Genomic DNA, 54,721 nt, shown 5'->3' with positions numbered 1-54,721 from the left:
AACTCCAACCTCGCGAGCCTGGCCTGCGCCTGCACCATCGCCCATTCTCCCGGGTCACAAACGACGATCTCACGCACGTCTGCGCCATCGCGGTCCGGATCCGGTTCGGCTCCTCGGGCTCCGAGGGGGCCGGCGGATCATAGCGCATCATGGGCGCCCATACGGGCTCGGTGGTCGGCCTGCTACGGCACCGAGTTCCTGGCCCAGGTCCAGGGAGCAGCGCAGCCGGACGCCCGGCTCGCCGGACGTCCGGGTCGTCCGGTCACCTGTGGCCGTCGCCGTCGTCCAGCCTTCGGCGAGCGCCCCTGGACTGGAAAGCTCAGGTGGCGTCAGGACGTGCCGTGCCGGATCCCTCCAAGGCCGGGCCGCATCGGTCGCTCATGGTGGTGCTTGCCGGATCAGGGACGCACATCGACATAATCGCCGGTGGCCTTGGCCGGGCCGGTGGTGTTGGTGCCGCTGAAGCTCCACCGCCAGTAGCCGTCCTTGACTGCCTTGACCGTGGCGAGAAGGGTGCCGGTGCCGCTGGTGTTCACCGTGGCCACCGTGGTGTAGGTGCTGCTGTCCTTCGGGCGGAACTGCAGTTTTACGGCTTGGCCCGTGTATCCCGCATACCGGGAGGTGTCCCAGTTTGCCCGCACGAGCTTGCCGGTGACAGTGATACGAGCGCCCTTGGCCACCGGTTCCGGTGAGGCGTCGACTGTGAGCCGCGCGGCCCGCTTGAGGCGGAACGACCCCACGCCGGGGGCGAATACGGAATCGCCGTCGTCGGCGTCGACCAATGCGTCGACTGACCATTTTCCCGCGTGGGTGTTGGCCAGGTCCACCGGGTCGTCGCTGCCCGGAGCTGGGTGGGCGTTGACGATGAACACCGTCGTGCATGCCGTCGCGGTCTCGCAGGACGCATCGGTGGTGTAGAAGCCGCCGTGCGGCCCTTTCAGATCCACGTCGGCGAAGGACAGACCGGAGTCATCCGATCCGGTGACCGTGACCGGGAACCGAACATTGCGCGTTGTACCTACGATGACGTCATGTCCGGAGTTGACGGTGGCACCGCTGACCACCGGGTCGCTGGGCGCGGCATGGGCCGAGACGCCGCCTCCGGCCAGGAACACGGCGAGGGCCCCCACCACGACACCCCGGCTTGTGGCGCGGCCAACGGACTTGCGCCGTATGGCGCGTGCGGCGGCGACGGGCGGGACGATGTCCTGCCCGTCGCTTCGTCTGTCGCTAGGTGGTGCGGCGAATCGGCTCATGATCCCTCCCAGGGATGACAGGCATTGCTGCCAACCACACCGGCCCCGACAGCAGTTGATGGCGAGCGCAGCGGACCGGTGTGTTCGCCTACGCCGAAGTGCACAACGAGGTCGACAACTGCTCCCTGGTACCGGCCGACGGCACCTCCGGCCACTATGCCCGACTGCGCGGGCCCCTTGAACGCGCGGTGAAGCTGTTGCAGGCGCGCCATCCCACCGTCCCCGTGACCTACTCGCTGGGCGAGCCCTGGCCCGACGAACTCGACGACCTGCCCGAGCAGGCACAGATCGCCCACCTCCACTCGTACGTCTACGGCGTGCTCGGCGCGCTCTACGAGGCGGTGGGTCTCGGCCACAGCACCGAAGCGGCGCCCGAGACCGCCACCTGGCCCACCCCCGAACTGGCCGCGATGCTGCGCCCCGACGCGTCCGTCTTCGCCGACTACCAGCCGGACGAGCCCTGGCGGCTGGCCGCCACGGGGATTCCGCGCGAACTGTTCTACGCGCACGACTGGGTCGACCCCGACCGCTGGGATCTGTGGCTCTACGAGAACTATCCGGCACACCGGCAGGCCATGCGGGAGACGCTGGCCTCATGGATCGACTCCGTCGCCGGCTTCGCCCGCCGCCGGGGCGTTCCCGCCGTCCTCGGTGAAGGCGTCGTCGGCTACACCCCGCTGCTCACACGCTTCGAGGAGGACGCCGTCGGCAAGGACATCGCGGAGTTCGTCGTCGACCGCTGCCTCGCCGCGGGCTTCCAGGGCGTCGTCCTGACATCCAACGCGGCCCCGCACCACCCCATGTGGCACACCGACCAGGACTGGATGCGACGGGTCAACGCCCGCGTCACCACAACCTGAAGACGCCATGGGGTCAGTGGGAGAGGTACCACAGTTGGGAGGCGGTGGCGTGGCCGCCCGGCATCTCGCGGAGGGGCGCCACGTTGTCGTCGCCGAAAGTGGCGGTGACGGCGAGGTCCTCGTTGAGGTACGGCACCAGGGCCCAGGCGCGCCCATCAGCGGTCGCTCGCAGCCTCCACCACTGGGCCTTCCTGGTCGACTGGCAGGGGGCGAGGTAGACCCACGTGCCTGCGTCACCGCGCACTTCCGCGCAGTTGCCGGTAGTGGTGATCGTCCACTTGTAGACGGCTTCGCCCTGCGCGCTACGCAGGGGGGTGAAGCGGAAGGTGCGCGGGAAGGGGTGGTCGGCGCGGTAGTACACCTGCAGATAGGTGTCCTTGCCGCCCGTCCCATCATCCGGGATCAGATAGTTGGTGTACGCCACACTGGTGATCACCACCGGGTCGACTGGTGCGACGGGTGCAGCGGCCGCCTGGGCCGGGGCGGGGGTCGTGACGCCGATCAGGGCGGCTGCCGCGACGCAGAAGGCGAAGACTCGTCGGCGAAGCGAGGGGGCCATGCGGATCGTCCCTTTCCTGTGCGGTGGAAGCGCACGGGCTCCTGGCCCGCCGCCAGGAGTGATTCAATCGCGGCGCACATCCGCTCGGCGTCGGCCATACAGGTGAAGGACATCTGCCTTACCTGCAGAAACGACCCTTCAGGATCATGTGACGAGCCCCGCCCGGGGATCGGCCTCAGGCAAGCGTCTTGAGAACTGTCATCGCACAGGGATCGGTACAGGACCCGCGCGGCGCCAGGAACGGCCACGGTCGAGTGGTGCATCGGCCCGCTGCAACCGTGGCCCGCCGCTACGACAGACCGACGCCGGGCGTCGGTCCGCCAGCCGGCCGAAACGGCTTGCTGATCTTCCGGACCGCCTCCGCGGCACCCCAGGTGTCAGCACCATGGGCGATGGTGCTGAGGAGCTCACGCAGATGGAGGAGCGGCATCCGCTCCTTCCAGCCGTCCTGGAGCCCGGCGACCTCCCGGTACGTGGCGAAGAACCGCTCCGCGGCGGACGGGCGCGGCGAGCACCACAGCATGCTGAGGTCGGTCTCGGGCCAGGTGTAGGACACGGCGGGGTCGATGAGGACCGGGGCGCCGTCAGCGGTGGCAACGATGTTCTCCCGCCAGAGGTCGCCGTGGGTCAGGCATGGGGGTTGTGGTGGAATGAGTTCGGGCAGGGCTGCGCAGAGCCGTTCCAGAGCTCGGCGCTCCTCGCGGTCGAACGCCGCCTCGACGAGCGGTTCCGGCAGCCAGCGCAGGATGCGCCGTTCTGCGAAAAACACGTGCCCGTCCGTCTCCCAGGTGTTGTCCTGACACATGCGGCCCAGCCAGCCGTCGCGGTGCCAGCCGAATCGGTCGGAGGGGGTCGACGTGTGCAGGGCGGCAACCATGTGCGCGAGCCGTTCCCAGAAGTGTTCGGTGTCCCGGCGCGGCTGCATTCTTTCGAGTACGAGCAGCCGCGGAGAGACCCACAGGATGTCCGGCGTGTTCACCCCTCCATGACGGCGGAGCTCGGCCAAGCCGGTGGATTCGACGGTGAATACGTCCCGGTCCGGGCCGAGCAGGGTCTTCGCGAAAACCTGGGTGCCGTCCTCAAGGGTGGCCAGGCCCGCGATGGCGACCACTCCGCCGGTGGCCTCTTCCACCTCTTCAGCGGCGAAACCTGCTTCACGGAGCCGCTCGACAAGCACTTCCCCATGTAACACGCGACTATCCCATCGGGCTTGTGTGCGGACGCACGGGCACCGCACCACCGGTCTCCCTACTTGTGGGAGCTTTCCACCAGTTTCTCGAAGAAGAACTCGTGCTTGAGGAAGGAGGTGTCGTACTCATGACCGGGCCGGGGAGGCAGCAACTGGGAGGTCTGGAAGAGGCGCCAGCCGTCCTCCAGCGCGGCCAGCCCTGTGGCGTACGGTGGTTCGTCGCTGTCGCCGGTCGTCGGGTGGGTCCGGCCGGTCCCGTCGTAGCGGGACCAGCCCACGACGTCGGAGTCGAGCGCAGATGTGCCGAGGTAGAGGACGAGGATCTGCTGTCTCATGCGTGGCTCCTCAGGGACGGCCGGTTGCTGACCCGGGTGACCCAGTACTCGACATCGAACGAGGTGTCGCCGGTGAGGGCGCGCCACAGGAGGACCCGGTTGTAGATCTCCAGTCGGCCGGTGGCCTGCTCGTACCAGGGGAAGTTCGTGCCGAGTTCCGCGGTCACGGCCGGGTCGTGCAGGTCGGCTGTGTCCCAGAGCCGGACCTGCGGCACGGTCGGGTTGAGGCGGATCTTGTACCTGTAGCGGCGCTGCCCGGTGTTGTTGCGGTGACCGCTGTGCCAGATGCCGTGGTGCACCACCATGACCGTGCCTGCCGGGCAGGTCAGTCGTGTCTGCCCTCTCAGATGCTGCACGCGGCCGATGTCCGTCTCGTTGATCCGGCGCAGATGGCTTCCGGGCACGCTGAGCGTGCCCCCCCATCTCGGGGGTCACCTCGTGGGGGTAGTACATGAGCTGGATGTCGAACGCCTCCGGCCGTACGTCGATGATCGCGTCCCCGTGGAGTGCCTGGGCTCTTCCCTCGTGCGGCTCGCGCACGTACACCGCGTGGTGGTCGACGATCGGGTCCGGCCCGACCAGGCTCTGGACAGCGCCGACGACGGCCGGCGGGGAGAGCAGTTCGTGGATGAAGGTGTCCGGTGCGAACACGCGGGCCAACGGAGTGCCGTAGGGCACCTTTGGTATTCCGGTGGCCAAGGTGGCGATGGCCCGTTCGTTGATCTCCGGCGGCACCACCCCGTCCAGGCGCAGAAATCCCTGCGCCACGAAGCGCGCCACCATGACCGACGTCAGGAGTTGGGTGCTGGTTGGCATACGACGAACCTAGAGGGCACGTCCCGCGCGGTCGTGGGCTGAAATCGTCCGCTGCTGGTAGTTGCCCGCTGTCATGGAGCACGTTTCGCTACGGCTCGACGAGGCGCCCACGGTGGTGAACGCCGGCGTCGGGGTGCACGGTGTCTCGACCTGTGGAAGCTGCATCTCTACAACTACGAGGGCACCCTCTCCCTCGGGCAGTCGGTCCACCCCATACGGCCCGGTCATGTCGGGCTGGTCCCCCCGGACACGGAGGTTCACTTCCGCTACCGCGGCAGGTCCGAGCATTTCTACGCCCACTTCCGACCGTGCGACGGCGGCGCCGCGCACCTCGTCCCGGTGATGCAGGACGCCGCCTCTCGGAGCGCGGGCCTGGCCGATCTGCTCCGGCACGCGGTGACCGCCATGACCGCTTCCCCCGCACGGGCCTCCGCCGAGGTCTGGGCCGCCTTGTGGCGCATCACCGAACTGCCCGGAGGTGGTCGAGCCGGTCGCCGCCACCCCTTCGTGGCCGCGGCGCAGGCCTGTGTGGAGGAGCGTCTGGCCGGCCCGCTGAGCGTGCCGGACGTCGCTCGCGCGGTCGGTGTCTCCCATACGTATCTGACCCGCCTGTTCCGCGCCGAGACCGGTCTCACGGTCGTGTCCTACATCCGGCGCCGGCGTCTCGAACGGGCCCGCCACCTCCTGCTGTCCTCCACCCTGTCCATCGCCGCCATCGCCGCGGCCGTGGGCATCACCGACCTCCAGGCCTTCAACAAGGCCTGCCGCCGGGAGCTGGGCGCGAGTCCCCGCGCCGTACGCGCAGCCGGCCACACGGGGTCCGACAAGGGAAGCCCTCCGCCTGCGTGAACGCCCGCCGCCCGTCTCGCGAAACGGCAGGCCGGCCGAGCGGCAACCGGAACCCGATCCCGAAGAGTCCCTGGTCCATGCCCGTACCTCACATCGGCACCGCCGCGCTCTACGATTGCCCCGGGTCCACGGCGGAGAAGGAGAACCCTGGCCATGCGACGGCTCGGCGAGCTGGAGGCGGAGATCATGGACCGCCTGTGGAAGTGGCGGCGCCCGGCGACCGTTCGCGAGATCGTCGACGACATCAACCGGACGCGGCCCGTCGCGTACACCACGGTGATGACGGTGGCGAACATCCTCCACGGCAAGGGCTGGCTGCTGCGTGAGCAGAAGGAAGGCCGCGCATGGCTGTACGAGCCCGTGCGCACCAGGGAGCAGTACTCCGCCGCTCTCATGGAGGACGCCCTGGAAGCCAGCGAGGACCGCCCTGTTGCGCTCGCCCACTTCGTCGGACGGATGTCACCGGCGGAACTCGCCGCGCTGCGCAAGGCGCTGCGCGAGGCCGGAAGGCGCACGGACGGCTGACCCTAGCACTCTGCTCGACATCAGAGCGTGGGTTGCACGTTCAACTACGAAGCTATTAAGTTCCCTTGGTGAAGGCTTGATCAAACGAGCCAAGATGATCGCGCCCGAACCGCCGCACATGCTTCTGATCGGTACCTGGGCACCCGCGCAACTCGGAGGAGTCGTCAGAGGATGGCAACGCATCGTCGACCCAGGCAACCCAGTCGCGCTCGTGTGACCGTACTCACCACCGCGGCCGCCGCTGCCGTCGCTCTCAGTGCCCAGGCAGCCAACGCGGCCCCCAGCGCCAAGCCGAGCAAGGACGAGGTCAAGTCCAAGGTCGACGCACTGTACGAGGCGGCCGAGAAGGCCACCGAACAGTACAACGGGGCCAAGGAGAAACAGGAAAAACTGCAGCGGCAGATATCCACCCTGCAGGACGAGGTCGCCCGCGGCCAGGGCGACCTGAACAAGCTGCGCGACGGCATCGGCACCATGGCCAGCGCTCAGTACCGCAGCGGCGGCATCGACCCGTCCGTCCAGCTCTTCCTCTCCTCGGACCCTGACGACTACCTCGACAAGGCGTCCAGCCTGGACCAGTTGAGCAGCAAGCAGATCCAGACGCTGGAGAAGATCCAGGGGAAGCAGCGCGAGCTGGCCCAGCAGCGTGCCGAGGCCACCAGGAAACTCAAGGATCTCGCGGCCACGCGCACCGAACTGGGCAAGAAGAAGAAGGAAGTGCAGGGCAAGCTCGCCGCCGCGCAGAAGCTGCTCAACACCCTGACCGCCAAGGAGAAGGCGGCGCTGGACGCCGAGCAGCAGAGCGCCAGCCGCTCCGCCACCGAGCGCGTGAACCTCGGTGACACCCCGCCCGCCTCGGGCCGCGCCGCGGCGGCCTTCGCCGCCGCCAAGTCCAAGCTCGGCACGCCCTACGTCTACGGCGCCTCCGGCCCGTCCTCCTTCGACTGCTCAGGGCTGACCTCCTGGGCCTACGCCCAGGCCGGCGTCTCCATACCACGCACCTCGGAGGCACAGGCCACCACAGGTACGAGGATCAGCTCGGCGAGCGACCTCCAGGTCGGCGACCTGGTCTTCTTCTTCAACGACCTGCACCACGTGGGCCTTTACGCGGGCAACGGCCAGATACTGCACGCTCCCCGCACCGGCACCGTCGTCCGGTACGAGTCGATGGACACGATCGGCGGACCCTTCATGTTCGGGGTCCGGGTCTGACGCCCCTTCCGCTCCGCCGCCCGCACGGCGCGAGCCGTGCGGGCACCGGAGTACGTCGACAGGTCCGTCAGGTCTGGTAGGCGACGAGCGCCATCATCCCCGCCTCGCCGTGGTAGGCGTTGTGGCAGTGCAGCATCCACTGGCCCGGGTTGTCCGCGTCGAAGAAGACCGACACCGTCTTCTTCGGCAGCACGATGGTGGTGTCCTTGCGGGGACCGTCCGCACCGATCCGGCTTGGGGTAATGCCGACTCGTCGGTGGCGCTGCCCGCCAGCACTCCCACGGCGGTGCACAGCGCGAACGGCACACCGCCGGCTCGGTTACGCGATCGCGCGGGCGAGGTTGGTGGCGTTGTGGAGCAGGTACTCCAGCGGACCGCGGCGGAAGAAACGGGTCCACACAAGCGCCGACGCCATGGCAGTGGCGGCGAACGCCAGGAGTACCGGCAGCGCATCCCGGTCCGGCAAGCCGTCGGTACCCAGCAGGCGGATGGCCACGATGTGGAACACGTAGGCCGTCAGGGAGATCGAGCCGACCGCGGCGAGTGGGGCGAGCAGCCGGCCGAGGGGGCGCCAGGTCTGTACGGCCAGGAAGCAGACGGCCAGGACGGTGACCGCGACGCCGGTGTTGCCGATGATGGACCACGAGGTCTGACTGTGGGGGGCGGCGACCAACAGCCAGGCCGGGTGACCGGTGGCGACCTCGTCGCCCACGGCGTCGGACCACCAGGCCGAGGCGGCGGAGCCGCCGTCCGCGGCTGCCCTCACCCCCGCCCGTGCGCCGGGGACCGAGTGCAGGGCCAGCCACGATCCCCCGTAGCCGATCACCGCCAGTGCCGCGCCGCTGAATGCCAGCTTGGTGAGCAGGTCACGACGGGAGAGGTCGAGCCTGGCCACTGCCATGCCGGCCACGATGAAGGGAAACCACGTCAGCGCCGGATACGCGCCGGTGACGAAGAGTCCGAGGAACCCGTCCGAGCCGGTGACCCGCGCCAGCGGATCGAGGCCGGTCACGGCGTCGGCCCAGCTTCCGTCGTCGACCGCGGCTTTCAGCACGTACAGCACCTGCGGCATGACGAGCGCGGTGGAGGCCGCGACGAGTGACAGGGCTCTCGCGCTCAGACGGTACAGCGGGAGAGCGAGCACGAAGAGCAGCCCGTAGAACGACAGGATCACGTCGACGTCGGTGTCGAGCAGCTCCAGCAGGTAGCCCAGTGCCATCAGGACGGCTGCACGGATCAGGACACGGCCGATCGCCTGATGCGCGTCGCGCCCCGTGTACGGCCGGTGGCGACCCGTGAAGATGACCAGGGTGAAGCCGGCGAGAAGCGCGAACACGGCGGACGACCGGCCGCGCGCCACCTCCATGGCCCAGCCGAGCGGGCCGCCCACCGACGGGTCGGGACCGACGTGCGCGGCGAACATGCCCAGGATCGCCAGTCCGCGCGCGGCATCGAGGCCGACCATCCGCCCCTTCGAAGGCGCGCGCACCGGCGAGTCGTTCGCGGCGGTCGTGAACGGCTCGGCCGGAGCGTAGGAGCGTCCCATCGCTCACCACACTTCAGGAAAGTGGCCGGGGCAACCATCCGGCAGGTGGCCGGACCGCCCCCGCCGACCGGCGGCCAGGGGGCCGACCGCGCCACGCCGGCAGGACTCCAGATCTACGAATTGACGTAGTAACTCCAGCCTAGGCATCGAGGCGGGATCCCGCGTCCTGAACGCCCGCATCCATCAGCACGTACTAAGTCCCATAGCAGTAGAACGACTCTGGCAGGCCGAAGGTTGGGAAGGTGACGATGGGGAACATCCCTCTCAACTGGTCCATCGCGGCAGTCGCCGCTCTTGTCGCGGGCGTCAGCGCGGTCCGCGTCGCGACCACCACGGGCGAGACCCGGTTGACGGCGGGCGCCGACCTGCTCATGGGGCTGGGCATGACTCTGATGGCACTGCCCGCCACGGCCTCCTGGTACGGAGCGCACGGCATCTGGTGGGCGGCGACCTTCGGCCTCGTCGCACTCGGCGGAATCTCACTCGCCGTGCAGCGTGCGCGCGACCACGGCTGGAAAGAAGGCCGCCACCGGGTGCACCTGATCATCGGCAGCGCCGGAATGGTGATCATGACACTCGCCATGACGTCCACCTCGTCCGGGCCCGTGCTCGCCCTTGGATCCTCCATGGCCGGCATGCCGGGGATGGAGGAAACCGCCGCCACGACGACCATGTCGGGGATGGAAGGCATGCAGGGCATGCCGTCCATGCCCGGGATGTCCATGGCGGGCATGGATTCCGCCACCACGTCAGCGGCGCCGTCGCACTCGCTCTGGCACTACGTGGTCCTGACACTCGGCGTGTACTTCGCGCTCTCGATCGGCGCTTCCGTCCGGGCCCGGGTCCGCGGTACCGACAAGAGTCTCGCCGCCGGCCGGAACTGGGGCCGCTGGCTGCTCGCCGTGCCGGACACCCTGCTCGTCTGCCTGGCCTCGCTCACGCTCTCGGTCTGGGACAGGGCCCGCACCGGCGAGCAGTCCTGTCGTGGCCGCCGCCGCAAAGTAGGCGCCGCACCGGATGCCGCGCTGGCCGCGCACATCGGCATGGGGACGGCCATGTCCGGAATGCTGCTGCTGATGGCCACGTGAGGAGCACCCGATCGCCGAGCCTCCAGCCGCGAGACCGTTTCTGGAGGGCGTCACCGCCGTCACGGCCGCCGCGGAGACCCGGCGAGGCAACGGCCACCTCCGCCGCCCCGCTCGACGAGGAGGCCGTCCGCGCCGCCGTCGACGAGGCCGGCCACGAGCTCGTCGGTCAGGCCTGAACCTCCGGCCGGGCGGCTTCAAGTGACCCTATGTTACTAAGCGCCTAAGTAGTACAGTTCTGTCGGCACCTCATGGAATACCGGGACCCCTGTTCGTGGTAGGCACCCCCCGGCGCCTTCAGGAAGGCGACAGTGGGTCCCGGTGAGGTGTTCCCGCTGCGCGAAAAGTGCAGTCGCTGGGGGAAGTGCGGGCCCTGTACATGCCTCGCTCCGCCCGTTCACCCTTCGGAGAGCCGAGCGTAACGCCTGTGCCTCCCCCGACGTGATCCGCTCCAGGAAACCGGTGGGTTGCCGTCGTTGACGGCGAGGGGGGCACCGGATCGACGGCGCGACCCTCTACGTGGACAGCGACGACGCCGACCGTACGGTGAAGGTCGGTTCCTGGACCGCCGGCCGCCCCCTCACCGCCGGTCTCGCCACCTGGACCCTCGATCGCGCTTCCGCCGGCTGGGCCGCGACCAGATCCCTCACTCCGCTCACCGCTGACACCACTTATGTCCTCTACGGCTGGACCAAGGACAACTCGTCGTCATCGCGCAGCGTCTCCTTCACCCTGCCCGACCGGGACCGGCTCACCCCGGGAATGGTGCGCTACGACGACGTCTCGGAGGACGGCGCGGTCACCGTCCCCATGGCGGAGTTCGAGGCCAGGGCCTGCGAGAGCGGTTGACGCCCCGGCGCCGGACCACACGTTTGCACTATGCAAAAAGAGGTATCCGGTTGCCCGTACGCGAGTTCTCACCAGGAGGTGCCATGCGCACGGAACACGTCCAGCGCTCCTACTCGTTCACGTGCCTCGACTGCGGGCACGGCTGGGAGGAGACGTTCGACATCGACGTGACCATGGACGACCAGGCGCGGTTGAGCGCCGTCTACCATATCGACGGCAGGCGCGTACCCTCCCCGCTGCAGTCACCTCGGTGCCTCGCCTGTGAGAGTCACAAGATACGCATCATGCGACCGGGCCGTGTCGCGGCGGCGCGCCTGCAGGCGAGCTGATCGGCCTACTCCCCCGCAGCGGGCACGGCAGGGGCCCACGTCGCCGGTTCGGGCCTGTCGACGATCACACCTCGTGCACCAGCGCGTCGTCCAAGATCCAACCGAGCGGGTGCGGCTCCGCGCCGGCCTCGGCGGGGGCCGCCGGCGGCTCTCCCCCCGCCCTGTTGAAGGCGCCCAGGGCATCGATGAGCGCCAGCCGCTGCGCCGGGCCGAGCCTCGCGACGATCCCGGCGATCTCGGAGCGGCGCCGGGAGGTGACGTCCTCGACCGTGCGCCGCCCTTCCTCGGTGAGCCGCAGCAGGGTCTCGCGACGGTTGTCGGGGTTGGTCTGCCGGTCGGCGAGCCCGGCCGCGATGAGCCGGTCGACCATACGCATCGCTGTCGACGGCGCCACCTGGAGCAGGTCGGCGAGTGCGACCAGTTTGGTGGCGCCGCGGGTGGAGAGCACGACCAGCATCCGGAACTGCGGGAGGGTCACCCGCTCCTCGACCTCGCCAAGGGAACGGGCGGCGACAGCCACCAGCAGACGGGACGCCGTCAGCACCGCCCAGGTGACCGCATCGACGTCGTCCATCGCCCCCGCGGGGTTCTTCTCGTGCTCCGGCATGTGTCTCTTCTACCGTGCCGAGGTCGCCCCACACGCAGGCGGGTGAAACGGAATCGGCTTCCTCGCCACGTCCGACCGCACACCGCCCGGCGGGGCCCGCACCGGTATCGACTCGCTGCTGGGCATGGAGGAGGGCTTCGCGGGCCGGAGCCGCCCCGAGGGCCACCGCACCCGGGTGATCTGCTTTGCTGTCCCCGACGGTCAGGCACCTCACCAGCGGGACGATCATGCGGGCAGACGTACGCCAGGTCGCCGACGGCACCTACCTGGTGCACGGGAGCGACACCAACTGGGTGATTCTCACCGACGGTGACGCACTCACGCTGGTGGACACCGGCTACCCCGGGGACCGGCAGCGGCTGCTCGACTCCCTCGCGGCGGTGGGCGGCGGGCCGGAGGCGGTGGAGGCGGTGCTGATCACCCACGCGCACAACGACCACCTCGGCTCGGCCGAGTACCTGCGCCGGGCGTACGGCACACCGGTGTACCTCCACCCGGCCGAAGTCCCGCACGCCCGCCGGGACTTCCTGCAGCAGGTGTCCGTGGGCAAGGTGCTGCGCAACGCCTGGCGGCCCGGAGTGCTGCCGTGGGCGGTGCGCGTGCTGCGCTCGGGCGGCACCGAGCAGCACCCCGTGACCGCTCCGGCGGCGTTCCCGGCGGACGGCCCGCTCGACCTGCCGGGCCGGCCCGTCCCGGTGCACACCCCCGGTCACACCGACGGGCACTGCGCCTACCACCTGCCGGAGGCGGGCGTCGTCGTCTCCGGGGACGCCCTGGCGAGCGGCCACGCCACCTCGCGCGGCACAGGACCGCAGCTGCTGCCCGGCATGTTCCACCACGACCGCGTCCGCGCGGTCGCGTCGCTGGAGATCATCGAACAGCTCGACGGTGACACCCTGCTGCCCGGGCACGGCCCGGTCCACAGGGGCCCGGTGCGGGAAGCGGCCCGGTCGGCTCGGGAACGCTCGCGGCAGACACTCACGGTAGACACTTAAGGTTCGTGCCATGGCATTGCAGATCAGCGCCACCAACCCGGAGCACCCCGTGCTCCTGCTCGAGCTCCCCTGGGACGTGCCCCTGGAGGAGTGGCCCGAGGAGTACCTCGTCCCGCTGCCCCGCGGCATCTCCCGGCACGTGGTGCGCTATTCCCGCGCCGGCGACGAGGTGATCGCGGTCAAGGAGCTCGCGGAACGGCCCGCGCTGCGCGAGTACGAGTTGCTGCGCGACCTGGACCGGCTGGGCATCCCCTCGGTGGACCCGCTCGCCGTGGTGACCGGGCGCACCGACCGCGCGGGCGCCCCGCTGGAGCCGGTGCTGGTCACCCGGCATCTGGGCGGCTCGATGCCGTACCGCTCGATGTTCGAGACGACCATGCGCCCGGTGACCATGCACCGGCTGATGGACGCCCTGGCGGTGCTGCTGGTGCGACTGCACCTGGCCGGGTTCGCCTGGGGGGACTGCTCACTGTCCAACACGCTGTTCCGGCGGGACGCGGGCGCCTACGCCGCCTACCTGGTGGACGCGGAGACCGGCGACCTGCACCCGCAGCTCAGCTCCGGCCAGCGGGAGTACGACCTCGATCTCGCCCGCGTCAACATCAGCGGCGAGCTGCTGGACCTGGAGGCGTCGGGGGCGCTGCACCCGTCCGTCGACCCGGTCGAGTTCGGTCACGAGATCTGCACCCGCTACAACAGCCTGTGGGAGGAACTGACCCGTACCTCCGTGTACCCGGCGGGGAAGTACCACTACATAGAGCGTCGGATACGCCGGCTGAACGAACTCGGCTTCGACGTGGCCGAGATGCAGATCGAGCACTCCCCCGCCGGGGACACGGTCACCTTCGTGCCGAAGGTCGTCGACGCCGGCCACCACCAGCGTCAGCTGCTGCGCCTGACCGGCCTGGACACCGAGGAGAACCAGGCCCGGCGGCTGCTGAACGACCTGGAGAGCTGGATGGCCACCCAGGACGACTACGCCCCGGGCGACCCCCTCGCCGCCCGTCCCGAGGTGCTGGCCCACCGCTGGGTGCGGGACGTGTTCCGGCCCACCGTGCGGGCGGTGCCGCGCGAGCTGCGCGGCTCCATGGACCCGGCGGAGATCTACCACGAGCTGCTGGAGCACCGCTGGTACCTGTCCGAGCGGGCCCAGCACGACATCGGCCTGGACACGGCCGTCGCGGACTACATCGAGAAGGTCCTGCCCAAGGCCCGCGAGACGCTGGAGCCGACCACGCCCGGGTAGCCGGTCAGTCGTGCGGGACCACGGCCACCGGGCACTCCGCGTGGTGCAGCACCCCGTGCGCCACCGAGCCGATCCGGGCGCCGACCGCCGTCAGACGCGCGCGGCGCCCCACGACCATCAACTGGGCCCGCCCGGCCACCGCCAGCAGCACCTGTCCGGCGCTGCCCATCTCCACCTGCTCGGCCACCGGCACGTCCGGGAACCGTTCCCGCCACGGCTTCAGTGCGTCGGCCAGCGCCTTGCGTTCGTACGGCTCCAGGCCGCCGGCGTCGTCGAGGAGCCTGAGCGAACCGGGGCTGTAGGCGAACACGGGAGGCAGCGACCAGGCACGTACCGCCCGTACCCCGGCGCCGCGGGCCACCGCCGTCTCGAACGCGAACCGCAGGGCGGCCGCGCTGTCCTCCGGACCGCCGTGCTGCCCCACGACGACCTCCCGCCCGGCCGCCTCGGCCGTGGGCCGGTCCCCGGCGCGCACCAGCACCACGGGCCGGGTGGCCTCCGCGATCACCTGCTGTCCGACGGAGCCCAGCAGGAACCCGACGACGGCGCCGTGCCCGCGCGAGCCCAGCACCAGCATCTCCGCCTCGCCCGCGGCGGCGGCCAGCGACTCGACCGTGCCGCCCTCGACGGCGTCGGTGGTCACCGTCAGCTCCGGATGCCGCTCGGCGACCGTCCGCCCGGCCCGGGTCACCGCCCCGGCGACCCACCCGGCCTGGGTGTCCCGGTCGGCGCCGTCCACGTCCTCGTACCGCCAGGCGTGCAGCACACGCAGCGGCAGCCCGCGGCGTACGGCCTCCCGAGCCGCCCAGGCCACCGCGGCGAGGGACTCCTCCGTGCCGTCGAACCCTGCCGTGATCGGGCGTGTCATGTGCGGGCCTCCTGATGATCGATTCTGTGCGGGCCAGTCTCCACTACCCTGCCGGTCATGGCCTTGCGGTGGGAACAACTGATCGTGGACGCGGTGGATCCGGTGGCTCTGGGGCGCTGGTGGGCCGAGGCACTGGGCTGGGTGGTCGTGGCCGCCGACGCCGACGAGTACGAGATCCGCCCCGCCCCCGACCGCTTTCCGGGGCTGCTGTTCGGGCGGGTAGCCGAGAAGAAGACGCCCCTCAAGAACCGGCTGCACCTCGACTTCCGGCCCGACGACCGGGACGCCGAGGTCGCCCGCCTGCTGACGCTGGGGGCGCGGCACGCCGACGTCGGGCAGAGCGGCGAGGAAGCCTGGGTGGTCCTGGCTGACCCGGAGGGCAACGAGTTCTGCGTGCTCGGCTCCCGGCAGGGCTGAAAGGGCGGCTCCGCCGGCCGTGTGTGCCGTGCCCTGTGCTCGGAGTGCACGGCCACCGCCGTCCCGGAGCGGGACGACTCGATCGCACATACGATGGGCGGGAACCGGTGCGGTGACAACGGGGTGGGAGACGCATGGCACAGACCGCCGACGCGGCGCGGACCGTCATCCTGACCGTGGACGACGATCCCGGGGTGTCCCGGGCCGTCGCCCGCGACCTCAGGCGGCGCTACGGCGAGTCGTACCGGATCGTGCGCGCGGAGTCCGGTGAGTCCGCGCTGCAGGCGCTGCGCGAGCTGAAACTGCGCGGCGACCTGGTCGCGGTGATCCTGGCCGACTACCGCATGCCGCAGATGAACGGCATCGAGTTCCTGGAACAGGCGCTGGACGTGTATCCCGGCGCCCGGCGCGTGCTGCTCACGGCCTACGCCGACACCAACGCGGCGATCGACGCGATCAACGTCGTCGACCTCGACCACTACCTGCTCAAGCCGTGGGACCCGCCGGAGGAGAAGCTCTACCCGGTGCTGGACGATCTGCTGCGGGCGTGGCGCAGCAGCGACTACCGGCCGGTGCCCAGCACCAAGGTCGTCGGGCACCGGTGGTCGGCGCGGTCCTCGGACGTGCGCGAGTTCCTGGCCCGCAACCAGGTGCCGTACCGCTGGTACTCGGCCGAGGAGCCGGAGGGACAGCGGCTGCTGGACGTGGCCGGGCAGGACGGGCAGCGGCTGCCGCTGGTGATCACCCCGGACGGTACGGCGCTGGTCGCGCCCGAGGCGCCCGAACTGGCCGCGCGGGTGGGGCTGGCGACCACGCCGACGGCGGACTTCTACGACCTCGTCGTCATCGGCGGCGGACCGGCGGGCCTCGGCGCGGCCGTGTACGGGGCTTCGGAGGGGCTGCGCACCGTCCTCGTGGAGCGGTCGGCGACCGGCGGGCAGGCGGGGCAGAGCTCTCGGATCGAGAACTACCTCGGCTTCCCTGACGGCGTCTCCGGCGGCCAGCTCACCGAGCGGGCACGGCGGCAGGCGGCCAAGTTCGGCGCCGAGATCCTCACCACGCGCGAGGTGACGGGGCTCGAGGTCTGCGGGGCGGCCCGGGTCGTACGGTTCTCGGACGGCTCGGCGATCGCGGCGCACAGCGTCATCCTGGCGACGGGCGTGCAGTACCGGCAGCTGGAGGCCGCGGGCTGCACCGACCTGACCGGGTGCGGGGTTTTCTACGGCTCCGCGCTGACCGAGGCCGCCGCCTGCCAGGGGCACGACGTGTACATCGTGGGCGGCGCCAACTCGGCCGGGCAGGCGGCGATGTACCTGTCCAGGTTCGCCAAGTCGGTCACGCTGCTGGTGCGCGGCCCCGACCTGTCGGCGTCGATGTCGCACTACCTGATCCAGCAGATCGAGGAGTCCCCGAACATCTCGGTGCGCGGGCACACGGTGGTCGACGAGGCCCACGGCTCGGGCCGCCTGGAGCAGCTGACGTTGCGTCATGTGGGCAGCGGGGAGCGGGAACAGGTCGACGCCCAGTGGATGTTCGTGTTCATCGGGGCCGCTCCGCGCACCGAGTGGCTGGACGAGACGGTGCTGCGCGACGAGCGGGGCTTCATCCTGGCCGGGCCCGACCTGACCGCCGACGGACGGCCGCCGGCGGGCTGGGAGCTGGACCGGCCGCCGTACCACCTGGAGACCAGCGTGCCCGGCGTGTTCGTGGCGGGTGACGCCCGTGCCGAGTCCGCCAAGCGGGTCGCGTCCGCCGTCGGAGAGGGAGCCATGGCCGTGATGCTCGTCCACCGGTATCTGGAGCAGTCGTGAGTGGGCAGGTGATGCCGTGCAGCCCGGGGGAGGTCGCCTCGCTGTTCCTGTTCGAGAAGCTCGCCCCCGAGCAGCTCGGGCGGCTCTGCGCCGCGGGCCGGGTCGAGCTGTTCCAGCCCGGCCCGGTGTACACCGAGGGTGATCCGGCGACCTGCTTCTACGTGATGATCGAAGGCACGGTGGTGCTCTCCCGCCGGGTCGGCGGCGACGACGTGGAGGTCATCCGCAGCTCGCAGCGCGGGGTGTACTCGGGCGCCATGCAGGCCTACCTCGGGGACCGGGTGCGGCAGGTGTACAACAACTCGATGCGGGTGACGGAGCCGACCCGGTTCTTCGTGCTGCCCGCGGACACCTTCGCCGAGATCATGAGCGAGTGGTTCCCGATGGCGGTCCACCTGCTGGAGGGGCTGTTCTTCGGCACGAAGAACACGCAGGCGGCGATAGGCCAGCGTGAACGCCTGCTGGCGCTGGGCTCGTTGTCGGCCGGTCTCACCCACGAACTCAACAACCCGGCGGCGGCGGCCGTGCGGGCCACGGCGACCCTGCGGGAGCGGGTCGCCAAGATGCGGCACAAGCTCGCCGTCATCGCCGAGGGCCCCTTCTCCCGCGAGACACTGGCGGACCTCGTCGACATCCAGGAACGCACCGCCGAACGGGTCGCCAAGGCCCCGGCGCTCAGCCCGTTGGAGGCCTCGGACCGCGAGGACGCGCTCGCCGACTGGCTGGACGACCACGGCATCACCCAGGGCTGGCAGCTCGCGCCCACCTTCGTCCAGGCCGGGCTGGACATCGACTGGCTGGAGCAGGTCGCGGCGGCGGTCGGCGAGGAGATCCTGCCGGGGGCGGTCGGCTGGCTCAACTACACCGTCGAGACCGAGCTGCTGATGAACGAGATCGACGACTCCACCACCCGTATCTCGCACCTCGTCGACGCCGCCAAGCAGTACTCCCAGCTGGACCGGGCGCCCTTCCGCGTGGTGGACGTCCATGAACTCCTCGACAGCACCCTGCTGATGCTGTCGGGCAAGATCGGTCCGCGGATCGCGGTCGTGAAGGACTACGACCGCACGCTCCCGAAGATCCCCGCCTACCCGGCGGAGCTCAACCAGGTGTGGACCAACCTCATCGACAACGCGGTCTCCGCCGTCAACAGCGCGGGCGGGGACGGCACACTGACCGTGCGGACCGCGCTCGACCACGAGCGGGTGCTGGTGGAGTTCCGGGACACCGGTCCCGGGATCCCGCCGGAGATCCGGGGCCGCATCTTCGACCCCTTCTTCACCACCAAGCCGGTGGGTCAGGGCACCGGGCTGGGCCTGGACATCTCCTGGCGGATCGTCGTCAACAAGCACCACGGCACCCTCCAGGTGGAGTCGGTGCCCGGCGACACCCGCTTCCAGGTGCTGCTTCCCCTGACCGCCGAGACGCCCGAGGAGGCAGCATGAGCGCGGAGTCCGCGATCGACCCGAGTGTCCCGCCGAGCGGCACCGGCTGCGTGGAGTGCGACGCGGCCGGCGGCTGGTGGTTCCACCTGCGGCGGTGCGCCGCCTGCGGCCATGTCGGCTGCTGCGACGACTCCCCCGCCAAGCACGCCACCGCCCACTACCGTCAGACGGGGCACCCGGTGATCCGCAGCTTCGAGCCGGGCGAGGCCTGGTTCTGGAACTACGACACCGAAGAGCTGTACGAGTCCGGCCCCGAGCTGGCCCCACCGGCCGCCCACCCCGCGGACCAGCCCGCGCCGGGGCCCGCGGGGCGGGTCCCGGCGAACTGGGCGGAGACATTGCGCTAGGGGGTGTCTTGTGGATCATGCCGTGGTCGCGGGGCCTGACACGCCGACGAGGCACCGCCCGTGCCCTGCGTCCTGATCCGCCGGACAGGCCCTACCCGCAGTCGAGGGAGTCCAGGTCGACGGCGTCGGCCATCGCCCGCATGCCCTTGTCGTTGGGGTGCAGGTGGTCGCCGCCGTCGAGGAAGGGCAGCAGGCGCTCGGAGTCGTACGGGCTGCGCAGGACGCGGTCGAAGTCGGTGACCGCATCGAACTCCCCGCTGGTGCGGACGAATTCGTTCACCTGCTGCCGTACGGCCTCCGCCGCCGGATCCCATTCGGGCCAGCCCTTGAAGGGGCCGACGGTGGCCACGGCGACGCGTTTCCCGGCCGCGTGCGCCCGGTCGGCGATCTCCCGGTATCCGGCGATCAGGTCCCGCGCGGTGACGCCCGTGTGGGCCTTGATGTCGTTGACGCCTTCGAAGAGGAAGACGGTCCGCACCCCCGGCTGGGAGAGGACGTCCCGGTCCAGCCGGTGCAGAGCGCTCTGCCCGGCGCCGTCCGTCAGGACCTGGTTGCCGGAGATCCCCTCGTTGGCCACGCCCCGCAGCGGGCCGCCCGCCGAGTGGAGCCGCCGGGCGAGGTAGTCGGGCCAGCGGCGGTCCAGGTCGGTGGTGGACTGCCAGCCGTCGGTGATGGAGTCGCCCAGAGCCGCTACCGCTCCGGTGGCCGCGCCCGAAGGACGTACGGAGACGGCGTCGAGGTAGAACCAGGAGCCGGTCGTGCCGGTCCAGTGGGCGGCGCTCTCCTCGCCGGTGTGGTCGCCCTGGGTGACGTACGACGTCTGCATGGCCATGCCGTGACCGGTGGCGGGGCCCGCCGCGTCGGGGCTGTGCAGGCTGACCACCAGGTTCGTCGCGGCGGGCAGGCCGCCGGGCAGCGGATCGCTCCACAGGACGGCCCCCGCCGGGACGGTGACGGTGCGGGCGCCGCCGAAGGTGAGCCGCCGGTTGCTGCCCCGCCGCAGCGCGGCGCCCTCGTCCTGGATGCCCGCGTAGACGCTGTCCAGGGTCAGCGGCCGGTCCCCGAAGGCGTTGGAGAGCCGGATCCGCAGGCCGCTGCCGGCGGCGCTGGTGTGCACGACCAGCCGGTAGGAGCGGTCGGCGACGCCGTCGCCGAGACGGTCGGCGCTCGCCGCCCAGGTGACGACGCCGGGCGGGGTGGTGGCCGAGGCCCGGACGGCACCCGTCTGGCAGCCCAGGACGGTCAGCAGGACGGCGGCGAGGCGGCAGGCCCGTCCGATGCGGCCGGTCACTGGGCGAAGTCCTTCAGCGTGACCGATCCGCCGGGGCGCAGGGTGACCGTGCGGGACCTGCCGCCGTACGCCACCTCGGTCGTACGACCGCCGACACTCCGGATCCGGGCCTCGGTCGGCTTCCCGTCCTTCCAGCGCAGGTCGACGACGAAGCCGCCGCGGGCCCCTGCCCCGGTGAGCGAACCGGACGCGGCCCAGGCGTCCGGGAGGGCGGGCAGCAGTTCCAGGTGGCCCGGCCGGGAGTACAGCAGCATCTCGGTCATCGCGGCCGGGGTGCCGAAGTTGGCGTCGATCTGGAAGATGCCCTGGCCCGGCTTGAGCTGGTAGATGTCGAAGAGGTTCGGTGCCGTGCCGTTGCCGCCGCCGGTCGAGGGGCGCAGGTTCGTCACGACCAGTCGGTAGGCCTTGTCGGCGTTCTTCAGCCGGGCCCAGCACAGGGCGCGCCAGGCGTTGGCCCAGCCGAAGCTGTCCATGCCTCGGGCGGTGAGCAGGGCGGTGGCGCCGGCGACGAGTTCGGCGGGGGTGGAGCCGTCGGGCCGGATGCGGTCGCCGGGGAAGAGACCGACCAGCGGGGACAGGTGCCGGTGGGTGGTTTCGCCGAGGTTGTCCGGGGACATCCACTCCTCCAGCCAGCCGGTCCTGGGGCTCACCCGGGGCAGGTACAGACGCTCGCGCAGCCCGCCGACGGTGTCCGCGTACCCAGGATCCCTCTTCAGCTCGGCCGCCGCAGCGCGGAAGTTCCCGAACAGCGCCCACACCAGTTCCTGAGCATAGGTGATGCCCTTGGCGTCCAGGGGGCCGTGTTCGGGTGACCAGTCGCTGTCGGCGACCAGGACCTCGCGCGTGGTGCCCGGCTCGGTGACCGTGACCAGCCGCGCCTCCCAGAACTCGCAGGCGCCCTTGAGGAGTGGGTAGATCCGCTCCAGGTGGGCGCGCGAGCGGGTGAACTCGTAGTGCTCCCAGAGGGTGTTGCACAACCAGGCGTTGCCGGCCGGATGCCACCACCAGCCCAGTCCGCCGTGGATGTTGGTGGAGATCGCGACCGTCCAGCCGGCGTTCTTCCCGCTGGAGTTGCGGTAGCGGTTGCGCGGGTCGTCGAAGTGGTCCCGGGTGAGGGCGGTCCAGGACGGGAGCTGGGCGAGGCAGTAGTCGGTGAGGGCGTCGAAGCAGTCGGACAGGCCCGCCCGGTCGGCCGTCCAGTAGTTCATCTGGACGTTGATGTCCGTGTGGTAGTCGCCCATCCACTTCGGGTCGTTGCCGTCGAGCCACAACCCCTGCAGGCCCAGCGGCAGGCTGCCCCGGGATCCGGAAATCATGAGGTAGCGGCCGAACTGGAGGTAGGCCGCCTCCAGTTCGGGGTCGGGTTCGTCGTCGCGGGCGCGGGCCTGGAGCCGTTCCCAGGTGTCGAGGGAGCGCTGGGCGTCGGACGAGGTGCCGAGACGGACGTCGAACCGCCCGAACAGCTCCCGGTGGTCGGCGACATGGGTGTCGAGCAGGGTGCCGGCCGGGTGACGGGAGGCGGCGCGGACCTTGGTGCGGGCCAGCGCCTCCGGGTCGAGGGACGGGTTGCGGTAGTGGGTGGTGGCGTCCGGCGCGTAGTCGGTGCCGCCGCTGACCACGACGGTCAGTTCTGTGCACCTGGAGAAGACGATGCTTGTGCCGCTCACGCGGACGCTGCCGCCCTTGCCGTGGGCGGCGACGGCCGCCCCGTACCGCAGGCCGTTCGGGAAGGCACCGGCGAACGACTCGGCGGCCGTGGGGGTTTCGCCGTGCGTGCCCTCCAGGGTCACCGTGCCGGTGTAGTGGCCGCCGCCGCTCTGGGTGAAGTGGAGGACGATCACGTCGTCGGGGCGGCTGGCGAACAGTTGCCGCCGGTAGGTCACCGAGGAGCGCACGTACGACGTCGTCACCAGGCCCTGGTCGAGGTCGAGGGTGCGGCGGTAGCCGGAGACGGCGGACAGGTCGTGGTCGGGGAGGTCGACGGTGAGGCGGGCGAGCAGGGTGAAGGAGCCGAAGTCGTCGCGCCCGTAGGGGAACTGGCCGTCGGCGTCGAGGGTGTCGTTGAGGCCGCCGGTCCACATCGTGGCGTCGGTGATCAGGAGCAGTTCGCGGCCCGGGTCGTTGCTCGCGAGGGCGCCGAGGCGGCCGTTGCCCACGGGCAGGCCCTGGTCGATCATCGAGTGCTCGTCGGCGGGGGCCTGCCACCACAGACGGTGGCGTGCAGACCCTGCCACCGAAGGGGCTCCGGTGGGCCGCAGGGGCGCGGCCGTCGCGGTGAAGGCGGGCAGTCCGGCGAGGGTTCCGGTGGCGGCGGCGAGGGCGAGGAAGCCGCGTCTGGTGGGCGGGTTCTCCATGGCGGTCTCCGATTCGCTAGCGCGGTGACTTGGGGATGTCGATGCGGTCGATGTCGGGTGCGTAACCGGGACCGCTGCTGTCGAAGGTGAGCGTGTTGGCGCCCGCCTTCAGCGTCACCGGCACGCTCACCGTCTCCACGGTTCCCCAGTCGCCGGTGGACGGGAACCGGTGGCGGGTGGCGGCACCGGAGTTCGCGGAGATGTCCACCGAGCGGGCGTCGCCGCTGACGTAGGCGACCCGCACCAGGTAGGTGCCGGGCCTGTCGACCACGATGTCGTTGAAGCGGAGCCTGCCGCCGAGGTAGAGGTTGCCGACCTTCTTGCCGCCGGAGCACGCTGGGCAGTCGGCGACGGAGGCGTTGCCGGCGAGGGTGTTGGCGGTGGACTCCGCCTCGTAGGGGGTCGCGGTGAGGGCGGTGCCGTGCGGGGTGACGGTGAACAGGCGGGAGCCGTGGGCGGGCAGCGCCTCGGTGATCCTGTTCTTGTACGTGCCGAGGTCCTCGTGGCGCCACAGGTCCCGGACGGCGGCCCTGCCGGTGAAGCCGAGGGAGGAGAAGTCGGCGGTGACGGCGGCGGGGGCGTCGGCGAGGTTGAACAGGGCGACCGTGCGGGTGCCGTCGGGGTTCTTCGCGGCCCACACCTGCCGGGGGTCGGAGGGGGTCACCGGCCGGGCGGGCGGGGTGCCGTCCTGGTCGACGGCGATGACCTCGCGGTTGGTCAGCAGCTCCAGGCCGTAGTCGTCGAGACGGGTGAGGTCGTCGCCGGTGTAGAGCGGGGACTTGGCGATGGCCCACAGGGTGACGTAGCTCTGCCGCTCGGCCCTGGTGAGTCCGTCCATCGGGCCGTTGCCGACGTCGAGGGAGTCGAGGTCGTTCCAGCCGCCGGGGCCGGCGTGCTTCGTCCAGCCGGGGGCGTCGTCCCAGCGGTCGTCGACGGAGTTCTCCCAGCTGACGAGGGTGTTGCAGTAGCACTCGACGTCGGTGTCGATGCGCCAGCCGTTCGAGTACTTCTTCCAGTCGACGGCGTGGCCGATGTCCAGCGACCAGGACAGTTCGAGGTGGACCGGGCGGCCGGTGGCGGCGATCGCCTTGTTCCAGGCGGCCACGTCGGCAACGTTGTCGTACTGGTCGCCGCTCTTGCCGGAGCCCGGTCCTACGCCGTCCAGCTTGAGGAAGTCGTAGCCCCAGTCGGCGATCGACCGCGCCTGGGAGTCTATGTACTTCTGCGCGCAGGGGCGGGAGAAGTCGAGCTTGTACGAGCTGTCCCAGCCGTTGGTGGTGCGCAGGTCGGGATAGACGATGTCGGCGGTGGTGCACCCGTCGGCGTCCAGGATCGGTGTTCCTCCGTCGCCGTACGCCTCCTTCTCCAGTCCGGCGGGAAGGTAGATGCCGGCCTTGAGGCCTTTGGCGTGGATGCGGTCGGCGACGGCCTTCATGCCGCTGGGGAAGCGCTTCGGATCGGCCTTCTGGCGTCCGTACTGGTCGTACCCGGGCTTCCAGTTGTTGTCGCGCCACCAGCCGGCGTCGATGTTGACGTACTCGTAGCCGTACTTCTTCAGCTTGGCGGCGAGGGCGTCGGTCTGCCGGCCGACGTTGGCCTCGGTGAGGTAGCTGTAGTCGCCGTCCGGGTTGAGGCCGGGATACTTGGACGACTGCATGCTCCAACTCGACCAGCCCATGTAGGGCTTGGCGGCGGGGACCGGCGCGGCGGTCCCGGCATGCGCGGCGGGAGCGGCGGTGACGGCGCCGACGGCGAGGGCCAGGACCACCGCGGCTCTGAGGGTGCGGGGGGACGTGCCGGAGTACGAGGATGACCGCATGGGGTCGTGCCTCCAGGGGTGTCGGTTCAACGGCTCGGTCGTGGGTCGGGGGCGATGAACGACTGGATCGCGGCGGCCGCGGCCCCGCGGGCCCACTCCTCGAAGGGGAGCGGGCGGATCTGTACGTCACACCGCGCGGCCGAGCCGAACGCGGCCGCGGTGAACGCGTCACGGATGTGCCCGGCGAAGAGGTCGTAGGCGGTCAGCCCCTCCCCCGAGATGATCACGCGCTGGGGACCGAGCAGGTTGGCCACGGTCGCGATGCCGCGGCCGACGGCCTCCCCGGCCTTCGCGTACACCTCGCGGACACCGGCGACGTCCTCGTGCGCCAGGGCCACCGCTTCGGCTCCGTCCCGGACCCGGCGGCCGGTCACCTCCCGGACGCGGGCCACGATCGCCGCCTCCCCGGCGATCGCCTCCACGCATCCGCGGTTGCCGCAGTGGCAGAGCGGGCCGGCCGGGTCGACGGCGACATGGCCGACTTCCCCCGCCACGCCGTGCGCGCCGGCGACCACCCGCCCGTGCACGACGAGACCGCAGCCGATGCCCGCCCCCACGGTCACCACGGCGAAGTCGGAAAGACCCACGCCGGCCCCGAACCACTGCTCGGCGACGGTCAGCGCCCGGACGTCGTTGTCGACGGTGACCGGCAGCCCGCAGACGGTCTCGGCGAGTTCGGCCAGTGCCACGTCCCGCCACTCCAGGAACGGCGAGTAGCGCACGACCCCCTCGGCGCGGTCGACGTCGCCGGAGACGGCGATGCCGGCACCGAGGACGGGGAGGTTCGGGTCGCCGGCCGTGACGCGCAGTGCGTGCGTCAGGTCCGCCACCGAGGCCAGTACGGCCCCGGTCGTCCGGTCCGGCAGCGGGACGCGCCGGGCGAGGCGGATCCGGCAGCACAGGTCGGTCAGCACACCGATGGCCTCGTCGCCGGTCACCTTGACGCCGGCGAACAGGGCCCGTTCCCCGTCGACCCGGACCAGGTTGGCGGGACGTCCGAGGGTGGGGCGGGCGTTCTCGTCGGCGTCCTCCACCAGGTAACCGGCCTGGAGCAGGGGCCGGACCGCCTTGGTGACGGCGGCCGGTGACAGACCGGCCCGTCGGGCCGCCTCCAGCCGGGTGAGGGGGCCGTGGGACAGCAGCGTGGTGAAGACCTGGGAAGCGGCAGGGGTGTGCGCGGGAAACGTCTCGGTGCGGGAGATCGAGCGCATGCCCGGGAACCTAGGGCCATTGTTTTCCGCTGTCAATAAAAGAAACAGCAGCCGGTGCACGGCAGTTGAAGGGACCGCGGACAGGCGAGTGCCCCGCGCCGTGGGCGCGGGGCACTCGGGCCTGCCTTCCGTCCGTCCGTCGTCAGTGACGGGCGGCCGGCGTGTTGGCGGCGGTGACGTTGACCGCGGCCCACGCCTTGTCCACCGTCTTGTACTCGGTGCTGGTCGCCCCGTACAGGTCCTTGGCCGCCTTCAGCGTCGCGACGCGCGCGTCATGGAAGTCGGTCGTGGAGACCATGTAGCGGGTCAGGGCGCGGTAGAAGATCGCCGTCGCCTTGGTGCGGCCGATGCCCTTGACCGTGGAGCCGTCGTAGGTCGGCGAGTTGTAGGTGACGGTGCCGATCGTCTTCTTGCCACTGCCCTCCGCGAGGAGGTAGTAGGCGTGCGAGGAGACACCGGAACCGGCGTGCACCTCGACATCGTCGGTGCCCGGCGCCCAGTAGTCGATCGTGCCCTCGAGCTTGTCCAGCGACGGCTTGTCCAGGCGGCGCAGGAACTTCTGGGCCAGGCCGAGCTTCTCACCGATCAGGTAGTCCGGCGTGTCCTTCGCGTTGTTGGCGAAGAACTCCACGTTCGAGCCGAAGATGTCGGCGAGCGACTCGTTCAGCGAGCCGGGCTCGCCGTACTGGCCGTACTGGTCGACATGGGTCGGCTCGAGCTTCGCGGTCGCTTCCACCACACCGTGGGTCAGCTCGTGACCGGTGACGTCGAGCACGACGAGCGGCTTCTTGAACATCTGGCCGTCGCCGTCGCCGTACAGCATGCAGTTGCACGTGGGGTCCCAGAAGGCGTTGGCGACCTTCTTGCCCCAGTGGACCATCGCCTGGGCGGCCTTGCTGTTGTTGGCGATGCCCTTGCGCCCGAAGGTGCTCTTGTAGAAGTCCAGGGTCTTGGTCACACCGAACTGGGCGTCGGCGGCGGCGCTGACCCGGCTGGTGGTGCTGCCGTTGCCCCACACGTCGGTGGTGTTGGTGAACTTGGCGCCGACGCTGAACTTCTCGGTCTCCGAGCCCTTGGCGTCCCGGGTCTCGGTGCCGTACCGGCTGGGGTCCTTCAGCTGGTAGTGGCCGCGCGAGGTCTCCGTGGTGGTCAGGCCGACGTTGCCCACGAAGAGGGTCTTGCCGGTGCCGTGCGCGGTCGCCGGGTAGTGCGTGACACCGGAGGCGCCGGACGCGCCGGAGCCCAGGAGGCCGGCGGTGCCGGTGCCGGTGCCGATCCCGGTGGCCGGGTCGATGGTCTCGCCGCGCTCGCGCAGGGTCTTGAGCAGCTTCGGCGACAGGAACTCGTCGCTGTCGGGCGCGTTGCTGCGCACCTTGCCGGTGACGGCGTCGACGACGACCGTGTGCGAGCTGCCGTTGTCGGTGACCTTCACCTGGTAGGCGAGGGCGGTGGCGCCGTTACGGGCGTCGACGACGAGTTCGGCGGTGCCCGCGTCGCCCTTGGCGGCGACGGCGGCCTTCTCCTGAGCCTGCTGAGCGGTCAGCTTGGGCTTGGTGGCGGGCTTCACCGCGTGGTCGGCCGCCCGGGTGACACCGGTGTAGGCCAGCTGCCGGGAGAGGTGGACGACGAGGTCGCCGCCGAGCACCTGCATTCCGTTGTGGCTCCGGGCGAACCGGACGTGCCGCGCGCCCTCCGGGTCGATCAGAACGTCCTGGGCGTGGAGTTCGTCGCCCTGCGACACACCGGTCGCGGAAGCATGGGCGAAGGCCGCGGTCCGCGCCGCCTTCACGATCGAGTCGGCCGTCGTCACGGACGACGACGCGCTGTTCTCCGCCCCCGTGGACGGACCCGCGAAGGCCGTGCCGGCCAGGCCCGTAGCAGCCGTCGCCACCGCGATGGCAACCGCCACGCTGCGTATGTGCGGTCTACGCACTATGTAGGGTTCCTTCGTTCGAAGACGGCCGGGGTCACCAACCGCCTTGAGACATGGCGGGGTTGGGCCGCGCCACGAGGGCTGGTCGGGCCCCCCGACGAACCCTTACGGACGAGTCATGTGCACGTAAAGGCGGAATGATCGCTTTCGCGGTCTTCTATGACAATCCTTTACGAATTCACACCGCAGCGTGATCGACGCATGACCAACTGTGTGTCACCTGTGGTGATGTGACGAGAGGCGAGTAGGTTCCGTTGCCCTGATGTGACGTATCTCGCACCGCGAGAGGTGCAGATGGGAATGGTGAGGGATGGTCAAGGGAACGGTCGGCAAGAGTCTGGTCCTCGGGGCGGTCACCCTGTCCCTCCTCGCACTGCCCGCGCAGGCGGCACCCCTGGACGGGCGGACGCGGACGACGACGGATCTACCGGCCCCCGACACGGCCGGACTGCGCGCGGCGCTGCGGTCGGCGGTCGCCCAGGGCGCGCCGGGCGCCATGGCCCGGATCGACGACCACGGCACCGTGTACAAGGCGGTGCAGGGCATCGCCGACCGCGGCACCGGACGGGCCGCCGACAACGCCGACCGCTTCCGCGTCGGCAGTGTCACCAAGACCTTCTCGGCCGTCGTCCTCATGCAACTGGCCGACGAACGCAGGCTCAGCCTCGACGCGCCGGTCAACCGGTACCTGCCCGGTCTGCTGCCGGACGACCGGATCACGGTGCGGCATCTGCTGAGCCACCGCAGCGGCCTGTACGACTACACCGACGACATGTTCGCCAAGAGCGTTCCGGGCTTCGAGGCCGTGCGCAACAAGGTCTTCACCTACCGCCGGCTGGTCGGACTCTCGCTCGACAAGCCCCGCACCAACGCGCCCGGCGCCGCGTACTCGTACTCCAACACCAACTTCGTCGTGGCCGGGATGCTCATCGAGAAACTGACGGGGCATCCGGTGCGGACCGAGTACGAGAACCGGATCTTCAGGCCGCTGCGCCTTCGGGACACCTTCTACGTCCATCCCGACACGAAGATCCCCGGCCGCTACGCCAGGGGCTACCTCACCCCGGACACGCCGGACGCCCCACTGGTCGACGCCACCGAGCAGACGGTGTCCTGGGCGCAGAGCGCGGGCGCCGTCATCTCCAGCACCCGCGACCTGAACACCTTCTACTCGGCGCTGCTCGGCGGAAAGCTGACCTCGGCCGCACGGCTGGCGGAGATGGAGCGGTGGATCCCGGTCGACAGCACCACGGCGTACGGGCTCGGGCTGCGTCGGCGCACCCTGTCCTGCGGGGTGTCGGTCTACGGTCACACGGGCGCCGTCCAGGGCTACTACACCTACGCCTTCACGTCCGGGGACGGCCGGCGCAGCCTCACCGCGGTCGCGAACACGTCCAACAACGGCGCCGTGCTGGGCGCGATGGCGGGCACCCTGGAGTCGGCGTTCTGCGGCAAGCGGCCGAAGGAGCGCCGGGGGCTCCTGGCCGTCGACTGGAACGAGGACGAGATGAGATAGGGCCTCGCTCCGCGATCTTGGCGGAATCACTGCGTCCGGGACACCATGCGCGCATGAAGGGTGACCTCTTTTCAAGTCAGCACATGGTGCAGCCGGCCGCGGAGCCGGGAATGTCCGCCGAGAACGCCAAGTGCCTCAGATACACGGTGAACGGTGAGATGCACGCCCGCCAGGGCGCGATGGTGGCCTGGCGCGGCGACCTCCACTTCGAGCGCAAGGGGCAGGGCGTCGGCGGCATGCTCAAGCGCGCGTTCACCGGTGAGGGCCTGCCCCTCATGGCGGTGCGCGGGCAGGGCGAGGCGTGGTTCGCGCACGAGGCGCAGAACTGCTTCATCGTCGACGTCGAGCCCGGCGACCAGTTCACCGTCAACGGCCGCAACGTCCTCTGCTTCGACGCCTCGCTGGCGTACGAGATCAAGACGGTCAAAGGCTCGGGCATCGCCGGGGGCGGTCTGTTCAACAGCGTCTTCACCGGACAGGGCCGGCTCGGCCTGATGTGCGAGGGCAACCCGCTGGTCATACCGGTCTCCGCGCAGGCGCCGGTGTACGTCGACACGGACGCGGTGGTGGGCTGGACCGCCCAGTTGCAGACCTCGCTGCACCGCTCGCAGTCCATCGGCTCGATGCTGCGCGGCGGCTCCGGGGAGGCCCTGCAGCTCAAGCTCCAGGGCGAGGGATACGTCGTGGTGCGGCCGAGCGAGGTGACGCCGCAGAAGGCGGAGCAGCACTGACGCTCACGGGAATGATCCGCTCCGTACAGGCAACCCCGTCGGCCGTACCGGCGTCTTGATCGGCAACAGACCAGGACCAGCCCTGGTCCCTCGGGACCAGGGCGTTTCTTCCGACGGACTATACGCAGCGTGTATACACAGCGTGTATAGAAAGGCAGTCATGTACGGCAAGGCATTCGCCCCGGAGTACCAGGGCGCCCTCACCACCCTGTCGGTGAACTCGTCGCTGGTGGACGTGCTGGCCGAGGGCACCGAGCGGCTGCGCGCGGCCGAGCGGGACGGACGGCGCGACGAGGCCGCCCGCTGCGGACTCGCGGTCGCCGAGGCACATCGCAGGCTCGGCCAGGTACGGGACGCCGACCGGGCGTGGAAGGCGAGCTACCGCGCGGCCCGGGAGGCCGGTGACACCGCGGCGATGGCGTGGGCGCTGTGGAGCGGCGGCACGCTCGCCCGGCAGCGCGGCGCGTTCCCGCTGGCCTGGCGGTTGCTGGGGCTCGCCGCCGAACTCGGCGAGCGGGGCGGGGACATCGTGGTGCGCGGCTACTCGCTGGCCGGGCTCGCGGAGACCGGCCGCATCCAGGGCGACTACGAAGCCGTCGGCCGGCTGCACGAACAACTGCTCGCCGAGGCACGCCGGCGCGGTGAGGCCCGGCACACGGTGTGGGCGCTCGAGGGCATCGCGCAGATGCACCGCAACACCGGCTCCTACGACACGGCGTACGCCATGTTCGAGGAGGCGGCGGAGATAGCCGACCGTGCGAACGACCGGCGCGGACACGCCTGGGCACTGCGCGGCCTCGCCGACATCGTCTCGGTGCGCGACGGGGACACCGAGCGGGCGCTCGCTCTGCTGTCCCGGGCGGAGACGACGTGCCGGGCGATGAACCTCTCCAGCGCACTCGCCTACAACCACAAGATGCGCGGCAACGTCCTGTACCGCGCCGGCCGGTACGCGGCGGCGCGGGAGATGTACGAGACGGCGCTCGGGGAGTTCCGGGCGATGGGCGAACCGCGCGGCGAGGCACTGGCCCGCCTGGGCCTCGCCAAGTCTCTGGCACGGCTCGGCCGGGACCGGGCCGAGACGGCGGCCGAACTGGCGGATCTGGCCCGCACGGTGCGGCGCGGCGGTCTGCGGCACGTCGAGCGGATGGTGGCCCTCGCGCAGGAGGAGTTCGGCATCGGGGCGGAGGCCGTACGGTGAGCCCGCTCGACGCACCCGTGCAGGCACCGTCGTCCGCGCCCGAAGTCCTGGGCCGCTGCCGGGAACTGGTGCGGCCCGCGCTCGCCGAGGCCGTGGGCCGGCTCCATCCGTGGGTGGGTGAGATGGCGGCTTACACCTTCGGCTGGTGCGAGGTCGGCGGCGCGCCCGCCGTCGCCCCCGGCGGCAAGGGCGTGCGGCAGGCATTGGCCGTGCTGGGAGCGGAGGCGGCCGGGGCGGCCGGACGGGCCGGGGTCGCCGGGGCGGTCGCGGTGGAGCTCGTACACGCCTTCTCCCTGCTGCACGACGACATCATGGACGGTGACGCGACCCGGCGCCGCCGCCCCACCGTCTGGAAGGCGTACGGCACCGGGCCCGCGGTGCTCGCGGGCGACGCCCTGTTCGCCCTCGCCGTCGAGACCCTGGCCGTGGAGCCGGGCGGCGCGGGCGCGGTACGGGTGCTGTCGGCGGCGCTGACCGATCTGGTGCGCGGGCAGGCGGACGACCTGCTCTTCGCCGCCCGGCCGTGGACCGGAGCGGAGCGGGTCTCGCCCAAGGAGTACCGGGCGATGGCCGAGCACAAGACGGGCGCGCTCCTCGGCTGCGCGGCAGCGCTGGGTGCCACGCTCGGCGGCGCGCCCGCCGCCACGGTGGCCGCGCTCGACGAGGCCGGGCGGGCGCTGGGGGTCGCCTTCCAGCTGGTCGACGACGTGCTGGGCATCTGGGGGGACCCGGCCGTCACCGGCAAGCCGGTCCACGGGGATCTGCGGGAACGGAAGAAGACCTTCCCGGTGCTGGCCGCGCTGGCCGCGCCCGGACCCGCCGCACGGCGTCTCGCCGCGCTCCTGGACTCCCCGGGCGAGACGGAGGCGGCGGCCGAACTGGTCGAGGAACTCGGCGGGCGGGCCGCGGCGCTGGCCGAGGCCCGCCGGCACACGGCCACGGCTCGGGCGGCACTCACCGCTGAACCACTGGCGGCCGGCGCCGCCGGGGAACTGCGGTGCCTGCTGGACTTCCTGGTGGCACGCGACCTGTGAAACCGGGTTGACCTCGACCGAGTCCACGCGTGAGGGTGCCAACCGGCGCGGTCCATCGCGTTCCGCGCCGGAAAGGTGAACGTCTTGATCGGGATCTCGGAGATCGAAACCGCGGCACGGACCATCGCCGGGCACGTCGTCCGCACACCGACCGTGCCGAGCCCGGGCCTGTCCGAACTGCTCGGCGCCCCGGTCACCGCCAAGCTCGAACTGCTCCAGCGCACCGGCTCGTTCAAGGCACGCGGCGCGACCGCCAAGCTGCTGTCGCTGAGCGGTGCCGAGCGGGCGGCCGGTGTGGTGGCGGTGAGTGGCGGCAACCACGGGGTGGCGCTCGCGGTGATGGCGGCGGCGCTCCAGGTGAAGGCGACGGTGGTGATGCCCCGTACCGCGCCCGCCCGTTCCATCGCGATCGCCGAGGCGGCGGGGGCGTCGGTGCGGCTGACCGACGGCATGGACAGTGCCTTCCGGCTGGTGGCCCGGCTGCGGGACGAGGGGCTGACCCTGGTGCACCCCTTCGACGACCCGGTGGTGATCGCGGGACAGGGCACCGTGGGGCTGGAGTTGGCCGAGGACGCGGCCGAGCTGACGGACGTGCTGGTCAGCATCGGCGGCGGGGGTCTGATCGCCGGTGTCGCCGCGGCCTTGCGCGCCCGCCGCCCGGGCGTGCGCGTCTGGGGTGTGGAGACGGAGGGTGCTCAGGCCATGTCCGAGGCGCTGGCCAAGGGCGCTCCGGTGCCGGTCGCGCTGTCGTCGATCGTGACGACGCTCAGCGCACCGTCCGTGTCCGCGCTGACGTACGACCACGTCGCCGCCCTGGTGGAGGAGGTCCTCGTGGTCCCGGACCGGGAGGCCGTGCGGGGCTGCCTCGACCTCGCCGACCACGCCAAGGTGTGGGCGGAGCCCGCCGCGGGCTGTCTGCTGCCGGCGGCCCGGCAGGTGCTGGAGCGGGTCGGCGACGGGGCGCGGCTCGGACTGGTCGTGTGCGGCGGCAACGCCACCCCGCAGGACGTCATGGAGTGGACCGAGCGGTTCGGGCTGCGCTGAGCCTGTTCGACGGGCGCCGGCGCCGATACGTTTACCGTCGGTTACCCGCAGGTCACGGCCCGGACAGGGAACGTTTTCCGCAACCCTCGGGCCTGACCTGCGGTTTGAAGGAAAGGCAGGAAGCGCCTTCTAGTTGCGAATCCATTGAACGCATCGTGTCGCGTCCCGCGTACCTCTGGGAAAGACGAGGCAGGGGTTGCAGCGAGGGATGACCATGGTCAAGGCGCACGTCTCCGCACAAGAACTGGTCGCCGGCAGGTACCGGCTCCTCGAGGTCGTCGGCCGCGAAACGAACCGCGTCTGCTGGTACGCCGAGGATCTGGAGGCGGAACGGCCACGGCTGGTCACCCGGATCGCCCTCCCGGACGGCCCGGCCGAGGAGACGGCCCGCCGGACCTCCGCGCGCCTGCTGCGCACCTCGGAGGTCATGAGTGTCCTCCGTCCCGGCCGGGTGCCCACGGTGATCGACGCGATCGAGGAGTCCGGCACGCTGTGGACGGTCACCGACGTGATCGGCGGTACGCCACTGGGTGAGCTCCTCGCCCAGGAGGGCCCGTTCCCCTACGTGCGGGCGGCACGGATCGCGCTGGAGCTGCTCGACGTGCTGGATGCCGCGCACGACGAGGGCTTCACCCACGGTGAGCTCAGCCCCGGCCAGGTGTTCGTGCGGGACCGGGGGCCGGTCGTCGTCGCGGGCTTCGGACTGGCGGGGGCGACCCTCGTGCCACGGGTGACCGCACCGTCGTACGCATCCCCCGAACAGGCCCGCGACGAGCGCATCGGCCCGGCCGCCGACCTGTGGGCGGTCGGTGCGATCCTCTACACCATGCTGGAGGGGCGGCCGCCGTTCCGGGACCGGGGCCGGTTCGACGCCACCCTCAAGGGCGTGGACCGGCTGCCCCTGCGCACCCCGTTGCGGGCAGGTCCGCTGGCCCAGGTCGTGCAGGGCCTGCTGCGCAAGGACTCACGGGAGCGGCTGACCCGGCCGTCGGCCCGCGAGGCGCTCAGCCGGGTCCTGAGCGAGGACTTCGACGCCGAGCGGGAGGCCGCCCCCGTGCCCCGGCCGCGAGGTGCGTACACCGCGTTCCTGCACTCCGGCGGGGCGTGGAACCGACGGGCCATGGTCGCCGGGACCGCGTTCGCCGTGGTCACCGTCGCGGTCGCGGTGCTGGCCGCGACGCACCAGCTGCCGGGTACCGGCTCCGGAGCCGACACCGCGTCGTCCGCCACCGCTCCCCGGCCGTCGGCGACCGCCACCCCGTCGTCCCCGGCGACCGGCACGCCGGGCGACCGCACCGACGGCAAGAAGCCCCCCGCCGCCTCCGCGAGCTCCGCTCCCGAACCGACCGGTACCCCCTCGACCCGCCCCTCGCCGTCCGCCACCACCACGGCCACCGCCACGGCCACGGTGACCGCCACCGCGCTCCCGGACGGCTACCACCGCTACATCGCGCCGGAGGGCTTCTCCGTCGCGCTGCCCGACGGCTGGAAGAGACTGGACACGACCCGTGAGTCCGACGCCACCCGCGTCATCTTCGGCGAGGCGGACGGCTCCCCCACCCTGGCGGTCACCTACAGCGAAGGCGCACGCGTCGGGCCCGATCCGGTCGCCATCTGGCGGGACGACGTGGAGCCGAATCTGCGCCGGCATGCGGGCTTCCGGCGGATCGGCGCGATCCGGGCCACCACCTACCAGGGGCACAAGGCGGCCGACATGGAGTGGGTCGAGGGAACCGGCGAGGACGCCGTGCACACCTTCGGCCGCGGCTTCCTGCTCGGCGGCCGGCGCGCCTTCTCCCTGCGCTTCACGACGCCGGCGGCCGACTGGGAGACGGCGGACAACAAGGAGGCGCAGCAGACGTTCCTGCGGACTTTCCGGCCGACGGCGAACTGAGCCGCCCCCCTCGAACGGGCCGTTTTCCGTCCGGCAGGCCGGGGACCCGGGGTTCATGGTGCAAATCGGATACACGATGATGACCGAGCAGGCCGGCCCGCGTGACCTCGTCGACCATCTGGTGCGCGCCGAGGAAGCCGGTTTCGACTTCTCGGTGACCTCGGACCACTACTTCCCCTGGCTGCGCTCGCAGGGCCACTCCTCCTACGCCTGGAGCGTGCTCGGCGCCGCCGCCCAGGCCACGTCGCGCATCCCGCTGATGACGTACGTGACGTGCCCGACCTTCCGTTACCACCCGGCGATCGTGGCGCAGAAGGCGGCCACGGTGCAGCTGCTGTCCGAGGGCCGTTTCCGGCTCGGGCTGGGCTCCGGGGAGAACCTGAACGAGCACGTCGTGGGCGGCGGCTGGCCGCCCGTGGACGTACGGCACGAGATGCTCGAGGAGGCCGTGGAGATCATCCGCGCGCTCTTCGAGGGCGGTCACGTCACCCACCACGGCACGCACTTCGACGTGGAGTCGGCCCGGCTGTGGGACCTGCCGGAAGAGCCGCCGCAGATCGGCATCGCCGTCTCCGGCGAGCATTCCTGCAAGCTCGCGGGCCACCACGCCGACCTGGTCATCGCCACCGAGCCGAAGCCGAACCTCCTGGAGGCCTTCGACCGGCACGGCGGCACCGGCAAGCCGCGGGTGGGCCAGTTGCCGGTCTGCTACGACCCCGACCGGGACACCGCGATCCAGCGGGCCCACGACCAGTTCCGCTGGTTCGGCAGCGGCTGGAAGGTCAACGCGGAGCTGCCGCACCCGGACTCCTTCGAGGCGGCCACCCAGTTCGTGACGCCCGACGACGTGGCCGCGTCGATCCCGTGCGGTGACGACCCGGACGCCTTCGTGGAAGCCGTACGACCGTATGCCGAGGCCGGGTTCACCGAGGTCGCCCTGGTGCAGATCGGCGGTGACTCCCAGACGGCGTACCTGGACTGGTCCGCGAAGACGCTGCTGCCCGCGCTGCGCGACGCGTTCGGCTGAATCCGGGACGAAAGGCAATCTCCTGGCAATCCCCTGAACGACTGAGCATCTTGTGCGCTTCGGGGGTACTAGAGGGTCCTACGTCGATCGTCCCGGAGGCCCTCGGTGACCCCCTTCGTGCACAAGACCCTCGTCGTACAGCTCCAGGCGGGCGGTACGGAGCGCTGTCCCGTCCTCGCCCACCTGACGTACGACGCCGAAGATCCGTTCGCCGTCACCGCGGTGTTCGCCCACGACGGCCGGGTGCTCGCCCGGTGGCGGCTGGACCGGGAGATGCTCGCCGACGGGCTGGACAGGGCGGTCGGTGTGGGAGACGTACGGTTCCGGCCGGTGGCCACCGGGCCGTGGCACGAGCTGCGGATGGACTTCTTCGGCGACGCACACGCCGACGGGGGCCGCCACCGGGCCGTGGTGTACGCCTGGGCGCCCGCTGTCGCCGCCTTCCTGCGGGACACCTGGGAGGCCGTGGCGCCGGGCCGGGAAGAGGTCCGGGTGGACGACTTCCTGGCGCAGATCCTCGCCACGGGCTGAGTCACCGCGCGATGGCGGCCGAGTAGCCGCCCTCATGTCCCGCGGCGACCCCTCCCACGCGTGACCGCCGCCGGCCGCGCACTTTGAGCTGCTCAGCCGCTCCTCACCACCGCGCGGCAGCCGGCGACCGGCGCCGGACTCAGCGCGAGGTGTGACGGCGCCGCGTCCACAGGGGTATGCCGTACCAGCACACCAGGTACCAGGCGACGACCGCCGTCACCAGGTAGGGCACGTAGCCGTCGTGCGTGGCCACCCGGAGGATCAGCAGCAGCGAGGCCGTCATGGTGGCCAGCAGCAGGACCAGGCCGACGAAGGTCAGCCGTGAGGCCATGCGCACCGCCTGGGGCTTCACCCGCCGCCCGGCGACCAGCCGGTGCAGTGACACCGGGCCGATGAGCGCACCGGTCGCACAGGCGCCCAGACACACGGTCACGATGTAGATGACCTGGTCGACGTGGGAGAGATGGGCGTACTTGGGCTGGAAGACGACCGTGAGCAGGAAGCCGAAGAGGATCTGCACCCCGGTCTGGGCGACGCGGACCTCCTGGATCAGCTCGACCCACATCCGGTCGGCTCTCTCCTCCTCGGTCTCGTTGCGCCCTCGGCGCCGCTCGCCACCATCACGGGTCTCCGCCACGTTTCCTCCTGCCTCGGGACTGCGGTCTGTTCCCCGCGAGTTCCCCGAAACGGCGGAATCGTGCCTGCTCAGCCGTCCGGCCGCGGCCGGACCGGACGGCTGAGGGACTGACGGCGCCGTTACCAGCGGCCCTCCACCTGGTCCTTGACACGGCGCTCGTACAGGTCCCGGATCGCGGTGAACGTCTCCTCGGACGGCACGGGGAGCCTGGCGGCGGCCGCGTTGGCGCGGGCCTGGTCCGGGGTGCGGGCGCCCGGGATGACGGTGGTGACGCCGGGCTGCTCGATGATCCAGCGCAGGGCCAGCTGGGCCGGGGTGTACCCCTCGGGGGCCAGGGCGGCGAACTCCGCGGCCGCCTCCACACCGGTCTCGTAGTCGACGCCGGAGAAGGTCTCGCCCTGGTCGAAGGCCTCGCCGTGCCGGTTGAAGGTGCGGTGGTCGTTGGCCGCGAAGACCGTGTCCCTGGTGTACTTGCCGGACAGCAGCCCGGAGGCCAGCGGCACGCGGGCGATGATGCCGACGCCCGCCTCCCGGGCGGCGGGGAGCACCTCGCGCAGGGGCTTCATCCGGAACGGGTTGAGGATGATCTGCACGCTCGCCACGTTCGGGCGGGCGATCGCGGTCAGCGCCTCGGCGCAGGTCTCCACGCTCACGCCGTACGCGGCGATCCGCTCCTCCTCCACCAGGGTGTCCAGCGCGTCGAACACCTCGTCTGAGGAGTACACCGGGGTGGGCGGGCAGTGCAGCTGCACCAGGTCGACACGGTCGACGCCGAGATTGCGCCGGGAGCGGTCGTTCCAGGCCCGGAAGTTGTCCAGGACGTAGTTCTGCGGGATCTGCTCGACCCGGCGGCCCATCTTCGTCGCCACCAGCACGTGCAGGTCCGGCCTGCCGCTCAGGAAGGCGGCGATGGTCTGCTCGCTGCGTCCGTCACCGTACACGTCGGCCGTGTCGAAGAAGGTCACCCCCGCCTCGGCCGCCGCCTCCAGTACGGCGAGGGCCTCCTTGTCGTCCACGTCGCCCCAGTCGGCACCCAGCTGCCATGTGCCCAGGCCCACGACCGACGCCCACTGCCCCGACCTGCCCATCACGCGTTCGTCCATGCCGCCAGTCTGTCACCCGGCACCCGCCTCCCACGCGTCAGGCCGGGCCGGGTCGGGGTGCCCCGGGCGTCAACTGCGCTTGCACGAGGGGCCCGTACCGCTCGATGAGGTCGTCGATGTCGGCCGCGCGGACATGGGAACCGCGCGCGATGCCGTACATCACGCCGAGGCCGAGGAGGCTGGAGACGGCCAGCTCGGCGCGCAGCGGGGCGTCGGGGCCGGGGAGGTGCTCGGCGAGGCGCTCGGTCACCTGGGTGCGGAAGTTGGCGCGCAGGACGTCCCCGCGGTCGCCGTGCAGCGGCGCGAAGGCAATGCGCAGCAGCGGGTCGGCGCCCCGTTCCCGCTGGCTGTCCAGGACGTGCCGGACCATGTGCCGGCCGAGCTGCTCCAGGGGTGCGTCGAACAGGGCGGAGGCGTCGGCCTCGAAGGACATGACCCGGGAGAAGAGGGCGTCCTTGTTGCCGAAGTACTTCACGATCAGCGGCGGGCTGACCCCGGCGCGTTCGGCGACGGCCTTGAGCGTGATGTCGGCGTGTGCGTGCCGGGCCAGGAGGTAGCGGGCCGCGCGGAGGATGGCGGCCTTGGTGGCCTCGGCGTCCCGGCGGGCGGTACCGGTCGCGGTGGTGTCGTGCGGGCTGCTCGCGGCGGTCACGCTTCCTCCAGTGCTCCGTCGCGGTCCTGGGCCGTGCCCGTGCCGGCCGGCCGGGTGCTCTCGGCGGCGGGGGCGTCCCCGGGTATCGACAGCGCGGCCGCGCAGGCCGCCAGGGCGACGGCACCGGCGGCGGCGAACGCCAGGAGGTAGCCGTGCAGCGTCGGGACCGGGACCCCGCCGACCGGGCTGCTGTGGTGCACCAGGACGGCGGCGACGGCCGCGCTGGAGACGGCCTGGCCGATGGTGCGCATCAGCACGTTGACACCGTTGGCGGAGGCGGTCTGCCCGGCCGGGACGGCGCGCAGGATCAGGGTGGGCAGCGCCGAGTAGGCGAGGGTCGTGCCGGTCGCCACCACCGTCGCCCCGAGGACGATCATCCACAGCTCACGGCTGTCGGCGATGCGCACGGCGTACCCGCAGGCGATCACGGCTGCTCCGAGGGCCAGGGTGATCCGCGGTCCGCGCGCCGCCGAGATACGGGCGGAGACGGGTGAGAACAGGAGCATGGTGACACCGCCCGGCAGCAGGCACAGGCCGGTGGCGACGATCGACAGCTGCAGCCCGTACCCAGTGGCCTTCGGCGCCTGCACCAGCTGGGCGGTGACCAGGGAGTTGGCGTAGAAGGCGAAGCCCGTCAGCAGGGCGGCCACGTGGGACAGGCCCACTCGCGGCCGGGTCACCAGCCGCAGGTCGACCAGCGGGCGTTCGGCGCGCAGCTGCTGCCGCCACCACAGGACGAGGACGAGTACGGCGGAGCCGAAGAGGCCGATGATCCGAGGGCTGCCCCATCCCCACTGTCCGCCCTGGGACACCGCCAGCAGCAGGCAGACCAGTCCGGCGGCCAGCCCGAGCGCGCCGAGCACGTCGAACCGGCCCGGCTCCCGCACCGGTGACTCCTTGATCGCCCACCACACGGCCGTGACGCCGAACGCACCGAGGGCGCTGGTCAGCCAGAACATGGTGTGCCAGTCGGCGTACTGCACGACCAGCGCGGCGAGCGGCAGTCCCAGGGCGGCGCCGATGCCGACGGTGGAGCTCATCAGCGCGACGGCGGAGCCCCGGCGCTCGGGCGGCAGTTCGTCCCGCAGGATGCTGATGGACAGCGGTACGACGGAGGCCGCGGCGCCCTGCAGGGCGCGGGCGGCGATGAGGACGCCGATGTCTGAGGACAGGGCGCACAGCACCGAGCCGACGGTCATCAGCGCGAGGGACGCGGTGAGCACCCGCCGCTTGCCGTACATGTCGCCGGCGCGCCCCAGCACCGGGGTCAGGACGGCGCCGGAGAGCAGTGTCGCCGTGACCATCCAGGAGACGGTGGCCGCCGACGCGCCGGTCAGCCGGGGCAGGTCGGGCAGCAGTGGGACGACGACCGTCTGCATGACCGCCATGAGGATGCCGCCCGAGGCCAGCACCGGGATGGTGAGGCGCTCCCGGAGGGGCCGGGCTATGGGGACGGGCTGGTCCATGAGGCCGCTCCTGCGGGGGCGCGCTGCGAGGTGAATTTCAATTCACCTTACCAATTCGCCTTGGCGGGTGAATGGTGATTCACCGGGGTCTTTCAGAGGTCATACCCCTGTGCCCGAGGAGCGCGTGTGCAGCGCCCGGGCCGCTCTCGGTCCGAGCCACCGTTTGAGCCGGCGCAGCACCTCCAGCTGTCCGACCGCCTTGTCGAGGCCGTAGTAGAGCTGCGGGGGCACGTACGGCAGCAGGGGCGAGTGGCGCTGGCCGAGCAGGGCGGACATCTGGTGCGGGGGCAGGTCGATGTAGCGGGTCAGGTTCTCGTACCACTGCGCGCTGTAGCGGGCGGCGCTCTGTGCGGCCAGCAGGTCCGACTGGCGCTGCCGTTCGTAGACGGCGAGGGCCTCGGGGCGTCTGCCGTACTCACGCAGGACGTCGGCCAGACAGATGGCGTCCTCCAGGGCGAGGGTGGTGCCCGCGTCGGCGGAGTAGTGGGTGGTGTGGGCGGCGTCGCCCAGGAGGACCAGGTTGCGGCGGTACCAGGTGCGGTTGGTGAGGGTGCGGAAGGTCAGCCACTGGGCGCTGCCGTCGGGGGCGGAGCGGCCGATGAGGGGGTGGCCGTCGAGGATGCCGGCGAAGAGGCGCTCCAGCAGCGCCAGTGCGTCGGCCTCGTTCGCACGATCCAGCCCGAGGCCGGTGAAGGTCTCGGGCGAGCACTCGACGACGCAGGTGCCGTGGGTGCCGCTGTAGCCGTGGCCGTGGGCCCAGATCCAGCCGTGCTCGGTCTCGGTGAAGGCGAAGGTGGAGGCGTCGAAGACCTGGGTGGTGCCGAGCCAGATGTAGCGGTTGCGGCCCGAGGCGACCCGGGTGCCGAAGTGGTCGCGGTACCGGTCCCGCAGCGCGCTGTGCACGCCGTCGGCCACCACGATCAGGTCGGCGCCCGGGGGTACGGCGGTGACCTCGCTCCCGTGGACCAGACGGACGCCCAGTGAGCGGGCGCGGCGGGCGAGGAGTTCGAGGAGCCGGTGGCGGCCGATGCCGAATCCCTCGTCGGGGTGCCGGGTCGTCAGGCCCCGGACCTGCGCGACGCGCTCGGTCCAGCGCACCGAGTTCTGCTCGACCGCGAGCGCCGACACGGGGTCGTGCGCGTGCAGCTTGTCGAGCAGTCCACGCCCGTACGCCACGCCCCAGCCGTAGGTCGAGCCCTCCGGGTCGCGCTCGTGGACGGTGATGTCGTGAGACGGATTCTGCAGCTTGAGCAGGATCGCGATGTACAGGCCCGCGGGCCCGCCTCCGACGCATGCGACCTTCACGCACACACCCCTGAATGTCACTCAAAGTGGTCGACTTGCACCGCAGGGTAACAAAGATCGGATGGTAGGGCCGGGGTTCGGGATCGCGTCAGCTTCCGGCGGTGAGCGGCGCCACTCGGACGGACGGCCGCCGCCAAAGATCACCCGCAAACACTTCCGGAGGGCGAGGAATTTCCGCTTCCGGGGGCCGGAGGTCGCTCCAGCGGCAAGATCATCTTCGTTCAACGCTGTACGACATGTGGCTGATTGTCCGGATCGCAGCCAACCCGGTGCGAGGGATTTCTCCCGTTCTCGGGCGGGCCGATAGGCATGCGGGGTCATCACCCGAACGCACCAGGAGGTCCCGCATGCCGGAACTCACCCGACGTCGCGCGCTCACCGCCGCGGCCGCCCTCACCGCCGCGGCGGGGATCCGGGCCGTCGACACGCCCGCAGCATCCGCCGCCGAGCACCACCACGGCTCCCCCGGGGCCTTCGACGAGGTCTACAAGGGCCGCCGGATACAGGGCCGCCCGGCGGACGGCGGCGGCCATCACCACGACCACGGCGGCGGCTACGCCGTGTTCGTGGACGGCGTGGAACTGCACGTGATGCGGAACGCCGACGGCAGCTGGATCAGCGTCGTCAGCCACTACGCCCCGGTGCCCACACCGCGCGCCGCCGCCCGTGCCGCGGTCGACGAACTGCAGGACGCCGTCCTGCTGCCCCTCCCCGCCAACTGACCGCACCCGCAAGGACATCCGGAGCACCGCGCACATGACCGTACGCAAGAACCAGGCCGCCCTGACCGCCGACGAGAAGCGGCGGTTCGTCGCCGCCGTCCTGGAGCTCAAGCGCAGTGGGCGCTACGACGAGTTCGTCAGGACGCACAACTCCTTCATCATGTCCGACACCGACAACAGCGAGCGGACGGGCCACCGTTCACCGTCCTTCCTGCCCTGGCACCGCAGATTCCTGCTCGACTTCGAGCACGCGCTGCAGGAGGTGGACGCGTCGGTCGCACTGCCGTACTGGGACTGGAGCACGGACCGCACGGCCCGGGCCTCGCTGTGGGGACCGGACTTCCTCGGCGGCACCGGGCGGAGCCTGGACGGCCGGGTGACGGACGGGCCGTTCGCCGCGTCCACCGGCAACTGGCCGATCACCGTGCGGGTGGACGGGCGCACGTTCCTGCGCCGCTCGCTCGGCTCCGGGGTGCGTGAGCTGCCGACACCGGCCGAGGTGGAGTCGGTGCTGGCGATGGGCACGTACGACATGGCGCCCTTCAACAGCGCCTCGGACGGCTTCCGCAACCACCTCGAGGGCTGGCGCGGAGTCAATCTGCACAACCGGGTCCACGTCTGGGTCGGCGGGCAGATGGCCACCGGGGTCTCCCCCAACGACCCGGTGTTCTGGCTGCACCACGCCTACGTCGACAAACTGTGGGCCGAGTGGCAGCGCCGGCACCCGGACGCCGGGTACGTGCCGGCGGGCGGCACACCGGACGTGGTGGACCTGAACGACACCATGAAGCCGTGGAACGACGTGCGTCCGGCGGATCTGCTGGACCACACGGCGTTCTACACGTTCGACACCGCCTGAGGCGCGGACCGCCCGCTCAGGCCTCGGCGGCCGTGCGGCACTCCGGGTGGCCCCAGCCCTGCGGGTTCTTCGCGATGGACTCGCCGGCCGCGTAGGAGCGGCCGCACACGCAGCGGCCGGAGAACTTCGCCTTGATCGTGCGGGAGGACGAGCCGCCGCCGGTGCCACGGGACGCCTTCTTGCGCGGGGCCCTGGTCGCCGGGACGTCGGGCGAGGGCGGCGGCTCCGGGGAACCGAGGTCGCTGCCCGCCGGCTGCTGCACGCTCGCCGCCTGGCTGGCGGCGCGGTCGGCGAAGTCGTTCAGCGGATCGCCGTCGACCTGGTGGGCGGGCACGTAGCGGAACTCGACCGAGCGGCCGTCGAGCAGCTCGTCGATGCGCACCACCAGGTCCTGGTTGGCGACGGGCTTGCCGGCGGCCGTCTTCCAGCCGTTGCGCTTCCAGCCGGGCAGCCAGGTGGTGACGGCCTTCATCGCGTACTGCGAGTCCATCCGGATCTCCAGCGGCACGTTCGGGTCGCTGGCCGCCAGCAGTCGTTCGAGCGCGGTGAGTTCCGCGACGTTGTTGGTGGCCTTGCCGAGCGGCCCGGCCTCCCAGCGGGCCGGCTTCTCGGCATCGTCGGAGATCACCCACGCCCAGCCCGCCGGACCGGGGTTTCCTTTCGAAGCCCCGTCGCACGCGGCCACCACTCGTTCACGCATGGCCCCGATCATGCCACGCCCGCACCGGGCGTCCGGCACGCCCTAGGAGACGTCCGTGGTCCTCGGCATCTCGCCCTGCGTGGTCGTGATGTCGATGACCGAGAAGTTCGCGCCCTGCGGATCGCTGAGCGCGGCGAAACGGCCGAAGGGGCTGTCCATCGGGCCGAAGCGGAGGACACCGCCGAGCTTGGTGGCGCGGTCCACGGCGTCGTCGCAGTCGCCGACCGTGAAGTAGACGTTGACGTACGAGGGCACCTCGGGCGGGAAGTCGTCGGTCATCCTCATCCGGCCGAGGACCGTGTCGTCGCCCGCCTTGAACATCCGGAAGTCGATGCTCGCGTCGTCGATCTGCTGCGCGGTGTAGGGGAAGACCGCCGGGAGGAAGGCGTCCGTCTGCTCCGGGTCCCGGGTGAAGAACTCGGCCCAGCAGTAGGCACCGGGCACCGCCGTCGCCTCGAAGCCCTCGTGGGTGCCGCCCTGCCAGACGCCGAACACGGCGCCGCCCGGCTCACGGGCCAGGCACATCGTGCCGAACTCGCCGACCTCCATCGGCCCCATCAGCACCTCGCCGCCGTTGTCCCGGATCTTCTCGGCGGTCGCGGCGGCGTCCTCGGAGGCGAGGTACAGGCACCACTGCGGCTGACTCTCCTGACCCGGCATCGGCGGCACGATCGCGGCCACCGCCTTGCCGTCCGCATAGGCCTGGGTGTAGTTGCCGTACTCCGACGACGACTCGCCGAAGGTCCAGCCGAGGACGTCGCCGTAGAAGGTCTTGGCCTGCTCGACGTCGCTGAACATCGCATCGGCCCAACAAGGGGTTCCCTCAGGTCGTACGGCCATGGTCGTGGCCCTCTCCCGTTCGACGCCACTGTCCCGGTTGTGCGTTTTCACGCTAGTCATCCTCGGGTCGGCCCGCGCGCCGAACCGGCCGTGCCGCCGGAGACTGGGAGTAGACGGCGGTTTCCGGCGGGACGGGGCACGGGATGACGGACGTGGCGGGGAGGATCTCGGCGACGATGCGGGCGTGGTCGGTGGTGCGCCCGGGCCCGGTCGAGGGCGATCCGCTGCGGCTCGTGGAGCGACCGGTACCGGTACCCGGGGACGACGAGCTGCTGGTCCGCGTGCTCGCCTGCGGGGTGTGCCGCACCGACCTGCACGTCACCGAGGGAGACCTCCCGGAGCGCAGAGCCGGCGTGACCCCGGGACACGAGGTGGTCGGCGTGGTGGCGGGGACCGGGACGGCCGTCGAGGGCTTCGCCGTGGGGGAACGGGTGGGCGTGGCCTGGCTGCGGCACACCGACGGCAGCTGTGCCCACTGTCTGCGCGGTGCCGAGAACCTGTGCCCGGAGTCGGTGTACACCGGCTGGGACACCGACGGCGGTTACGCGGAGTACACGACCGTCCCGGCCGAGTTCGCCCACCGGCTGCCGGGCGGCCTGGACGACGTGGCCGCCGCGCCCCTGCTGTGCGCGGGGATCATCGGCTACCGCGCGCTGCGGCGCACCGCGCTCCCGCCGGGCGGCCGGCTCGGGCTGTACGGCTTCGGGGGCAGCGCCCATCTGTGCGCCCAGGTGGCACTAGCCGAGGGGGCCACCGTGCACGTGCTGACCCGTGGCGAGGCCGCCCGTCGGCTGGCGCACGAGCTCGGCGCCGCCTCGGCACGCGACGCCTACGACCGGCCGCCCGAGCCCCTGGACGCGGCGATCCTGTTCGCACCGGCCGGCGATCTGGTCCCGGTGGCGCTGCGCGCCCTCGACCGGGGCGGGATCCTGGCGGTGGCCGGCATCCATCTGAGTGACGTACCACCGCTGCACTACGAGACCGAGCTGTTCTACGAGAAGGAGCTGCGCAGCGTCACCTCCAGCACGCGTGCGGACGCCCGCGAGTTCCTGTCCCTGGCCGCGCTGCACGGCGTACGGGCGCGGACGCACACCTATCCCCTGTCACGGGCGCTGCAGGCCCTCAGGGACCTGAAGGCCGGCCGTTTCGACGGGGCGGCGGTGCTGGTGAACGACTTCTCCTGACCCGGCGGATGCCGCGGCCGCGGGGCGGGCCGTCAAAACCCTTCGACAGGGCGCTCCTCGACCGCTGGAATGGGGTCCGTGTGTGCCATGAAGATGCGCGCGGACGAGGTCGACATCGACGTCGGTGTCGTCCGCCGGCTGATCGCCGACCAGTTCCCCGCCTGGGCGTCGCTGTCCGTGGAGCGCCTCGAGTCCTCGGGGACCGAGAACGCCATGTTCCGCCTCGGTGCCGACAAGGTGGTACGGCTCCCCCGGCACCCCGGTGCCGTGGACGACGTGCTGCACGAGCAGCACCGGCTGCCCGGGCTGGGTCTCCGGCTGCCCGTGCCCACGCCCGTGCCGGTCGGGCGGGGCGCGCCCGGCGCGGGCTTCCCCTGGCCCTGGTCGGTGTACCGCTGGCTCGAGGGGCGCAACCCGGTGGCCGGGCGGCTGGAGAAGCCCGAGGCGCTCGCCGGGGACCTCGCCGGGTTCGTCCGCGCGCTGCGCCGGATCGACCCGGCGGACGGCCCGCCGGGGTACCGGGGCGTGCCCCTGGCGACCCGGGACGCGCCCACCCGGGACGCGCTCGCCCAGCTGGCCGAGCGGGGCATCGACACGGCCCCGATGACGGCCCGGTGGGAGGAGGCCCTGGACGCCCCGGCCCACACGGGAGCGCCCGCCTGGGCGCACGGGGACCTGTCACCCGGCAACGTCCTTGTCGAGGACGGGCGGCTCAGCGCGGTGATCGACTTCGGGACCGTGGGGGTGGGCGACCCGGCCGTCGACCTGATCGCGGCCTGGAACCTGCTGCCGGCGTCCGCGCGCGGAACCTTCCGCGCGGCCGTGGGCGCCGACGACGCCGAATGGGCGCGTGGCCGGGGCTGGGCACTGTCGATCTCGCTGATCCAGCTGCCGTACTACTGGGACACCAATCCGCCGCTCGCGGAGAACTCCCGCCACACGATCGCCGAGATCCTGGCCGGGTGACGGCCGGCCGCGCACGCGGGGTGGGCGGCCGGCCGGTCGGTCACCCACCCGCGTAGACCCTCTCCAGCTCGGCGACGTCGAGCTTGCCCATGGACATCATGGCGCGCATGGTGCGAGCCGCCTTCTCCTGGTCCGGGTCGCCGATCATGCCGATCAGCCGGTCGTAGACGACCTGCCAGGACAGTCCGTACTTGTCCTTCAGCCAGCCGCAGGGGCCGGCCTCGCCGCCGTTCTCGGTGAGCCTGGTCCAGTAGTGGTCGATCTCGTCCTGGTCCGAGCACATGATCTGGAAGGAGACGGCCTCGTTGAACTTGAACTGGGGGCCGCCGTTGAGCGCGACGAACTTCTGGCCGTTGGCGGTGAACTCGACGGCCAGCACGGAGCCGGCCGGGCCGGGGCCGGCCTCGGTGTGGCGGCCGATCCGTCCGATGCCGGAGTTCTTGAAGACCGAGACGTAGTAGTGGGCGGCTTCCTCGGCCTGTCCGTCGAACCAGAGACACGTGGTGAATCCGTCGGTGGTCATGGGCTCCTCCTGGGGCGTGGAACGCGGTCACCTGTGTCGACCGATCCTCGCCGCGGAACTCATCGGCCGGGCCCGCGGTTAATTCGGATGGCCGCGGCTTTGCGCCCAACTAGCCTGGCGGCCATGACACCCTCGCCCGCCGAAAGCATCCGGCCGTTCCGCCTCGCGATCCCCCAGAGCGACCTCGACGACCTGCACGATCGTCTCGACCGCACCCGGTGGCCGGACCAGTTGCCGGGCGTGGGCTGGGCGTACGGCGTCCCGGCGGACTACCTGCGCGACCTGGTGCGGTACTGGCGGCACGAGTACGACTGGCGGACGGCGGAGGCGCGGCTGGGCGAGTGGCCGCAGTTCACCGCGACGATCGACGGGGCGCACGTCCACTTCGCGCATGTGCGCTCCCCCGAGCCGGACGCGACCCCCCTGATCATCACCCACGGCTGGCCCGGCTCGATCGTCGAGTTCCTGGACGTCGTCGGGCCGCTCACCGATCCGGCGGCGCACGGTGGTGATCCGGCCGACGCCTTCCACGTCGTGGTGCCGCACATCCCGGGTTTCGGGCTGTCCGGGCCGACGACCGAGCCGGGCTGGGAGGCGGGCCGGGTGGCCGATGCCTGGGCGGAGCTGATGCGACGGCTCGGCTACGAGCGGTTCGGGGCCCAGGGAGGCGACTGGGGCGCGGCGATCTCCCGCGAACTGGGCCGCGCGCACCCCGACCGGGTGATCGGTGTGCACCTCAACCTGCTGCCCGGCGCGCAGGCGCTCACCGAGCCCACGGACGAGGAGCTGGCAGGTCTCGCCCCCGGGGAGCGCGAGCGGACGCTCACCTCCTGGCGGCGGTGGGACGCGTGGTTCCGCGAGGGCGCGGGCTACGCGGCCCAGCAGTCGACCCGGCCGCAGACCCTGGCGTACGCGCTGACGGACTCGCCCGTCGGTCAGCTCGCCTGGATCGTGGAGAAGTTCCAGGAGTGGACTGATTCCGAGCAACTGCCCGAGGAGGCCGTCGACCGGGACCTGCTGCTGACGAACGTGACGCTGTACTGGCTGACGGGGACGGCGGGGTCCTCCGCCCGGATCTACTACGAGCGGGCGCACGCCACGGGCCGGGCCGCCGCTCCGGCCGAGCCGTCGACGGCACCGACCGCGCTCGCCGTGTTCCCGGCGGACATGCAGCTACCGCTGCGGCACAAGGCGGACCGGACGGAGAACATCGTGCGCTGGACGGAGTTCGACCGGGGCGGGCACTTCGCTGCCATGGAGGAGCCGGACCTGCTGGTCGGTGACGTGCGGGCGTTCTTCCGGCAACTGCGCGAGAAGGGCGTCGGCTGACGCCCTCCGTCGCCGCCGTGGTCAGGCTGCCAGGCACATCCCCCGGTACGGCGCGCGCGAGCCCTGACGGTTCCCGCTCGTCCGCTGCCGGGTGAGCTCTCCCTGGGCCAGCGACAGCAGGTCGCCGAGGCCGAGGCCGAGGGCCTGCGCGGCGGCCGCGAGGACCTCGGAGGAGGCCTCCTTGCGGCCGCGCTCGACCTCCGAGAGGTACGGCAGGGAGATCCGCGCCGCGTCGGCGACCTCCTTGAGCGTGCGGTCCTGCGCCAGACGCTCCCGGCGCAGTACGCCGCCGACCAGGTCCCGCCAGAGGGGCTCCCTCCCGGCGGGACCGGGGTCCGCTGTTCGCGGGCGGACGGGGATGACGGGGGCCCGGTCAGGCGCTTGGTTGCTCACGCCGCTCAGCCTAGGTTTTCCTGGCGTCCCGGGCAGGGGATCAGCCGGGATCCGCGTTCCGCTCTGAGGGAACCGCACGGTTTGCGCCACCTGGCCGCGGGCGTGCATGCGCTGCGTCACTCGGGGTACCCGCGCCGTGGGACGCGCATGGACCGAGGATTTCCGGGTACGCGCCTCCCACGCAGTCCTGACAGGCATACGGGAAACACCCAGCCGCTGAGGCAGACGTCGAACCGTGACTTTCGTGGGAGAGGTAATGAATACCGCCGGGATCCGGTCGGAAGCAGTGGTCGCCGAGAAGAACAACGCCGAGGACACGGCCGAGGGGTCACTGCCTGGAATCGAGGACCCGAGCACGATCGCTCCGCGTGACGCACGCGAGCTGTCCCGCCAGTTCTTCCGGCGTCTGACCGAGCTGGAGGAGGGCACGCACGAGTACCAGTACGCCCGCAACACCCTCATCGAGATGAACATGTCGCTGGTGCGGTTCGCGGCGGGACGGTTCCGCAACCGCGGTGACGACATGGAGGACATCGTCCAGACCGGGATGATCGGTCTGATCAAGGCCATCGACCGGTTCGAACTGTCGCGCGAGGTGGAGTTCACCTCGTTCGCGCTGCCGTACGTCGTGGGCGAGATCAAGCGGTTCTTCCGGGACACGACCTGGGCGGTGCACGTGCCGCGGCGGCTGCAGGAGCTGCGGGTCGAGCTCGCCAAGGCGCGCGAGGAACTCTCCAGCCGACTGGACCGCGATCCCACGGTCGGCGAGCTCGCCACCCTGATGAACATCACCGAGAACGAGGTGATCGAGGCCCAGCTGGCCGCGAACGGGTACAACTCGGCTTCGCTGGACGCCGCGCTCACCGGCGACGGTCCCGAGAACGGCGAGGCGGTGCTCGCGGACTTCATCGGCGTCGAAGAGGAGGGGCTGCGGCTGGTGGAGGACTTCCAGTCCCTCGCCCCGCTGATGGCCGAGCTCAGCGAACGGGACCGGCAGATCATCCACATGCGGTTCGTGGAGGAGGCCACCCAGGCGGAGATCGGCGCGCGGCTCGGCTGTTCGCAGATGCACGTCTCACGCCTCATCAAGCGGATCATCACCCGTCTGCGGCACGGCATGCTGGGCGAGCTGGGCTGCGCCTGACCGCGCCCGGTCCCAGGGTTCGCCCCAGGGTGCGCGGTACGGCTCAGCGCGGAAGGTGCACCATCGCACGCACCTTCTTGCCGACGGGCACGCGTTCGGCGGTGACCTCCGCCGCCAACGCGTGCACGATCTCCAGGCCATGGCGGCCGACGCGCTGGGGGTCACGCGGAAAGCGCCGGGGCAGGGCCACGCTGCTGTCGTAGACGGACACCGAGACGGAGGAGTCCGTGCCCTCCAGTTCCAGGATGTACGGCCCGTTGCTGTGCCGGTCGGCGTTGGTGACCAACTCGCTGACCACAAGGAGCAGTTCACCGTCGGCGCGCGCGTCGATGCGGGCGCACCACTCGGTCCTCAACTGCTCGAGGAACTGTGCGGCGAACGAGCGCGCCTCGGCGATGCACCCGGGTTCACCGGTGTAGTGCGCCGCCCGTCTCAGCGGTTCCACGGGCACGTCGAAACCACTCGGTATCACGGCCCCGTCCACGTGGTCGGTCATACGTTTCTCTCTCGGAATCCGGCCCGGCCGGTCACTACTGCACCAGTCCTCGTACCCCGACCGGCGCCGCGCAGTCCAGTCGGTCCGTTCGCCGACCGCGCACGAGGGGCATCGGTACGCCGGTCCGGGGCACCCGGATCAGGCGGACCCGGCCGAGGGCGGCCGGGGCGGACGGCCGGAGGTGAACGGTGGTCTGGTGGGTGTGGCTGATCCTGGCGGTGGCCGTGGTCGCGGTGGCGCCGCTGGTGGCGCTGGGGGTACAGGCCGGCCGGCGATCGGGAACGGTGATCGCGGTGCGGCGTGGACGCCGGTACGGCGGACGGGGGATGTGATGGCCGGGCATCTTCTGTCGGGGCCCGGGCGGGTGGGCTCGGAACTGATGGCCGCGCGCAGCCTGTCCACCCTGCCGGTGGTCACGCTCGCGGGTGACGCGGTGGCGCAGATCAAGGACACGGTCTTCGACGCCCCGGCCGGCCGTATCACGGGCTTCACGCTGAGCGGACGGGGCTTGTTCTCCGGCCCGCTGGGGCGGAGCCTGCCCTGGTCGGGCGTGCACTCCCTCGGGCATCACGCGGTCATGATCAGTGATCCGGGCGCCCTGACCGAGGCGGCGGCCGTGGTCGTCCGCAAGGAGGCGGTCAAGGGCCGGGTGCTGGGGGCGAAGGTGCTGACCGACGCGGGGACGGAGGTCGGCAAGGTGCTGGACGTCGTCGTGGAGGGCGGCACCAGCGGCCGGGTCGTCGGCTTCCGGATCGCGGCGAGCAAGTCCCTGACGTCCGGCTCGGGCCGCCGTAGGCACAAGGTGTACGTTCCCCGCGGCGAGACCCTCGCGGTCTCCGGCCAAGCCCTCGTCGTGCCCGCGGACGCGACGCTGTACGTGGCGGAGGACCTCCCGAGCTTCGTCGGACAGGTGCAGGCCTTCCACGCCCGTGGCGGCGCGGACGGCCGGCCCGACTCTCCGAAGGAGCCACGGCCGTGATGCTGTACTCGAAGGTGCTCGGACTGCCCGTGGTGACCCTCGCGGAGGCGGCCGAGCTCGGTGTCGTGAAGGCCCTGACGGTCGACACCGCCGCGAGGGCGGTGACGCACGTCCGCGTCGGCGCGCGGCGTGGTCGGGACACCGTGCTGCCCTGGGACGCCCTGCACGCGGTCGGTTCCGACGCCGTACTGGTCCGTCAGGGGCCGCAGGCACAGAGTGCCGCGCCCCCGCCGCCGCACCACGAAGCCATGCGCCACCGGATCCTGACGGAGGCCGGGGACGAGCGCGGCACCGTTCAGGACCTCGCGTTCGACCCGGCCACCGGCCGTGTGGTGACGGTCTACACCGCGCTCGGCACGATCCCGGCCGAACGCCTGCTGGGGCTGGGCGGCTACGCCCTGGTGGTACGCGCCGGCTGAGCGCCCACGCTTTCGGTGACGCCGTGTCCGGAGGCCGTCCGGGCGGTGCCGTCCGGGCCCGGTGTCACGTGTCAGGCGACGGGAACGACGAGCGCCGGGATGGTGCGCTGCATGCGCAGCGCGTCGACCGACTCGGCGAGCAGCTCGTACTCGGTGGTCTCGTCACTCGCCGCGATCCGCACCAGTCGGCCGTCGGCCAGTTCGTCGGCGACCAGTTCCTGCCGGCCGGCGTCGGCACACCAGGCGCGCAGCACACCGGGCACGTCGGTGACGGTGTCCGGAACCGGCACCAGGGCGTTCGGCGGGAAGTGGGGGCTGGCGGGCTGCGGGTCGAGCCGGTCGGCGATCCAGCAGGCGCGGTCGCGCAGCCACCACAGGGCCAGTGCCAGGGTGGGGGCACGGTAGGTGCCGAGCGGTACGCCGATGCGCCGTCCGTCGCACCAGCCGTACGCGGTGACATGGCACAGGAATTCGTCGTGCACGATCCACTCCCCCGAAGCGTCGCTCTACTGCCGGCCGGGCCCTCGCTTTCCGTGCGGCTCCTGTGCGGTGAAGTGCCCCTGACTTCGAGTATCTTCACTACTGACACTCTGTCACCATGACTTTCCAGCCAGTCTCTTGGCATATTCGCCGCCGTTTCTGGCCGAAATCCGACGCGGCGGGGCTTCGCCGCCGTCCTGCCCTCCACGCCGCGTTACCTGCGGGGTAATCGCCCCTCCCGGCTCCCGCGGGCATGGTGGAGACACCGGTTCGACGCAACCGGAAGCCGGTTCCCGACGAGCATTGACGACCTCGATGGAGGCTGATTCGCCATGACCGTGAACACCGACCGCTACCAGTCGGCCGCTGCCCGGTACTTCGAGGCCTGGAACGCCACCGAGCCGGAGTCCCTGGCGAAGGCGGTGGCCGAGGCCTGGACGGCCGACGGCTCCTACACCGACCCGCTCGCCGACGTCACCGGCCACGAGCAGATCGCCGCCGTGATCGCGGGGGCGCACGAGCAGTTCCCCGGCTTCGTCTTCCGCCCGCTGGGCGCCGTCGACGGCCACCACGACACCGCTCGCTTCGCCTGGGAGCTGGTGAACGAGGCCGACGGCTCGGCGCCCGTGGCGGGCTTCGACGTGGTCACGCTGGACGCGGAAGGGCGCATCAGGTCGGTGCTCGGCTTCCTGGACCGGGTGCCCGGCGGGGCGTGACCGGTCACCCGACGCGTGCCGCTCACCCGGACGCTCCGGGCTGGGGCCCCAGCCCCGGCCCGGGCGGACCGGACGGCCGGGGCGGCGGCGGGCCCGCCGCCCGCTGCCCGGCCCCGGCGAGCCCCGGACCCGGCGCGAGGAACTCCCGGATCGCGAACAGGGCCAGTACGACGACGGCGAACCAGAACACCACCATGCCCGTCGGACGGCTCCAGAACACGAACACGATGGAGGCGCCGACCAGGATCGCGATCCCGATCCACCGCTTCCACCGCCGCACGAACGGTTCCACCGGTCCCGCCCGGAAGCCCGCGTGCTCGGCGACCTGACGGATGCCGGCGATCCCTGTCGTGCACGCGGCGCGGATCGTCGTGGCGGGCCGGGACGGACCGGCGAAGAACGCGCCGAGCGCGACCAGCACCGCGAGCACACCCACCGCGCGCAGGGCCTGCCGCAGAAAGTGCACCAGTGCGTCGTAGACCGACCCGGCCGCGCCCGGGGAGACTCCGGCCGGCAGCTGGTTGAGGAAGTAGGTGCGGAAGACCGTGAGCGCGATGCCGAGCACCAGCATGGCGGCGGCGATCCCCAGGGCCGCGCCGATCAGTGCGTGCCGGCGGTTCCAGGCCGTGTAGACGCCCGCCGCCGCGACCAGCACCGCGACCAGCGGGAGCCAGTTGCCCAGGATCTGCAGCAGCCGCAGGTAGAGCTGGAGCGACTGCAGCTTGGGCGAGGCGTACACCGTGAACTGTGTGTGGACGGTCGGGATGTGCGCGGCCGGTGCGAAACCGGCGTCGACGAGCTGCTTCTTGACCTGGTCGATGACCGGTGCCAGGTCGATGGTGACCTGGTTGCCGGAGATCTGGACCGCCCCTCCGCTCTCGCCGGTCAGGGCCTTGACCATCGCGTTGTGCGCCGTCGTGATGGCGTCGGTCCACACCTTCGCGAAGGCCTCGCTCTTCACGACCCGGTCGGCCGCCCCGCCGATGAGGCTCCGCAGACCGTTGCCGATGGGACCGCTCAGCGTGCCGATCAGCTGGGAGACCTTGGGCGGGACGCCCGGCTGGGCGGCCGCCTTG

At 71.4% G+C, this 54,721-nt stretch carries 55 protein-coding genes and 4 pseudogenes (1 of these 59 cut by a window edge); 32 read left to right on the top strand and 27 right to left on the bottom strand.

Features of this window, described 5'->3' with window-relative positions; genetic code table 11:
• Positions 1-147 precede the first annotated feature (147 nt).
• Together ACFY0F_RS09640 and ACFY0F_RS09635 are read right to left on the bottom strand one after the other, a co-directional pair.
• Positions 148-333, bottom strand: a complete 186-nt coding sequence (locus ACFY0F_RS09640; protein WP_388791353.1) for a DUF6207 family protein — start codon at positions 331-333, stop codon at positions 148-150.
• Positions 334-398: 65 nt separating this feature from the next.
• Positions 399-1,256, bottom strand: coding sequence for a calcium-binding protein (locus ACFY0F_RS09635; RefSeq protein ID WP_388791226.1), 858 nt, complete (start codon positions 1,254-1,256; stop codon positions 399-401).
• Between the two features lie 80 nt (positions 1,257-1,336).
• On the opposite strand from ACFY0F_RS09635, the gene ACFY0F_RS09630 reads away from it, so the two are divergent.
• Positions 1,337-2,116, top strand: a complete 780-nt coding sequence (locus ACFY0F_RS09630) for a cellulase-like family protein (RefSeq protein ID WP_388791224.1) — start codon at positions 1,337-1,339, stop codon at positions 2,114-2,116.
• Positions 2,117-2,129: 13 nt separating this feature from the next.
• Here the strand turns inward: ACFY0F_RS09630 and ACFY0F_RS09625 are convergent, their stop codons facing one another.
• The 4 genes and pseudogenes from ACFY0F_RS09625 to ACFY0F_RS09610 all read right to left on the bottom strand — a co-directional run bounded on the left by ACFY0F_RS09625 (position 2,130) and on the right by ACFY0F_RS09610 (position 5,015).
• Positions 2,130-2,675: a hypothetical protein gene (locus tag ACFY0F_RS09625; RefSeq protein ID WP_388791222.1), complete on the bottom strand. Its 546-nt coding sequence runs from the start codon at positions 2,673-2,675 to the stop codon at positions 2,130-2,132.
• A 289-nt stretch (positions 2,676-2,964) separates the two neighbouring features.
• Positions 2,965-3,852: a fructosamine kinase family protein gene (locus ACFY0F_RS09620; protein WP_388791220.1), complete on the bottom strand. Its 888-nt coding sequence runs from the start codon at positions 3,850-3,852 to the stop codon at positions 2,965-2,967.
• 71 nt (positions 3,853-3,923) lie between these two features.
• Complete coding sequence (locus ACFY0F_RS09615) at positions 3,924-4,199, bottom strand: hypothetical protein (RefSeq protein WP_388791218.1); 276 nt, start codon at positions 4,197-4,199, stop codon at positions 3,924-3,926.
• A pseudogene (locus tag ACFY0F_RS09610) lies at positions 4,196-5,015 on the bottom strand (phytanoyl-CoA dioxygenase family protein). Before ACFY0F_RS09610 ends, ACFY0F_RS09615 begins: the two are co-directional and overlap by 4 nt.
• A gap of 73 nt (positions 5,016-5,088) precedes the next feature.
• On the opposite strand from ACFY0F_RS09610, the pseudogene ACFY0F_RS09605 reads away from it, so the two are divergent.
• The 3 genes and pseudogenes from ACFY0F_RS09605 (at position 5,089) to ACFY0F_RS09595 (ending at position 7,601) form a co-directional block, all read left to right on the top strand.
• Positions 5,089-5,864 (top strand): annotated as a pseudogene (locus ACFY0F_RS09605) (helix-turn-helix domain-containing protein).
• 153 nt (positions 5,865-6,017) lie between these two features.
• Positions 6,018-6,389: a BlaI/MecI/CopY family transcriptional regulator gene (locus ACFY0F_RS09600; protein WP_388791216.1), complete on the top strand. Its 372-nt coding sequence runs from the start codon at positions 6,018-6,020 to the stop codon at positions 6,387-6,389.
• Between the two features lie 171 nt (positions 6,390-6,560).
• A complete protein-coding gene (locus tag ACFY0F_RS09595; protein WP_388791214.1) occupies positions 6,561-7,601 on the top strand; it encodes an NlpC/P60 family protein in 1,041 nt (346 codons plus the stop codon).
• Positions 7,602-7,668: 67 nt separating this feature from the next.
• Here ACFY0F_RS09595 and ACFY0F_RS09590 read toward each other — a convergent pair.
• Positions 7,669-7,833 (bottom strand): annotated as a pseudogene (locus ACFY0F_RS09590) (multicopper oxidase domain-containing protein); the annotation flags it as partial.
• A gap of 87 nt (positions 7,834-7,920) precedes the next feature.
• Positions 7,921-9,147: a DUF418 domain-containing protein gene (locus ACFY0F_RS09585; RefSeq protein WP_388791212.1), complete on the bottom strand. Its 1,227-nt coding sequence runs from the start codon at positions 9,145-9,147 to the stop codon at positions 7,921-7,923.
• 248 nt (positions 9,148-9,395) lie between these two features.
• Between ACFY0F_RS09585 and ACFY0F_RS09580 the strand changes: the two genes are divergently transcribed.
• The 4 genes and pseudogenes from ACFY0F_RS09580 (at position 9,396) to ACFY0F_RS09565 (ending at position 11,410) form a co-directional block, all read left to right on the top strand.
• Positions 9,396-10,235 (top strand): DUF5134 domain-containing protein, encoded by an 840-nt coding sequence (locus ACFY0F_RS09580; RefSeq protein ID WP_388791210.1) that lies wholly within the window; start codon positions 9,396-9,398, stop codon positions 10,233-10,235.
• A gap of 40 nt (positions 10,236-10,275) precedes the next feature.
• Positions 10,276-10,411: pseudogene (locus tag ACFY0F_RS09575) on the top strand (copper-binding protein); the annotation flags it as partial.
• Positions 10,412-10,751: 340 nt separating this feature from the next.
• Positions 10,752-11,081, top strand: coding sequence for a hypothetical protein (locus tag ACFY0F_RS09570; protein WP_388791208.1), 330 nt, complete (start codon positions 10,752-10,754; stop codon positions 11,079-11,081).
• A gap of 83 nt (positions 11,082-11,164) precedes the next feature.
• Positions 11,165-11,410 carry a hypothetical protein gene (locus ACFY0F_RS09565; RefSeq protein ID WP_388791206.1) on the top strand — a complete coding sequence of 82 codons (246 nt, stop codon included), beginning with the start codon at positions 11,165-11,167 and terminating at the stop codon, positions 11,408-11,410.
• 64 nt (positions 11,411-11,474) lie between these two features.
• Here ACFY0F_RS09565 and ACFY0F_RS09560 read toward each other — a convergent pair whose 3' ends face one another.
• Positions 11,475-12,017, bottom strand: coding sequence for a MarR family winged helix-turn-helix transcriptional regulator (locus tag ACFY0F_RS09560; protein ID WP_388791204.1), 543 nt, complete (start codon positions 12,015-12,017; stop codon positions 11,475-11,477).
• 227 nt (positions 12,018-12,244) lie between these two features.
• Here ACFY0F_RS09560 and ACFY0F_RS09555 point away from each other — a divergent pair, with 227 nt between their 5' ends.
• Entirely contained in the window at positions 12,245-13,012 is a 768-nt protein-coding gene (locus ACFY0F_RS09555) for an MBL fold metallo-hydrolase (protein WP_388791202.1), read from the top strand.
• Between the two features lie 10 nt (positions 13,013-13,022).
• Positions 13,023-14,258 (top strand): DUF4032 domain-containing protein, encoded by a 1,236-nt coding sequence (locus ACFY0F_RS09550; protein WP_388791200.1) that lies wholly within the window; start codon positions 13,023-13,025, stop codon positions 14,256-14,258.
• Positions 14,259-14,262: 4 nt separating this feature from the next.
• On the opposite strand, the gene ACFY0F_RS09545 is transcribed toward ACFY0F_RS09550, so the two are convergent.
• Entirely contained in the window at positions 14,263-15,126 is an 864-nt protein-coding gene (locus tag ACFY0F_RS09545) for a universal stress protein (RefSeq protein WP_388791198.1), read from the bottom strand.
• Positions 15,127-15,183: 57 nt separating this feature from the next.
• Here ACFY0F_RS09545 and ACFY0F_RS09540 point away from each other — a divergent pair, with 57 nt between their 5' ends.
• From ACFY0F_RS09540 to ACFY0F_RS09525, 4 genes are all read left to right on the top strand, one after another.
• Complete coding sequence (locus tag ACFY0F_RS09540) at positions 15,184-15,543, top strand: VOC family protein (RefSeq protein WP_388791196.1); 360 nt, start codon at positions 15,184-15,186, stop codon at positions 15,541-15,543.
• Between the two features lie 134 nt (positions 15,544-15,677).
• Entirely contained in the window at positions 15,678-17,354 is a 1,677-nt protein-coding gene (locus ACFY0F_RS09535; RefSeq protein WP_388791194.1) for an FAD-dependent oxidoreductase, read from the top strand.
• Positions 17,355-17,365: 11 nt separating this feature from the next.
• Positions 17,366-18,799 (top strand): ATP-binding protein, encoded by a 1,434-nt coding sequence (locus ACFY0F_RS09530; protein ID WP_388791351.1) that lies wholly within the window; start codon positions 17,366-17,368, stop codon positions 18,797-18,799.
• Positions 18,796-19,146, top strand: a complete 351-nt coding sequence (locus tag ACFY0F_RS09525; protein WP_388791192.1) for a UBP-type zinc finger domain-containing protein — start codon at positions 18,796-18,798, stop codon at positions 19,144-19,146. The genes ACFY0F_RS09530 and ACFY0F_RS09525 overlap by 4 nt, the downstream gene beginning before the upstream one ends.
• Before the next feature lie 91 nt (positions 19,147-19,237).
• Here the strand turns inward: ACFY0F_RS09525 and ACFY0F_RS09520 are convergent, their stop codons facing one another.
• The 5 genes from ACFY0F_RS09520 to ACFY0F_RS09500 all read right to left on the bottom strand — a co-directional run bounded on the left by ACFY0F_RS09520 (position 19,238) and on the right by ACFY0F_RS09500 (position 27,730).
• Positions 19,238-20,437, bottom strand: a complete 1,200-nt coding sequence (locus ACFY0F_RS09520) for an SGNH/GDSL hydrolase family protein (RefSeq protein ID WP_388791190.1) — start codon at positions 20,435-20,437, stop codon at positions 19,238-19,240.
• A complete protein-coding gene (locus ACFY0F_RS09515) occupies positions 20,434-22,791 on the bottom strand; it encodes a glycoside hydrolase N-terminal domain-containing protein (protein WP_388791188.1) in 2,358 nt (785 codons plus the stop codon). Before ACFY0F_RS09515 ends, ACFY0F_RS09520 begins: the two co-directional genes overlap by 4 nt.
• A 16-nt stretch (positions 22,792-22,807) precedes the next feature.
• Positions 22,808-24,610, bottom strand: coding sequence for an alpha-galactosidase D (locus ACFY0F_RS09510; protein ID WP_388791186.1), 1,803 nt, complete (start codon positions 24,608-24,610; stop codon positions 22,808-22,810).
• Positions 24,611-24,636: 26 nt separating this feature from the next.
• Positions 24,637-25,821 carry an ROK family protein gene (locus ACFY0F_RS09505; protein ID WP_388791184.1) on the bottom strand — a complete coding sequence of 395 codons (1,185 nt, stop codon included), beginning with the start codon at positions 25,819-25,821 and terminating at the stop codon, positions 24,637-24,639.
• 142 nt (positions 25,822-25,963) lie between these two features.
• A complete protein-coding gene (locus ACFY0F_RS09500; RefSeq protein WP_388791182.1) occupies positions 25,964-27,730 on the bottom strand; it encodes a M4 family metallopeptidase in 1,767 nt (588 codons plus the stop codon).
• Between the two features lie 334 nt (positions 27,731-28,064).
• Here ACFY0F_RS09500 and ACFY0F_RS09495 point away from each other — a divergent pair, with 334 nt between their 5' ends.
• The 8 genes from ACFY0F_RS09495 (at position 28,065) to ACFY0F_RS09460 (ending at position 36,732) form a co-directional block, all read left to right on the top strand.
• Positions 28,065-29,270, top strand: coding sequence for a serine hydrolase domain-containing protein (locus ACFY0F_RS09495; RefSeq protein WP_388791180.1), 1,206 nt, complete (start codon positions 28,065-28,067; stop codon positions 29,268-29,270).
• A 53-nt stretch (positions 29,271-29,323) separates the two neighbouring features.
• Positions 29,324-30,001 (top strand): AIM24 family protein, encoded by a 678-nt coding sequence (locus ACFY0F_RS09490; protein ID WP_388791178.1) that lies wholly within the window; start codon positions 29,324-29,326, stop codon positions 29,999-30,001.
• Positions 30,002-30,161: 160 nt separating this feature from the next.
• Entirely contained in the window at positions 30,162-31,202 is a 1,041-nt protein-coding gene (locus tag ACFY0F_RS09485) for a tetratricopeptide repeat protein (RefSeq protein ID WP_388791176.1), read from the top strand.
• Positions 31,199-32,236, top strand: a complete 1,038-nt coding sequence (locus ACFY0F_RS09480; RefSeq protein WP_388791174.1) for a polyprenyl synthetase family protein — start codon at positions 31,199-31,201, stop codon at positions 32,234-32,236. Before ACFY0F_RS09485 ends, ACFY0F_RS09480 begins: the two co-directional genes overlap by 4 nt.
• A gap of 84 nt (positions 32,237-32,320) precedes the next feature.
• Positions 32,321-33,280 (top strand): threonine/serine dehydratase, encoded by a 960-nt coding sequence (locus ACFY0F_RS09475; protein WP_388791172.1) that lies wholly within the window; start codon positions 32,321-32,323, stop codon positions 33,278-33,280.
• Positions 33,281-33,488: 208 nt separating this feature from the next.
• On the top strand, positions 33,489-35,174 hold the full coding sequence (locus ACFY0F_RS09470) for a protein kinase (protein WP_388791170.1): 1,686 nt from the start codon (positions 33,489-33,491) through the stop codon (positions 35,172-35,174).
• 55 nt (positions 35,175-35,229) lie between these two features.
• Positions 35,230-36,201, top strand: coding sequence for an LLM class F420-dependent oxidoreductase (locus tag ACFY0F_RS09465; RefSeq protein WP_388791168.1), 972 nt, complete (start codon positions 35,230-35,232; stop codon positions 36,199-36,201).
• Between the two features lie 105 nt (positions 36,202-36,306).
• Entirely contained in the window at positions 36,307-36,732 is a 426-nt protein-coding gene (locus tag ACFY0F_RS09460) for an SsgA family sporulation/cell division regulator (RefSeq protein WP_388791166.1), read from the top strand.
• Between the two features lie 139 nt (positions 36,733-36,871).
• Here ACFY0F_RS09460 and ACFY0F_RS09455 read toward each other — a convergent pair whose 3' ends face one another.
• The 5 genes from ACFY0F_RS09455 to ACFY0F_RS09435 form a co-directional block, all read right to left on the bottom strand.
• Positions 36,872-37,369 (bottom strand): DUF6328 family protein, encoded by a 498-nt coding sequence (locus tag ACFY0F_RS09455; RefSeq protein WP_388791164.1) that lies wholly within the window; start codon positions 37,367-37,369, stop codon positions 36,872-36,874.
• 119 nt (positions 37,370-37,488) lie between these two features.
• Complete coding sequence (locus tag ACFY0F_RS09450) at positions 37,489-38,472, bottom strand: aldo/keto reductase (RefSeq protein WP_388791162.1); 984 nt, start codon at positions 38,470-38,472, stop codon at positions 37,489-37,491.
• A gap of 37 nt (positions 38,473-38,509) precedes the next feature.
• Positions 38,510-39,124, bottom strand: coding sequence for a TetR family transcriptional regulator (locus ACFY0F_RS09445; protein WP_388791160.1), 615 nt, complete (start codon positions 39,122-39,124; stop codon positions 38,510-38,512).
• Positions 39,121-40,590 carry an MFS transporter gene (locus ACFY0F_RS09440; protein WP_388791158.1) on the bottom strand — a complete coding sequence of 490 codons (1,470 nt, stop codon included), beginning with the start codon at positions 40,588-40,590 and terminating at the stop codon, positions 39,121-39,123. The genes ACFY0F_RS09445 and ACFY0F_RS09440 overlap by 4 nt, the downstream gene beginning before the upstream one ends.
• Positions 40,591-40,689: 99 nt before the next feature.
• On the bottom strand, positions 40,690-41,901 hold the full coding sequence (locus tag ACFY0F_RS09435) for an FAD-dependent monooxygenase (protein WP_388791156.1): 1,212 nt from the start codon (positions 41,899-41,901) through the stop codon (positions 40,690-40,692).
• A 341-nt stretch (positions 41,902-42,242) separates the two neighbouring features.
• Here ACFY0F_RS09435 and ACFY0F_RS09430 point away from each other — a divergent pair, with 341 nt between their 5' ends.
• Together ACFY0F_RS09430 and ACFY0F_RS09425 are read left to right on the top strand one after the other, a co-directional pair.
• Positions 42,243-42,617: a tyrosinase cofactor gene (locus ACFY0F_RS09430; RefSeq protein WP_388791154.1), complete on the top strand. Its 375-nt coding sequence runs from the start codon at positions 42,243-42,245 to the stop codon at positions 42,615-42,617.
• A gap of 34 nt (positions 42,618-42,651) precedes the next feature.
• Positions 42,652-43,476, top strand: coding sequence for a tyrosinase family protein (locus ACFY0F_RS09425; protein WP_388791152.1), 825 nt, complete (start codon positions 42,652-42,654; stop codon positions 43,474-43,476).
• Between the two features lie 16 nt (positions 43,477-43,492).
• On the opposite strand, the gene ACFY0F_RS09420 is transcribed toward ACFY0F_RS09425, so the two are convergent.
• Together ACFY0F_RS09420 and ACFY0F_RS09415 are read right to left on the bottom strand one after the other, a co-directional pair.
• Positions 43,493-44,188: a ribonuclease H gene (locus tag ACFY0F_RS09420; protein WP_388791150.1), complete on the bottom strand. Its 696-nt coding sequence runs from the start codon at positions 44,186-44,188 to the stop codon at positions 43,493-43,495.
• A gap of 30 nt (positions 44,189-44,218) precedes the next feature.
• On the bottom strand, positions 44,219-45,016 hold the full coding sequence (locus tag ACFY0F_RS09415) for a VOC family protein (RefSeq protein ID WP_388791349.1): 798 nt from the start codon (positions 45,014-45,016) through the stop codon (positions 44,219-44,221).
• 176 nt (positions 45,017-45,192) lie between these two features.
• Here ACFY0F_RS09415 and ACFY0F_RS09410 point away from each other — a divergent pair, with 176 nt between their 5' ends.
• Both ACFY0F_RS09410 and ACFY0F_RS09405 read left to right on the top strand, forming a co-directional pair.
• The gene (locus ACFY0F_RS09410; RefSeq protein WP_388791347.1) at positions 45,193-46,200 is read left to right on the top strand and encodes a zinc-binding alcohol dehydrogenase family protein; all 1,008 of its coding nucleotides are present in this window, start codon (positions 45,193-45,195) and stop codon (positions 46,198-46,200) included.
• A gap of 93 nt (positions 46,201-46,293) precedes the next feature.
• Positions 46,294-47,166, top strand: a complete 873-nt coding sequence (locus tag ACFY0F_RS09405; RefSeq protein ID WP_388791345.1) for an aminoglycoside phosphotransferase family protein — start codon at positions 46,294-46,296, stop codon at positions 47,164-47,166.
• A 40-nt stretch (positions 47,167-47,206) separates the two neighbouring features.
• Here the strand turns inward: ACFY0F_RS09405 and ACFY0F_RS09400 are convergent, their stop codons facing one another.
• On the bottom strand, positions 47,207-47,689 hold the full coding sequence (locus tag ACFY0F_RS09400; RefSeq protein WP_388791148.1) for a VOC family protein: 483 nt from the start codon (positions 47,687-47,689) through the stop codon (positions 47,207-47,209).
• Positions 47,690-47,812: 123 nt separating this feature from the next.
• On the opposite strand from ACFY0F_RS09400, the gene ACFY0F_RS09395 reads away from it, so the two are divergent.
• A complete protein-coding gene (locus ACFY0F_RS09395) occupies positions 47,813-49,018 on the top strand; it encodes an epoxide hydrolase family protein (RefSeq protein WP_388791146.1) in 1,206 nt (401 codons plus the stop codon).
• Between the two features lie 21 nt (positions 49,019-49,039).
• On the opposite strand, the gene ACFY0F_RS09390 is transcribed toward ACFY0F_RS09395, so the two are convergent.
• Positions 49,040-49,411 (bottom strand): helix-turn-helix domain-containing protein, encoded by a 372-nt coding sequence (locus tag ACFY0F_RS09390; RefSeq protein ID WP_388791145.1) that lies wholly within the window; start codon positions 49,409-49,411, stop codon positions 49,040-49,042.
• A gap of 256 nt (positions 49,412-49,667) precedes the next feature.
• On the opposite strand from ACFY0F_RS09390, the gene ACFY0F_RS09385 reads away from it, so the two are divergent.
• Complete coding sequence (locus ACFY0F_RS09385; RefSeq protein ID WP_388791143.1) at positions 49,668-50,555, top strand: RNA polymerase sigma factor SigF; 888 nt, start codon at positions 49,668-49,670, stop codon at positions 50,553-50,555.
• Positions 50,556-50,598: 43 nt separating this feature from the next.
• On the opposite strand, the gene ACFY0F_RS09380 is transcribed toward ACFY0F_RS09385, so the two are convergent.
• On the bottom strand, positions 50,599-51,051 hold the full coding sequence (locus ACFY0F_RS09380) for an ATP-binding protein (RefSeq protein ID WP_388791141.1): 453 nt from the start codon (positions 51,049-51,051) through the stop codon (positions 50,599-50,601).
• A gap of 188 nt (positions 51,052-51,239) precedes the next feature.
• Between ACFY0F_RS09380 and ACFY0F_RS09375 the strand changes: the two genes are divergently transcribed.
• From ACFY0F_RS09375 to ACFY0F_RS09365, 3 genes are read left to right on the top strand one after another with little or no spacing between them, the layout of a single operon-like run.
• A complete protein-coding gene (locus ACFY0F_RS09375; RefSeq protein ID WP_388791139.1) occupies positions 51,240-51,383 on the top strand; it encodes a hypothetical protein in 144 nt (47 codons plus the stop codon).
• Complete coding sequence (locus ACFY0F_RS09370; protein WP_388791137.1) at positions 51,383-52,030, top strand: PRC-barrel domain-containing protein; 648 nt, start codon at positions 51,383-51,385, stop codon at positions 52,028-52,030. Before ACFY0F_RS09375 ends, ACFY0F_RS09370 begins: the two co-directional genes overlap by 1 nt.
• Complete coding sequence (locus ACFY0F_RS09365; RefSeq protein ID WP_388791135.1) at positions 52,030-52,449, top strand: PRC-barrel domain-containing protein; 420 nt, start codon at positions 52,030-52,032, stop codon at positions 52,447-52,449. The genes ACFY0F_RS09370 and ACFY0F_RS09365 overlap by 1 nt, the downstream gene beginning before the upstream one ends.
• 71 nt (positions 52,450-52,520) lie before the next feature.
• On the opposite strand, the gene ACFY0F_RS09360 is transcribed toward ACFY0F_RS09365, so the two are convergent.
• Positions 52,521-52,931 (bottom strand): hypothetical protein, encoded by a 411-nt coding sequence (locus tag ACFY0F_RS09360; protein WP_388791133.1) that lies wholly within the window; start codon positions 52,929-52,931, stop codon positions 52,521-52,523.
• 330 nt (positions 52,932-53,261) lie between these two features.
• Here ACFY0F_RS09360 and ACFY0F_RS09355 point away from each other — a divergent pair, with 330 nt between their 5' ends.
• Positions 53,262-53,645, top strand: a complete 384-nt coding sequence (locus ACFY0F_RS09355) for a nuclear transport factor 2 family protein (protein WP_388791131.1) — start codon at positions 53,262-53,264, stop codon at positions 53,643-53,645.
• Between the two features lie 22 nt (positions 53,646-53,667).
• Here ACFY0F_RS09355 and ACFY0F_RS09350 read toward each other — a convergent pair whose 3' ends face one another.
• Positions 53,668-54,721 carry the 3' portion of a hypothetical protein gene (locus tag ACFY0F_RS09350; RefSeq protein WP_388791129.1) on the bottom strand. The gene runs 353 nt beyond the window's last position, so the window shows 1,054 of its 1,407 coding nt (coding positions 354-1,407); the start codon falls outside the window, past its right edge — the gene reads right to left on this strand; its stop codon occupies positions 53,668-53,670.

This window comes from Streptomyces sp. NPDC001544 (assembly GCF_042894285.1).
In the GTDB taxonomy this organism is placed as follows: domain Bacteria; phylum Actinomycetota; class Actinomycetes; order Streptomycetales; family Streptomycetaceae; genus Streptomyces.
Note: the sequence above shows the minus strand (reverse complement) of the source record. Positions and strands in the feature narration are given on the sequence as shown.

Excerpts from the sequence above, each read along its gene's own strand:
- ACFY0F_RS09565 (WP_388791206.1), top strand. The coding sequence starts at position 11,165 with ATGCGCACGGAACACGTCCAGCGCTCCTACTCGTTCACGTGCCTCGAC.
- ACFY0F_RS09425 (WP_388791152.1), top strand. The coding sequence starts at position 42,652 with ATGACCGTACGCAAGAACCAGGCCGCCCTGACCGCCGACGAGAAGCGG.
- ACFY0F_RS09510 (WP_388791186.1), bottom strand. The coding sequence starts at position 24,610 with ATGCGGTCATCCTCGTACTCCGGCACGTCCCCCCGCACCCTCAGAGCC.
- ACFY0F_RS09615 (WP_388791218.1), bottom strand. The coding sequence starts at position 4,199 with ATGAGACAGCAGATCCTCGTCCTCTACCTCGGCACATCTGCGCTCGAC.
- ACFY0F_RS09515 (WP_388791188.1), bottom strand. The coding sequence starts at position 22,791 with ATGGAGAACCCGCCCACCAGACGCGGCTTCCTCGCCCTCGCCGCCGCC.
- ACFY0F_RS09545 (WP_388791198.1), bottom strand. The coding sequence starts at position 15,126 with ATGACACGCCCGATCACGGCAGGGTTCGACGGCACGGAGGAGTCCCTC.
- ACFY0F_RS09600 (WP_388791216.1), top strand. The coding sequence starts at position 6,018 with ATGCGACGGCTCGGCGAGCTGGAGGCGGAGATCATGGACCGCCTGTGG.
- ACFY0F_RS09580 (WP_388791210.1), top strand. The coding sequence starts at position 9,396 with ATGGGGAACATCCCTCTCAACTGGTCCATCGCGGCAGTCGCCGCTCTT.
- ACFY0F_RS09405 (WP_388791345.1), top strand. The coding sequence starts at position 46,294 with ATGCGCGCGGACGAGGTCGACATCGACGTCGGTGTCGTCCGCCGGCTG.
- ACFY0F_RS09370 (WP_388791137.1), top strand. The coding sequence starts at position 51,383 with ATGGCCGGGCATCTTCTGTCGGGGCCCGGGCGGGTGGGCTCGGAACTG.
- ACFY0F_RS09470 (WP_388791170.1), top strand. The coding sequence starts at position 33,489 with ATGACCATGGTCAAGGCGCACGTCTCCGCACAAGAACTGGTCGCCGGC.
- ACFY0F_RS09430 (WP_388791154.1), top strand. The coding sequence starts at position 42,243 with ATGCCGGAACTCACCCGACGTCGCGCGCTCACCGCCGCGGCCGCCCTC.
- ACFY0F_RS09450 (WP_388791162.1), bottom strand. The coding sequence starts at position 38,472 with ATGGACGAACGCGTGATGGGCAGGTCGGGGCAGTGGGCGTCGGTCGTG.
- ACFY0F_RS09495 (WP_388791180.1), top strand. The coding sequence starts at position 28,065 with ATGGTCAAGGGAACGGTCGGCAAGAGTCTGGTCCTCGGGGCGGTCACC.
- ACFY0F_RS09555 (WP_388791202.1), top strand. The coding sequence starts at position 12,245 with ATGCGGGCAGACGTACGCCAGGTCGCCGACGGCACCTACCTGGTGCAC.
- ACFY0F_RS09550 (WP_388791200.1), top strand. The coding sequence starts at position 13,023 with ATGGCATTGCAGATCAGCGCCACCAACCCGGAGCACCCCGTGCTCCTG.
- ACFY0F_RS09465 (WP_388791168.1), top strand. The coding sequence starts at position 35,230 with ATGGTGCAAATCGGATACACGATGATGACCGAGCAGGCCGGCCCGCGT.
- ACFY0F_RS09400 (WP_388791148.1), bottom strand. The coding sequence starts at position 47,689 with ATGACCACCGACGGATTCACCACGTGTCTCTGGTTCGACGGACAGGCC.
- ACFY0F_RS09585 (WP_388791212.1), bottom strand. The coding sequence starts at position 9,147 with ATGGGACGCTCCTACGCTCCGGCCGAGCCGTTCACGACCGCCGCGAAC.
- ACFY0F_RS09540 (WP_388791196.1), top strand. The coding sequence starts at position 15,184 with ATGGCCTTGCGGTGGGAACAACTGATCGTGGACGCGGTGGATCCGGTG.
- ACFY0F_RS09440 (WP_388791158.1), bottom strand. The coding sequence starts at position 40,590 with ATGGACCAGCCCGTCCCCATAGCCCGGCCCCTCCGGGAGCGCCTCACC.
- ACFY0F_RS09560 (WP_388791204.1), bottom strand. The coding sequence starts at position 12,017 with ATGCCGGAGCACGAGAAGAACCCCGCGGGGGCGATGGACGACGTCGAT.
- ACFY0F_RS09485 (WP_388791176.1), top strand. The coding sequence starts at position 30,162 with ATGTACGGCAAGGCATTCGCCCCGGAGTACCAGGGCGCCCTCACCACC.
- ACFY0F_RS09490 (WP_388791178.1), top strand. The coding sequence starts at position 29,324 with ATGAAGGGTGACCTCTTTTCAAGTCAGCACATGGTGCAGCCGGCCGCG.
- ACFY0F_RS09365 (WP_388791135.1), top strand. The coding sequence starts at position 52,030 with ATGCTGTACTCGAAGGTGCTCGGACTGCCCGTGGTGACCCTCGCGGAG.
- ACFY0F_RS09635 (WP_388791226.1), bottom strand. The coding sequence starts at position 1,256 with ATGAGCCGATTCGCCGCACCACCTAGCGACAGACGAAGCGACGGGCAG.
- ACFY0F_RS09525 (WP_388791192.1), top strand. The coding sequence starts at position 18,796 with ATGAGCGCGGAGTCCGCGATCGACCCGAGTGTCCCGCCGAGCGGCACC.
- ACFY0F_RS09355 (WP_388791131.1), top strand. The coding sequence starts at position 53,262 with ATGACCGTGAACACCGACCGCTACCAGTCGGCCGCTGCCCGGTACTTC.
- ACFY0F_RS09625 (WP_388791222.1), bottom strand. The coding sequence starts at position 2,675 with ATGGCCCCCTCGCTTCGCCGACGAGTCTTCGCCTTCTGCGTCGCGGCA.
- ACFY0F_RS09535 (WP_388791194.1), top strand. The coding sequence starts at position 15,678 with ATGGCACAGACCGCCGACGCGGCGCGGACCGTCATCCTGACCGTGGAC.
- ACFY0F_RS09385 (WP_388791143.1), top strand. The coding sequence starts at position 49,668 with ATGAATACCGCCGGGATCCGGTCGGAAGCAGTGGTCGCCGAGAAGAAC.
- ACFY0F_RS09380 (WP_388791141.1), bottom strand. The coding sequence starts at position 51,051 with ATGACCGACCACGTGGACGGGGCCGTGATACCGAGTGGTTTCGACGTG.
- ACFY0F_RS09415 (WP_388791349.1), bottom strand. The coding sequence starts at position 45,016 with ATGGCCGTACGACCTGAGGGAACCCCTTGTTGGGCCGATGCGATGTTC.
- ACFY0F_RS09395 (WP_388791146.1), top strand. The coding sequence starts at position 47,813 with ATGACACCCTCGCCCGCCGAAAGCATCCGGCCGTTCCGCCTCGCGATC.
- ACFY0F_RS09530 (WP_388791351.1), top strand. The coding sequence starts at position 17,366 with ATGCCGTGCAGCCCGGGGGAGGTCGCCTCGCTGTTCCTGTTCGAGAAG.
- ACFY0F_RS09595 (WP_388791214.1), top strand. The coding sequence starts at position 6,561 with ATGGCAACGCATCGTCGACCCAGGCAACCCAGTCGCGCTCGTGTGACC.
- ACFY0F_RS09505 (WP_388791184.1), bottom strand. The coding sequence starts at position 25,821 with ATGCGCTCGATCTCCCGCACCGAGACGTTTCCCGCGCACACCCCTGCC.
- ACFY0F_RS09410 (WP_388791347.1), top strand. The coding sequence starts at position 45,193 with ATGCGGGCGTGGTCGGTGGTGCGCCCGGGCCCGGTCGAGGGCGATCCG.
- ACFY0F_RS09420 (WP_388791150.1), bottom strand. The coding sequence starts at position 44,188 with ATGATCGGGGCCATGCGTGAACGAGTGGTGGCCGCGTGCGACGGGGCT.